The sequence below is a fragment of the Gilliamella sp. Fer4-1 genome (assembly GCF_001690515.1).
GTDB lineage: Bacteria > Pseudomonadota > Gammaproteobacteria > Enterobacterales > Orbaceae > Gilliamella > Gilliamella apicola_C.
In genome coordinates, this window is the sequence record NZ_LZGZ01000204.1 from 1 (window position 1) to 41,071 (window position 41,071).

Below are 41,071 nucleotides of genomic sequence, written 5' to 3' on the forward strand. Positions count from 1 at the left end.
TTACTCAATAATAAACAAAAAAATGAAGCTAATAAAATTTTACAAGCGCTCACAAACAAACGTGGATTTTATGGCATGATAAGTGCACAAACACTTAACCAACCTTATTTACTTAAGAACCAGTCGCCAAAAATTACACAAGCAGAAATATCAACATTAAAAGCCAAATATGACAATCAACCTTATGTAAAAAGAATTAACGAATTACGTTATTTTGGTATGGTATCAGAATTAAGTAACGAATGGCGTTATATGTTGAATCACCAAACAAATAAAAGTGAATACTTAGCATTATCTCAATATGCCTTACAAAAAGGATGGGGGGATCTTAGCATTCAAGCAACCATTGTTGGCAAGCTTTGGAATAACTGGACGGAACGTTTACCCATTATGTACAAAGATTTATATAACAAAGCATTAAAAAATAAAAGTATTCCGCTTTCTTATGCTTTAGCGATATCTCGTCAAGAAAGTGCCCTTAATAGCACCGCTAAATCGCCAGCTGGTGCTCGCGGGTTAATGCAATTAATGCCAGCGACAGCAAAAGAAACAGCTAAAAAAGTAGATACAGTGACTTATGTCTCATCGGCACAATTGTTTGATCCTAAAACCAATATAGAATTAGGCACTTCGTACCTAAATACCGTTTATCTACAAAATAGTAATAATCGTATATTATCTTCAGCAGCTTATAATGCTGGGCCTAATCGTGTAAAAAAATGGCTTAATAACAGTAATGGTAAACTTGACGCAGCCGCATTTATTGAAAGCATACCGTTTACGGAAACACGTAACTACGTAAAAAACGTATTGGTATATGATTATATTTATCAAACAATCTTAGGAAAGAAAGATGTCAATATTCTTAATCCCAATGAATTTAATCAACAATATTAATGGTGATTACAATGAAAACTAAAGAATGGAAACAAACCGTTGGAATATTACACCAAGCATTTAACGATGGTTATTCACTTGATATATTAAAGTTATTAATGACTGCTGATGAACGCGACGCTTTAATTACTCGCGTCAAAATTATACATTCATTACTTGATGGTTCAACCAATCAGCGCCAGCTCAAAGAGCAACTTAAAATTGGGATTGCAACAGTAACTAGGGGATCAAATAGCCTTAAAGAGGCAACTCCAGAATTCAAAAAATGGTTAGAAAATATTTTATTAAACTCAGATAACTAAATACATCGGTCAATATCTATCTATTGCTTTTTAGATCTCGTTATAATACATTTAGTCGCTATAAATTTGGTTGGATATTGACTTCACTTTCTGTGACAACTGGTACACAATAATCACACTCCATATGTGTAATATTCTTAATCGATTCAGTAATGTCATTATGATGATTATGATGAATTTCAATTACACAACTGGAACTGCGCAAACGTACCTTTAACGCTGGCATCGCGGCTAAATGCACTTGCGAAATAAAATCTCTAAACTCATCAGGAGAGCCAATATATTTAAAACAAAGATATAAACCACCCTCACTTACAAATTGTTCTATGTACTCAAGATTATTATTCTGATCTAAGGCAATGGTATAAAAAAGATCTCGCTCATTGTCATTATCTTTACTTTTTAAGATCTGATTAAATGCATAAATTTTATCGGGTAGATTCTGATTTTTGTGTGTACAGCGAGATAAATAATTATTAAAAAACTGCTCTCGGAGTTTAATTTCTTCATCTAGCAATCGACTTAATGTACAATTATTTTTATAGGTAATTCCCCAAAAAGTTTGTTTTGGCATATTAACAAATTTTGGCTCAGGCAATAAAAGCTGATTTTTATTTAGCTCAATAGCTGGTGTTAACCCTGTAGGATCCCAATATTCTCCTCGACGATAACTTGCTGGCGTTTCATTAAATTGTTTTTTAAAAGATCGGGTAAATGTTTGCTGAGAATCAAAACGATATTGCATTGCAATATCTAAAATAGGCTTACTTGTCATACGTAAAGCAAGCGCTGCATAAGTTAAACGGCGATGACGAATATAAGTACCAAGAACCTGACCAGTAACTTCTTTAAACATGCGTTGTAAGTGCCATTTTGAATAACCTGATTTTCGTGCAACATGATCAATAGATAATGGTTGTTCCAAATTCCTTTCAATCCAAACGATAAGATCTGAAATAATGCTAACTTGATTCATAAAACCCCATCATAATGTCAAATGGCAAACATCAACCGATTATGACTTAATCCTAGCAATAAGCAAGGTCTAAGTAAAAATTATTTTCTTTCAAATTTAGCAAAAAGAATGGGTGCCAGCTTGGTGTTCTGTAATATCTCTAACACCTGCCAGTTCAGGAAACTCTGCCATTAATTGTTTCTCAATGCCTTCTTTTAAAGTGTAATCAACCATTGAGCAACCATTACAACCACCACCAAATTGCAATATGGCATAGTTATCTTCTGTCAATTCAACTAAGCTCACATGCCCGCCATGGTTTGCCAATTGTGGGTTAACTTGAGCTTGAATCACATAATTAACGCGTTCAATTAATGGGGCATCATCAGCCACCTTTTTCATTTTCGAGTTTGGCGCTTTTAATGTCAATTGTGAACCTAACTCATCAGTCACATAATCAATGACAGTTTCTTCTAAAAATGGTGCACTAATATCATCGATAAAAACTGAAAAGTCATTAAATTTCTCTTCTATATCGCTATCTTCTACTGTATCAGCTGGACAATATGAAACCCCACATTCTGCGCTTGGTGTACCTGGGTTAATAACAAATACTCGAATTTGTGTTCCATCAGGTTGATTAGCAAGCAATTTTTTAAAGTGCTGTTGAGCTGATTCAGAAATAGTGATAATAGACATAACCCCTCACATTAATATAATTAGGTACAAATAGACCTAACATCATTTATTATAATAGTTGACTAACTTTCTTGGTTATTATAGGGATTGTTTAGGATTTTACAATACTGTACGGCACAAACAAACAACATGAACACTTGTTGCACCACATTTTTTTAATTGTTGGCTAATGGCATTAATTGTATTACCAGTTGTGACAATATCATCAATAAGCATTACCGATTTGTGCGAGAGATCTTGGCGACACATAAAAAGTGTTTCGACATTCGTAATTCTTTCGGTAAGAGATAGATTTTTTTGATCGCGTAAATTTTGCTTACGGGATAACAAATGAGGGTAAAAATCACAATTTAGCCATCTAGCAATCGGTTTTGCCAATAACTCGGCTTGATTAAAACCTCTAGACCAGTAGCGAATGTGATGTAACGGTACACAAGTCACCAAATCAGGTTTAATTAAAGCACCTGCTTCTCGTCGTTGATACCATGCCAAAAACATTAATCTTGCCAATGCAATATTTAATTCAATTTTACTGTAGAACTTAAAATGATGAACCAATTTTTTTAATGGATTAATATAATCAGACACAGCTATCAACTCATCCCAGTGCGGTTGCTTTGCACGACATCGATAACAGGTATCAGTCGATAAAGAATGCGGTAAACAGCATTGATGACAAACCTTATAAAATTTAGGTAGATTTTTAACACACTGACAACAAATGCCATGATGGGGCAAAAATAAAGGCATATCACACAAAACACATCGCATAAGATTTAATAAACTGTTTGTAAAAAAATTTTCAGGTAACATAACGTGTTAATATAAAAACGGTAGCAATCCAAAACAACAATTGGTTATAAGAGTGCCACTTTACCTACTCCAAATTATCAAGGAACATTAGTACAATAGGAATATTACTTATTTCGTTGTATACAAGAAAATACTTCTGCGAGTTACAACACAAAAAATTACCCAATTTTTCATAATAGATATTTATAATAATCAAATATCCAGTATAATCAGCCAACTTCCACAGGATAAAGGAATTAATATATGGAAAAAATCAAAATGCTATTTATTACAGCATTACTCACTTTATTTTCTACCGTTGCTTTAGCTGATACCAAGGTATTATTACAAACCAGCATGGGGGATATTGAACTTGAATTAGACAGCGAACACGCACCGAGCACTACGAAAAACTTTCTTGATTATGTTAATAGTGGTTTTTATGAAAATCTAACTTTTCATCGAGTCATTCCTAATTTTATGATTCAAGGTGGTGGCGCTGATGATCAACTAAAATTCAAAGACAATAACCCACCGATTAGAAACGAAGCGAATAATGGCTTAAAAAATGAGCGTGGCACAATTGCAATGGCAAGAACCAGTGATATAAACAGTGCAACTAGCCAATTTTTTATCAATGTTGTCAATAATGATTTTCTTAATTACCAATCACCAGAACAATATGGCTATGCCGTATTCGGTAAAGTAATTAAAGGGATGGACGTTGTCGATAAAATCGTCGCTGTTCCAACTAAACGTATGGGACCTCATCAAAACGTACCTGTTGAGCCTGTTTATATTAAAAAAGCTGTGGTTATTGAAAGCAATTAAACATTAATACTTGCTCAAGAAATAAAAAGCCACTTTTACAGTGGCTTTTTTAACTTTCTGATAAATTTAGGGATTATTTAAGGTGACTAAGCAAATTAGCAACCGTCCTAATCCCAACTCCTGTTGCCCCTGCTGCCCATAAGGCGGTGGCGCTTTTACGGAATGTTGCTGAACAATCGATATGTAGCCAATTTTTCTGATAATTTTCAATGAAATGTGATAAAAAGGCCGCAGCGGTACTGGCTCCTGCAGTATTAGGCAATCCTGAGTTTGCCATATCGGCAAACGATGATGGGAATTGAGAACGGTGAAATTCTGCTAATGGTAATCGCCAGAATGCTTCATTTTCAATATTGCTACTAGCTAACAATTGGTTAGCAAAGTTATCATCAAATGTAAGTAATGATTGATAATCATTACCCACCGCAATTTTTGCCGCACCTGTAAGGGTTGCGCAGTCAATAATATAATGTGGTTTATCATTATCGGCACGAATTAAACCATCAGCTAACACAAGGCGTCCTTCAGCATCGGTGTTATTAACTTCTACCGTTTTACCGTTACGGTAATGAATAATATCGCCTAATTTAAATGCATTACCGCTCACTAAATTATCGGCACAACACAAATAAAGCTTGATACGCTGATTTAACCCTCTTGCAATTGCCAATGCTAAAGCACCCGTTACTAGCGCAGCGCCCCCCATATCAGCGCGCATTGATTCCATAAAGCTACTTGGTTTTAAGCTATAGCCACCAGAATCAAAGGTAATGCCTTTACCCACTAAACAAGCAACAATTGGCGCTTTAGGGTTTTTAGTCGGATTATAATCAAGTTCAAGAAAAGCGGCAGGTCTATCTGATCCCTTACCTACCGTATAGATCCCCATATAATTGTGTTCTTTTAAAGCTTCGCCTGAAATAATTTTATGAGCCACATCAGACGAGTAAGTACTAATTAAATTAGCAGATCTTGCCGCTAACTCAACAGGGCTTAATGTCTCGGCTTGCTCATTAACAATATCCCGACACCAATCAATAATCGCTAAGCGATGTCCCAATTCTTGTTCGTCTTTAGTATCAAGTTTTGGTCCAATTACTTCAGCGCTTTTTTTGGCATTACGATAACCTAACCAAAAATGCCAACAAGCATCAAGATCCCAATCTTCGCCAACTAACTTAACCGAATTGATTTCTTGGCTATCTAACTTTCGCCCTGCACGTTGAATCATATCCAAACGACGTTCAGCTTTATAGTGAATAGTAATAGTTTTATCTGAGAAGCTCAGCAGTGCGTCTTTTCCCCACTGGGTTGGAGCCTCTTGATTAGAAAGCAAAATCGATAACATTGACATAGTAAGTACCTTAATCATTTATGAATCGGAAACAATGGATTAATTCTAATCAGAAACATGTTAATATAGCAAGTAAAGTTAAGTATAATTAAGGATTAGTCATGAATTGTATTGTACCAATAAAAAATGGAATTAATTTTCGCGATTTAGGCGGTATTAAAACAATCGACGGTCGCCAAATTCGCTCTGGCATGTTATACCGTTCAGGTGCCTTCTCACTTATTACACCAGAAGAGCAAAATTTTTTATGTGATGAATTAAATCTGCATTATATTTTGGACTATCGCGATAATGACGAAATTGTGCGGAATCCCGATAAATTATGGCAAAATACTCATTACATTAATGTACCCGCTAACCCTTTAAACGATACCGTCACAGCAAGTTTAACAAGTGAAATAGGAAATAATCCAATAACGCTTAAAAAAAGCTCACCATTTGATTTTATGATTAAACTTTATCAGCTACTTCCTTTTAATAATCTTGCCTATCAAAAACTTGCATCAACATTACTTAACGCACAAGGAAAACCATTAGTACAACATTGTGCCGTAGGTAAAGATCGCACGGGTGTTGGCGTTGCGCTAACGTTATTTGCTTTAGGTGTGAGTGAAGAAACTATCATGCAAGATTACTTATTGACTGAAGAGCTTTTATCAGATTATCGAGAAAATCTATTAAGTAAATACAAACATAAAGTAACGCCTGAAGAGTTTGAAAACCATAAAGTGATTTTTGCGGCTAAAAAAGAGTACTTAAACGCCGCCATTAACGCAATCAAACAACGTTATAGCACGATTGATAATTGGCTCGCACAAGAATATCAATTGGATAACAGCAATAGAAAAATCTTACAAGACATTTATTTAATCTAAAAAGATAAATAAGTTAGGGCTATTAATTATCGGATTTACTCACACGGTTTACCATATTAAGAGAAAATTCTGTAATGGATAGGTAAAAATAATGCTGAATATGCGTATTCAACAATCTTTGAAACAATTTATTTTGGCTCAATTTAGGTATTATTTGAATATCTTATTATTAAGGAGAGTAAATGGCCATTCCTGATTATCAAACATTGATGTTACCACTTTTAAAATGGTTATCTGATGGAAAACCTCACACAGCGAGAGAAACCTATAATCATCTAAGCCAATTATTTAATTTAACCGCTGATGAGATGAGTCAGGAACTACCCAATAGCAATCAACCTATTATTGAAAATCGAATTGGCTGGGCGAAAACGTACCTTAAAAAAGCGGGGTTAGTGAATAATACCCAGCGAGGTATTTGGCAAATAAGTGAGCAAGGATCAAGGTTTTTACAAACAAATCCCACTAAGTTAACCAATCAAGAGTTATTAAATATTCCTGAATTTTTATCGTTTAAACAGCTATCGCACTCATCAGAAAATCAAACAAAACAAACTGAGGTCGATACGGATGAAAATACACCAACAGAATTAATGGATTCTTCTTATCAAAAAATACGAGAAACATTAGCCGCAGAATTACTTAATTGCATTAAAGCTTGTTCACCAGCGTTCTTTGAACGTTTAGTTGTTGATGTTATGTTAGCATTGGGTTACGGTGGCTCTCGCCATGATACAGGAAAGGCAACACGTTTAACCAAAGACGGCGGGATTGATGGCATCATCCAAGAAGATAAACTAGGGTTAGATATGATCTATCTACAGGCTAAAAGGTGGGAAGCAACCGTTGGCCGACCTGATATACAAAAGTTTGCTGGTGCGCTACAAGGCGAAAGAGCCAAAAAAGGCGTATTTATCACGACTTCTGATTTTAGCTGTGAGGCAATCAATTACGTTAAACATTTAGATGTAAAAATCATTTTAATTAATGGTGCTAGATTGGCTGAATTAATGATTGATTACAATGTGGGTGTTTCAACGAGACAGGTTTATGAAATGAAACAAATTGATGGCGATTACTTTGAAGATGCAGATTAAAAACCCACTATCGTTATCTAACTTGAAATATTTTTCAAATTCTGGCGTAATATTGGAGCCTAAAATAGGTAAAAATAAAAACTTAAATAAAATCAATGTGTTTTCTGACTGATTTTTTTACCATGTCGATTTATCGTTCTTTCTGACACATCATAGCCCTATATTCCTGATATCGTGCACTAAGCTTAATGCGACTATACGTGCACCAAAATGGTTAGCGATTTTCAGTTAATGAAAGAGGGGCATGAGATAAGGCATAATCCCCCACCTATTGTTTAAGCTCTACTAAGTGTTTTGACTATAATGAGTTGTTCTATGATTGTTATTTATATCATAGAAGTGATATTTGTCCATTTTTGGGTAGCCCATCAAATAAAATTTAAGGTATAACAATGATGATATCTATTTGCCATACTAACCTCGTGGCAACATTCTAGCCTTTACGATTGCAATACCAATTGCTTAATCGGTGCATCACAATTAACAGAAAGATGAATATCACCAATTTGTTGATACTGATAATAAAAGTCCTGTCCAAATGGGGCGTTAATTAACTGGTTTTCAATATCTACTTTTACCGATCTTATTTGCCAAACGCCTTTAGCATATAATTTCAGCGCAGATTCCTTTAATGTCCAAAGTTGCCAAAAGGCGGTTAATGTATCGCTTTGTTTTAGCATCCATTGATATTCTTCATCAGCAAAAAAATTTTTGGCGACATTTACATAATTGTGACGCGGCCGAGCAACTTCGATATCAAGCCCTACCTTGCCATTTAACGATATCGCAACCGCGACCCAATCTTGGCTATGGCTGATGTTAAAATCAGGAAGATGCGGCGCTAAAAAGCAGGGACGGCGATTATCGCCAATGATCATCATCGGCAAATTAGCAATTTGACAATATTGTTTAAGTAAATTCGCTAAAATTGATCGACAAACTAAAAACTGTTTTTTCCGTGCACCATTTAATAATTGAGCATCATTAATGACTTGTGGTGACAGTAGTGAATAATTCACTTCTGCTGTATCTAAATGGGCAAGTTGGGCAATTAACATGTTGGATAAGCCAGTTTAAACAAAAATTATTTTTTACTATTTTAACAGCATGCTATGCTAACTGTTATCGAAATTTATCAGATCACTAAGGATGCGTCATGTCTTTACAAACAAAATTAGTTCATGCTGGTCGAAAAACTCGCTACACCCAAGGAGCGGTAAATTCTGTTATTCAGCGAGCTTCATCGCTGGTTTTTAACTCAATAGAAGCCAAAAAAGAAGCCACAGAAAATCGAGCAAAAGGGGCTCTATTCTATGGGCGCCGTGGCACATTAACCCATTTTGCCCTACAAGAAGCCATGACCGAAATTGAAGGCGGTGCAGGTTGCTACCTTTATCCTTGTGGGGCCGCAGCAATTGCTAATGCCATTTTAGCTTTTGTGAAAAATGGCGATCATATCCTTGTATCTGAAGCCAGTTATGAACCTACTCAAGAATTTTGTGAACATATATTAAAAGATTTTGGAGTAGAAACCGATTACTTTTCGCCACTAGTGGGGAGTGATATTAGCAAATATATCAAATCCCATACTAAAGTTGTATTTTTAGAATCACCAAGCTCAATTACGATGGAAGTCCAAGATGTGCCAGCAATCGTTAAAGCCATTCGCAGTGTGAATCCTGAAATCGTCATTATGATGGACAACACTTGGGGAGCCGGCGTGTTATTCAAAGCGTTAGCGCACGGCATTGATATCTCAATTCAAGCTGGCACTAAATATTTAATTGGTCACTCAGACGCCATGTTAGGTACCGCGGTTACCAACCAACGTTGTTGGGATAAGTTACGTGAACGATCTTATTTAATGGGACAGATGTGTGATGCCGATACAGCCTATATGGCAACGCGTGGATTACGAACCCTAGCAATTAGGCTCAAGCAACATCACGAAAGCAGCTTAAAAGTGGCAAATTGGTTAGCCAATCATCCTAAAGTGGCAACTGTCAATCATCCAGCATTAGAAAGTTGCAAAGGGCATGAATTTTTTAAACGCGATTTTAGTGGTGCCAGTGGTCTATTTTCATTTGTCCTTCAAGAACATTTAAGCGATGTCCAATTATCTGATTTTTTAGATAACATGACCCACTTTTCCATGGCTTATTCATGGGGCGGATTTGAATCATTAATTTTAGCTAATCAACCTGAAGATCTTGCCAAAATACGTCCAGTATCGGGGATTGATTTTAAAGGTACATTAATCCGATTACATATTGGTCTTGAGGATCCTGATGACTTAATTGCTGATCTTGCCGCAGGCCTAGATAGAATCGAACGACATAAAAATAAAGTGAATGCGTTACAAAGCTTGGTATAAATAAGCATAAATTAGTAGAAATGGATAGCAGATGAGCCATCAAAGCCAAACACAAATCGACAGCATGGTTGAACAAACTATTTTACCACACCTAAATGGCCGACAATCGCTACTCGTTGCCTTTAGTGGTGGCGTCGATTCGACCGTATTAATGCAAGCATTAGTCAATTTAAAGCAACAGTTACCACATCTACAACTTAGAGCAATTTATATTCATCATGGTTTAAGTGCAAACGCTGATAACTGGGCGGCACATTGTCAACAACAATGCCAAATTTGGCAAGTGCCATTAATTATTGAAAAAGTCAAACTTGATCAACAAGCAGGCAATATTGAAGAACAAGCCAGAAATGCACGCTACCAAGCCATTTATCACCATTTACATCATGATGAAACCTTGTGCACCGCACAACATCTTGATGATCAGTGCGAAACCTTTTTTTTAGCGCTAAAACGTGGCAGTGGCCCAACTGGCTTATCTGCAATGCCGATTGAAAACGGAAACCATCTTCGACCACTACTAACCATTACACGTGCACAAATTGAAGCTTATGCTAAACATCATCAGCTTAACTGGATAGAAGATGAAAGTAACCAAGATGATCACTACGACCGCAATTTTTTACGCTTAAAGGTATTACCACACCTTAACCAACGTTGGCCACATTTTTCGCAAATGGTGGCTCGCAGCGCTGAATTATGCCAGCAACAAGAAGCATTAATTAATGAATTATTATTGGCTGATTTTAAACAAGCCACAACCGAGCAAGGGCAATTGTGTTTAACACCATTATTTGGCTATTCAGAATATAAACGTAATGCCATTTTACGCATGTGGTTTCGATCGCAACAAATCAACATGCCAAGCCAACAGCAACTCGCCTTAATTTGGCAAACCGTTGCTTTAGCTAAAGAAGATGCCAATCCCCAATTTATATTACATAACAAACAAATCCGTCGTTATCAAAACCAGCTTTATCTATTGCCATTATACCAAAACATTGAATCGCAAATGCTTAATTGGGATTTAACGTTGCCGTTAACACTCCCTGATAATGTGGGGCAATTACAGGTGAATTATCAACCCCCTTTACCTTGCCGTTTACCCCATGCAGATGAGCAAGTGACCGTTCGATTTCATGCTCAAGGGCAACTACAGATTGTTAATAGAAAAGGCTCAAGAGCGATAAAAAAACTATGGCAAGAACATCATATTCCACCGTGGATGCGAACACGAATCCCAATGGTTTACTATAATGAACAGCTTATCTGTGCGGTGGGCGCTTTTGTCACAGAACAAGGAAAAGGCGCACAAATCGGTTTCAAACTCATCAATAATGGCTTATAGGTTTTATCGATAAAGTTTGATACGCAAAACAATAATATATTTAAAAGATTAGCTAAAATAATCATATTTGTTAAAGCCAATATAGCTTAGTTAAATAACAGCAATTAAGGTTAATATGATTATCAGAAAATATTAGGATTTATCATCATGATGCTTCTATCTGATTATCTAAAATCTACAGATATTGAATTAATCCATAGTAAGTTAAAAAAACTGACCATGACAAGCTTAACGCACATTCTTAATAATAACTACACCGAATTAGAGCTTAATACGAAGCAAGATATCAAAACACTAACTTTTCAAGAAAGTCTAAGTGTAATTTTAACGGGAGATTATACTGAACCTGTTTTTCAAATGTGCTTAAAAATTTATAAAGATGAAATGTATCTTGGTTATTATCACTATTTGACAACATTAGACCTTACCTTTGTTGATGAATTCTTTGTAATCAGATAGAATCAATTATTTGATTATATATCAATTAGATATTAAATTATGATGAAAAAATTACATTTATTAAGCTGCTGTCTTTGCCTGTTACTACCATTAAAAACGCAAGCTGTTGTTGTCAATGATGTGACAGGCATGACACCAGTACAAGTCGCGGCTATTGTTCAGCCTGAATCCACCCAACAAGTTGCTGAACTGGTTAAAAATACCTCTGGTCCAATCAGTATAGCTGGTGGCAAATACAGCATGGGTGGACAAACTGCAATAACAGGGGCAATCCAGATAGATACCAAAAAACTTAACCATGTGATTGATTTTAATCCTGAACAAAAACTTTTAACCATTGAATCAGGTGCCAACTGGCGCCAAGTGCAAGAATTGATTGATCCTTACAACTTATCAGTGAAAATTATGCAAAGTTATGCCAATTTTAGCATTGGTGGATCACTCAGTGTTAATGTGCATGGTCGCTATATTGGGGAAGGCCCTATAATACTATCAGTAGAAAAATTCAAAATTGTACTGGCTGACGGCTCAATAGTCATCGCCAGCCCAAAAGAAAACTCAAATATATTTTATGGCGCAATTGGTGGTTATGGCGGTTTAGGAATTATTACTGAAGTTACATTGCAACTTGTTGATAATGTTAAAGTTAAGCGCATCAGCGAAGTCATGCCAATAACAAAATATTACTCGTATTTTACTCAACATATTCGTTCTGATAAAAGTGCAATATTCCACAACTCAGTAATGTATCCACCTGATTTTGAAACAGTTCGCGCCGTTACATTTAAACAAACCCAAGAGCCATTAACTATTTTAGACAGGTTAAAACCTAATACACAATACTCACGGACTCAGGAACAAAAAATAAAAATCGTCACCTCATCAACTTTGGGCAAACAGTTGCGTAAATTATATGATGAAGTTGATTACACAAAACAACCTGTCATGTGGCGTAACTATGAAGCAAGTTACGATGTATCTAATTTAGAGCCTATTGCAAATAAAGACAAAAGTTACGCACTAGAAGAATATTTTATCCCAATAGAACGATTTGATGATTTTTATCCAGAACTCATTGCTATTTTGAAAAAACATCAAGCTAATGTCATCAATATTTCGATTCGTCATGCTAAGCCAGATAGTGGCTCGCTACTAGCATGGGCTAAAACTGAAGTGTTCGCTTTTGTTATTTATTATCAGCAAGCAACTGATGAAAACAGCAAAAAACAAGTAGGCATCTGGACTCGGGAACTAATAGACGCCGCACTAGCAAACAATGGTAGCTATTATTTACCTTATCAGTTGCATGCCACGGCTGAACAGTTTCAGCGTGCCTACCCACAAGCAGCACGTTTTTTTAAGCTCAAAGCACAGTTAGATCCAAACAATAAATTCAGCAATATGATGTTAGATAAATATCACCCTAAAAAAGCTGAGTAAGCAACTGACAAAAGCAAAATAGCCTATTGCGGTATTGATGCTTAAACATAGACATAAGCTAAAATATTTTAACAACATTTATACGAATTTATTGAATTGATTAATGATAACGAATAATAAAGGAGGCCATTAGCCTCCTTATGCTACCACCAACTTTATACGATTTATTTTCCGCTCTTGGCCTTCCAACGTTTGAGTAACAATGCATTGGTAACCACACTCACACTACTTAACGCCATCGCTGCGCCAGCAATCATTGGGTTTAAATAACCTAGCGCCGCTAATGGAATACCAATCAAATTATAGACAAACGCCCAGAATAAATTCTGCCTGATTTTATTATAAGTTCGACGCGAAATATCAATCGCATCAGCGATTAAAAATAAATTGCCTCGCATCAACGTAATACTTGCTGCATGCATTGCCACATCGGTGCCCGTTCCCATAGCAATACCGATATCGGCAGCAGCTAAAGCGGGCGCATCATTAATACCATCCCCGACCATAGCCACTTGATTATTGGCTTGTGTATAGCTTTCTTTCTGTAATTGATAGATATAATTTGCTTTGTCTTGAGGCAATACTTCAGCAATAACTCGATCAATAGCTAACTGATCACCGACATAATTTGCTGCTTTCTGATTATCACCAGTTAACATTACCGTATTAACATGTAGTTGATGAAGCGCATCAATTGCACTTTTTGCTTCATCTTTAATCATATCAGCAAAGCCTAATATCGCCAAAATCACAACATTGCCTTCTAACTGTTGTTTAGCTAAAAATGAAACGGTATAACCTTTGTTAGTTAATTCGCTAATTTTATCATCCATATTCATAACATAAGCGTTTAATGACTTCATCCAACGCAAACTTCCTAAATAATATTCGGTATTATCAAGGGTAGCCATTACACCTGAACCTGTTACTGAAGTCATATTTTGCGCATAACGAAACTGCCCTGCTTTACTTAAAATCGCCTTAGCAAGTGGATGCTCACTACCCGCTTGCAATGATGCAGCAATCGACAAAATTTGCTCGGGCGTCTCGCTACTTATAATATCCATTTCGACTAATTCAGGTTTGCCCATGGTTAAAGTACCTGTTTTATCAAATGCGACCGTATTAATACTGTGCAGTGTTTCTAATGCTTCGGCATCTTTAAATAAAATACCATGACGAGCAGCTACTCCAGTACCAACCATAATGGCTGTTGGCGTTGCCAACCCTAAAGCACATGGGCAAGCAATCACTAACACCGCAATACAATAAAGTAATGCTTGTTGCCAATCATGCGATATTATTCCCCACACCAATAACGTAACAAGTGCAATTAATAAAATCATCGGTACAAAAATCGCACTAATGCGATCAACAATGCGTTGAATCGGCGCTTTTTTTTCCTGAGCTGATTCAACCATTCCGATAATCTTCGATAGTGTTGAGTCGGCCTGAATGGCGGTCGCTTTAACAATCAATAATCCTTCACCGTTAATCGTGCCACCAGTAACCACATCGTTAACCATTTTATTGACAGGCAAACTCTCACCAGTTAACATCGACTCATCGCTACTTGATTGACCTTCTATCACAATGCCATCAACTGCAATACGATCACCAGGTTTAACAATAACAATATCACCAACTTTAACTTGGCTTATTGGTAAACTTACTTCCTGATCACCTCGCCTAACTAAGGCGATATCCGGCCTTAAAGCACAAAGTGCTTCAATCGCTTGTGTGGTCTGATGTTTAGCGCTTGACTCTAGCCATTTTCCCACCAAAATTAAGGTGATAATCACCACTGTAGACTCAAAATAAAGATGTTCAGTATTTCCCGTTATAAATTGATAAACTGAAAGCCCATACGCCGCACTCGTGCCGATAGCAACCAGTAAATCCATATTGCCTGACAACGCTTTAACCGCATTAAAAGCACTTCGATAAAATTTTGCCCCCAAACCAAATTGCACTATAGATGCAATAACCAATTGCAACCAAGCAGGCATCATCAAATTCAAACCAAACAAAGCTAATAACATAGGGAAGACAAAAGGAATGGCAAAAATAATAGCAACAATAATTGGATATATAGATGATTGCCTTTTAGATTTTCTTTGATTATCCGTTGATTCGGTAATTTCAACCGCATGATAACCAGCTTTATCCACTGCCGACATTAATGCTTCCAGCTTAACAGAAGCATTAGCATTAACCGTTGCTATTTCGGTAGCAAGGTTAACACTAACATCAATCACTCCATCTACTTTCTTGATTGCCTTCTCAACGCGCCCAACGCAAGATGCACAGCTCATTTCTTCGACAATAAAATTGTATTGGACAGTTTTCATTCAAAGCATCCCCCACTTATTATTTATGTTGTTGGCAATTAGTATATACCCAAAATAAAAAAGGGTTCACGAAAATAAGCATAAAACAGCAGGGTAAGATTAACCCTGCCTTAGGAAAAAAAGGAAGGTTAATTACGAAGATTTTCTGGCCATTCGTTTTGGGTAGAAACCAATAAATCTTTAACAACACGAGGGTTACCCGCCACAATATTACCAGAAACCATATAGTTATTACCGCCAGCAAAATCAGTAACAACCCCACCAGCTTCGCGCAAAATAAGCTCACCAGCTGCGATATCCCACGGTTTTAGGCCAATTTCAAAAAAACCATCTAAACGACCAGCAGCAACATAAGCAAGATCTAACGCAGCCGAGCCAGCACGGCGAAAATCACCGCATTTAACAAACAATTTTTGTAAAACAGTAAAATAACTATCGCTGTATTGTTTCGCTTTAAATGGGAGCGCAGTAGCAAGTACACTTCCCTCCAAACCCTTGGCATTACTAACACGAATACGATAACCATTAAGCTGAGCACCTTTACCACGAGCGGCGGTAAACAGCTCATTACTCATTGGGTTATAAACCACAGCAATTTCGGTTTTACCTTTAACTCGGGCAGCGATTGACACAGCAAAATGCGGAATATTTTTGATAAAATTAGTCGTACCATCAATTGGATCGATTATCCACTGTGTATCAGCATTATTCCCTTTCGCCAAACCACTTTCTTCAGCAATAATAGTATGATCAGGGTAAGCTTTTTTGATTGTCTCAATAATCAAAGCTTCAGCTGCACGATCAGCATTAGTAGCAAAATCATTAGTGCCTTTGGCTTCAATCTCGATTGAACTTGGGTTTTCATAAGCCTTAATGGCAACATTCCCTGCTTTACGAGCAGCACGGATAGCGATATTCAGCATCGGATGCATAATTTTCTTCCAATTGATGATGTTAAAGAACGGGTTGATTTAGCAAAGCAATTAGCCTTACTAAAAATTGGAGTATAGTATAAAGGTTTTACAACCTTATTACCAGACTATACCTGCATTGATGACAAAAATAGATTTAATTGATCTTGATAAAAAATCGTAAAAATTTTTAATAAAACAAGCTCAATTTTTATTGTAAAAATCAGCAGGTAATGTTTTCTCTCTATTTTTTATTTATTTTGTTGTTTTAAAATGGCTTTGTTTCGAGTGTTTGGTTTTCGCATAAAAAATAAGCCATTGATGATATTGCCCGATTTAGGAGATTTGTGCCCAATATTTTACAACGCCACGTATGGCGTTAGATGGCTAAAAATAAGATATTTTTTCACTTAAAAAACAGGTCAGGAAAAATACTGATTTTATTTTTCTAGATTACACCCAAATGCTGACGCCAAACCTTATTCGGCGCCAAAATATATCGCTGATAAAGGCGATAAACAAAGCCTTACCCATTTATTAAGCAGAATAACCGCTTTCTATTCGCATTACTCTCGAAATTATTGCATAATACACAGCGTATAAATTACCGAAATTAAGTTAGGAATAATTATGGAACTTCTTTGTCCAGCTGGATCGTTGCCCGCTCTTAAAGTAGCAATCGATCATGGTGCTGATGCCGTTTATATTGGTTTGAAAGATGATACCAATGCCCGCCATTTTGCTGGTTTAAATTTTAATGAAAAACGGTTGTTAGAAGCTTCAGATTATGTACATAAACGCGGTAAAAAGTTACATATTGCCATTAATACTTTTGCTCATCCTGAAAATTTCCAACGTTGGCAACATGCTGTCGATACAGCTGCAAATATTGGTGCTGATGCGTTAATTATTGCTGATCTTGCCATGCTTGATTATGCGGCTGGAAAGTACCCTGATCTTGAGCGTCATGTTTCTGTGCAAGCGTCTTCAACCAATGAAGAATCGATTAAGTTTTACTATAACAACTTTCAGGTACATCGTATTGTGTTACCGCGTGTACTTTCGATGCATCAAGTTAAACAACTATCACAAGTTTCTCCTGTTCCGCTAGAAGTATTTGCTTTCGGCAGCCTGTGCATTATGGCGGAAGGACGTTGTTATTTATCATCCTATTTAACTGGTGAATCACCCAATACAGTTGGGGCTTGTTCGCCAGCTAAATTTGTTCGCTGGGAAGAGACCGAAAAAGGGCTTGAGTCACGACTCAATAATGTGTTAATTGATTGCCATAAAAAAGGTGAAAATGCGGGTTACCCAACGCTATGCAAAGGGCGTTATTTTGTTGGCGATAAGCTTTATCATCCAATCGAGGAGCCAACCAGCTTAAATACCATTGAGCTATTACCTGAACTATTTGCTGCTAATATTGCCTCGGTTAAAATTGAGGGGCGTCAGCGTAGCCCTGCTTATGTTGAACAAGTAACCAAAGTATGGCGACAAGCCATCGATCGCTATAAAGCCAATCCGCAATCATTCCAAACAGAAAAAAGCTGGATGGATACGCTTGGATCAGTTTCAGAGGGAACACAGACAACATTAGGCGCTTATCACCGTAAATGGCAATAATTTAATTTTTTTATTAAAACAAATAATTAAAAAATATACATTTTAAATGTAATATTTCGCTTTTTATATCTTCTGTTTTTTGTAAATAAATACAGGTGATAAGGTATTATCTTTAATAATTTAATTCATTTAATATAAACAATATTGTGAGCAAAACTATGAAATACGCATTAGGACCAGTGCTTTATTATTGGCCTAAAACCACAACAGAAGCGTTCTATTACGCCGCTAGAGAGAGTCAAGCGGATATTATTTATATGGGCGAAACAGTATGTACCAAACGCCGTGAAATGAAAGTTGCCAATTGGATTGAACTGGCAAAAGAAATTGCTAAATCGGGTAAACAAGTAGTGCTTTCAACCCTAGCATTACTTGAAGCGCCATCAGAATTAAACGATTTACGACAATTAGTTAATAACGGCGATTTTTTAGTCGAAGCAAATGATTTAGCTGCCATTAATATTGCGCAAGAGCATAAATTACCATTTGTTGCAGGCCCTGCTATTAACTGTTATAACGCATTAACTTTAAAATTATTACAAAAACAAGGGATGGTGCGTTGGTGTATGCCAGTTGAGCTTTCTCGTGACTGGTTAACCAATGTACTTAATCAATTTGAAAATTTAAATATTAAGCGAAATTTTGAAGTTGAAATATTCAGTTATGGTTATTTACCTTTAGCTTATTCAGCGCGTTGTTTTACCGCTAGATCAGAAGACAAGCCTAAAGATAAATGTGAAACATGTTGCATTAATTATCCCGCTGGGCGTGAAGTGTTCTCGCAAGAACAGCAAAAAGTATTTGTGTTAAACGGTATTCAGACTCAAAGTGGTTATTGTTATAACTTAGGCAATAATCTTAAAGAGATGAAAGGATTAGTGGATATTGTTAGAATTTCACCACTTGGTCTTGAAACGCTCGATATTGTCAAACGGTTCAAAGCTAATGAAGATGGATTAAATCCGCTACAAATTGAACATAAACGAGATTGTAATGGTTACTGGAATGGTATTGCCGGACTTGAACTTACCCAATAAGCATTTTGTGCCTGAGCAATTTAGGGCGGATTTTCCTGCGCTTAATAGTGAAAGTGTCTATCTTGATTCGGCAGCAACCGCACTTAAACCACAAGTGATGGTTGATGCAACGCTTGCCTACTATTTAGAAAATACCGCAACAGCCCAGCGTAGTTTGTATAATACCGCACTGCAAGTCACCGCAACGATTGATAAAGCAAGACAAAATGTTGCTAATTTAATTCACGCTCAAAGTAGCACTGAAATTATTTGGACTCGTGGTGCGACTGAGTCATTTAATTTAATTGCGCAAAGTTACGCTCGTCCGTTACTACAATCTGGCGATGAAATTATTGTGAGCGAGTTGGAGCATCATAGCAATTTATTGCCTTGGTTGATTGTTGCGGAGCAAACAGGCGCTAAAGTCATTCAATGGTCGTCAGATGTTAATGAGCTATCTTTATTAATGTCTGCTAAAACAAGAATTGTTGCAATAACGCAAATGTCGAATGTAACGGGTTTTTGCCCTGATTTAGCTACAATTAGCCACATTGTTCATCAACATAATGCGGTTTTAGTTGTTGATGGTGCGCAAGGCATTGTTCATCATGCGCTTGATGTCCAGCAATTAAATATCGATTTTTATGCTTTTTCAGCCCATAAATTGTATGGACCAACGGGTCTTGGTGTTTTATATGGTAAAAAGTCCTTACTTGAACAAATGTCGGTTTGGCATGGTGGCGGAAAAATGCTAAAAAGCGCTTCATTTGATGATTTTATTCCTGAAGATCTTCCCTATAAATTTGAAGCAGGCACACCCAATATTGCTGGCATTCTTGGCTTTAACGCAACACTTGAATGGTTAAAAAGTTGGGATAATAAGCAGCAAGCAGAAAACTACACAAAGCGACTCGCTGACTACGCAAAATCACAACTAAACCAATTTGCGGATATTCAATTTTATAGTGTGGATAGTAGCCCGATTATTACGTTTAATATCAATGAGATTCATCATAATGATATTGCTATCTTATTAAGTGAACAAAATATTGCGATCCGCACTGGTGAGCTTTGTGCCCAGCCTTTGATGAATAAATTAGGATGCCACGGAGCGGTTCGTGTTTCATTGATGCCATATAATAATCAGCAAGATGTGGATAAATTTATTTCAGAGTTGCAAAATGCAATTGAAATATTAGTGTGATTTTATACTGAAACGTATAGTTTCCTGAAACTTTTTTACAAGCAGTTAACCGTAAATAGGTCAATATTATGCTATCACAGCAAAGCTTAACCGAATTATTTGCAAAGCAACGTACTTGGCAAGATCGTTATCGACAATTAGTAATGCTAGCAAAGCAATTACCTGATTTCCCTGAAAATGAAAAAACTGAGCAGAACCAAGTCCACGGATGCGAAAACCGTGTATGGCTAACTTATCAAAAACAACAAGATAATAAGTATATTTTTCAAGGTGATAGTGAGGGAAGGATCGTCAAAGGCTTGTTGGCCATTTTAATCATCATTGCCAATCACAAAACAGCACAAGAAATTGCAGCTATCGATTTTCAATCCCTATTAAGTCAGTTAAAAATTTCTGATGAGCTAAGCCAATCACGTTTGCAAGGGCTTGCTAAATTAATTGAGCGCATAAAATCGGTTGCATAAAAAAGGGGCTAATGCGCCCCCTGTCTTTTATATAGTTACCGTTAATTTTCGGTATAAGTGTAAAGTGTGATGACTTTTTTTACACCACTGACTTTACTTGCAATTTCAGCTGCTGCTTTACCTTCTTCTGGGGTAGCCATTCCAATTAAAAACACTTCGCTGTTTTCGGTTACCACTTTAATTTTGCGAGCTTTTGTTTTAGCATCTAAAACTAACCGAGATTTAACTTGAGTTGTTATCCAAGTATCATTAGTAATAGTTACTGCCCCAACGGGCTCCCCAATACGAATTTGGTTATAAACTTTTTTTACTCCGTCAACTTGATAAGCAAGCTTTTCTGCTTGTTCAACTTGTTGACTATTTGCTTGTCCAACCAAAAGGATATTACCACCATAAGCACTCGAAACAATACGCGAACCAATAAACAAAGGTCCATGGTCTTTAATTTTTATCCCCATACGTGAACTGAGCGTTGTATCATCAACTTGGGTACCAGTAGTGCGAGGATCAGAGGCAACTTTTGCCGTAGCCCCTGCACCAATTCCTATAACAGCAGCAACGCAGCCTTGCAATATTAATGTGCAAGAGATTAACATTGCCATTATGGCGATCTTTTTCATTATAGCTCCTTATGATTTATTGCTCTGTAATAATCAAATTCTAATAGATTGTTTGTATTATGCCTTGTAGATATTGATTTGCAAATAATTTTATGATTTATGCTAGCTTATAGCAGTATTTCTATTTTATGAAACTATATCATAAATTTCTGTTTGAATTTCAAGTGTTATTTTAGTGTGAAATCTGCTATCTTTGTATAATAAATAAAATAAATCAGATGATTGGAATAAAAATATGAATCAAGATTGTGTCGATTGGCTGTATGGTTTATCTGCACCAATGGTTGTAATAAACATAGAAAATGGAGCAAGTTATACTTCGCCATTTTTTTATCCAGATCGAGATTTTGTTGATATGAAAGAGAGTTGGGGGATTGATTCCCGTGAAACTTTACTTAACTGTGTGTTCGACATGGTTGATGATGGGCACGCTTCAGCATTGTCTAAATATTATTTGATGTATTCTCGACTTTTCGAAGTTGATTGGTATGATCATTATCAAGAACAAGATGACTATCAAAAAGTTTTGCTTGATTTTGTCAAACAAACCTTTCCTGTGTGTGGTACTGCAGGTATCCGTAGTTGGGATTATGCTCGAATGGGATATATCTTACGAAATGGTACTACTAATAAATATATCACCGAACAAGAGGCCTTATGGATTCTTTCTCGAATAGGGCTCCGTTGTCAATATTATTATAGAAACTGGCACCATTACTTTACAGGCTGGTTTGTTGGTTATCAATATTGGATATCACTCAATAGCAAAGAAGACTTAGAAACATTACGCTGTGAATTGACTCGAGCATCACGCGCTCATACCATGGCAAATTTACATGAAGATAAAGATGCCCCACATAATCATTTACCTTGGTATATTAATATTGAAGAACTAGAAAAACCAGAGTCACTAATGGAGTATGATTGGTCATGAATGAAAATATTTGGCAACTGTTAGGCATTGAAAAAACAACCGATCAAGCGGCTATTCGTCAAGCATATCGAGCACAATTACCTTCATATCACCCTGAAACTGATTCCGATGGTTTTAAAGCATTACGCGAAGCCTATGAGTCAGCAATAAAATATGCACAATCGCCCGAAATAATGGTCGATGAACCTAAGTCTGAATCAGAACAACAAGAAGTATCAGTATCCTTAACAGAAGAACAGCTTAAAGCCAATGAAATTTGTGAGGCTTATCAAACATTGTTAGATGATCCTCAACGTTGTTTTAATGTTAACGAGTGGCAAAAATTTATTGGTTCATTTTATGACTACTCAATGGCAGTTATTGATTCTGTAAAATGGCGATTGTTAGAAATAAGTTATGAATCAAAAAATATATCAGAGTCATGTGTCAAACTATTAGCCGATAGTTTACGTTGGCGGCAACAGCTAATGATCCAATTTGCCGATGATTTTGAAAAGTATGATAGTTATTTAAATCATATTGATCGTGGTGATTTGTTCAATTACACCTATTTACCGACAACAAGTAAAACACTGCAAAATGTAACTATCGATTATATGTACTATACTAGGTGGTTATTTTGGGAGCGTAGATCTGGGGATATTTATGCATTCTTATCACAAGATACGGTAATTTATCTTCCTGATGATAAAAATTTTATGCTTAAATTTTCCTATTGGCATTGTATAGCTAATATAAAAAATCAAGCTATTTTGGATTATGCTTTAAAATGTATTGCCCAAAATGATCAAGATGAAAATATCATTATCGAATGGAAATATATTGCCGCCATTCAATATACGCTACTTGATAATAAACAAGAGTCCTTACAATCTTGGCTAGATCTTTATAGTTCAGGTCATTATCAAGATAAAGCAGCCAGCTGGATAGCTGGTTGGTGCGAATATTATAATAAAGATTATTTCCCATTATTAATCATGGCTCTTAATAATTCTTACTGTATTGCTATAGATAACACTGAAAATTATTTAAATGCAATACCTCAGCTAACAGCAACAACTGTTTCACGATTAGCGGAACTAGATGCTAGCGATTATTCCCCTGAAATAGCCAATTTTATTGACTGGGCTTTAAATGTAAATTGGAATTATAGACAAGTTTTATCCATGCTGTTACTTGATGACGGTACCAATCGATTGTATCGCTTATATCGCCATGCCATCATGCTTCGCCACGGTAATGAAAGATTATTGCAAGAAATCCTTGATGAACGCAGCGATGATCCATTTGAACAATTTATTTTGCAAAATTTACAACGGCAAGCACGACAAAACCTAACATGGTTATCAGAACTACCGCCCGTACAAGAGTTTAAAGCTTGGCTATATGATAGTGATGAAAATACGCCTATCCCAGCTAAATTTGATCCTAACTCTGAAGATAATCATTGTTTTTATTGTCGTTTATGGCTAGATAGGCTTGATTATTTGCCGTTTGTTGCCATATTTCATCTTTATAATAATTTAGAGTATTCATATATGGAAATGTATGATTGGGTAGCTTTTCTTACAATACGAATACCTTACAAACTACCTGCTCCACCAGATGCTTCTATCTGTTCAAGTAATAAAAATGCCTATTGGCAATGGTATCGTAATTGTTTATTAGTTATATCAATTGCCAGCCAGCCTTTTGCAACGGCCAAATATCTTCAAACTGAGAATAATACATTCCAACTACCGAATGACAATTTGCTATCTCCTCTTATTAATATTTTTAAACAAGGAAACTGGCAAAATGAAACAGAGTTATATAATCTGATTAACAATGACAGTAAGTTAATTAATTGCATCTTAATAAATTATCCAAATTCAATTGAATCGTATATTGATGATACACCTGATAGCATTGATTTTAAGGAAATTGAGCAAAAACTTGAACAAGTATGGCAACCTAAATTAGCAAAACAAAACCCTCTCTACTTGATTATTTTATACAACATAGTATTTTATAAACCCGATCAAAAAACAAAATTAGATCAGATGTTGAAAAGTGTTACTGGTGATAATAAAGAGTTAATAGAAACAGCAAAAAATCTAAAAAAGAGTTGGATTGCACCATTTTTTGATCGCAGTATGAAATACAATTATACCAAACAAACTGATGAAATAATGATACTTACTAAACGTTTGTCTAGCTATTACGGTATATACGATGAAGATGAACTTGAAGTGTTATACAATTTTAAAAACAACAGTGACAATGATTTAGTCTTACGGCTTTGTGCAGCATTACTTATAGCAAAAAATCATGAAAATCAACAAAAACTGGAATCACAGCCATTACCTAAAAATAAATGGTGGCAGTTTTGGCGTTGGAAAGGACGAACTAATATAAAAGGTTTTATTATACAATTATGTTGTAGCTTCATTGTGTTAGGATTGATGATCGTACTTAACAGTAATTCTGAATTGAATAGTCCTACTTTTTCTATGATTTGTTATTCTATTGCTGTAACCAACATGATTTTTGCTTTAAAACGACGTTTTAATGATATTGATAGAGGAGAACCTGTGACCCAAATGTTGGCTTCTCTCTTATTTTTTATGCCATTTTTGGGTTCCGGCATCAAACACACTAACCGTTTTGGACCACCAGTGGAAAAAACACCCAAAGAAAAGGAAAAGTAAACAAAATAAAGTCCTCTTTTTTATCTCTAAAAAAGAGGACTTTTTATATTTTTAAAATTTTATTGGCTATCGATTCAGATCTTTTAGATTAGATTCAATTTCACAACGAATTTTGTTAATTTCTTCAGAATTTTGTCTATTTAATACCTCCATAAAAACTTCGATATATGATCCAATTAATAGACGTTCATCACCCAATGATTGTGCCCATGCACGTTCCAGCCTTGCTAATAAAGTACGATTCGGCATTTCGTCGCGAGGGTGAATTTTAAGTGCTTTTAAGCGATCATGACTGTCTTGTTTTTGTTTGTCTGTTAATCCAATTGGACTATGATCAATCACTTTGCCATGTTGTTTGCCTGTCTCAAGTAAAACCACATCAACTTCTAATAAGCCATTTAGATCATAACTAAAGCGAACATCAATCCCTTGTGTTTTTTCCATTGGCGTTAGAGGCACTTCAAACTCATCAATTAAAACATTGTTTTCAACGCGTGGATTTTCACCTTGATAAACCGAAATACATATCACTTTTTGCTGAGGGTGAGTTGTGTAAAATGTTTTTACTTTCGAAGTTGGTACAATAGTATTACGTTCAAGAATGGGTGAAAATAACCCACTGACATTATTTGAACAACTTTCAATCCCAAGAGTATAAGGACACACGTCGGTGAGAATGACTTCTTCTACATCTTTATTACGCAATCGGCAAGCAGCTTGAACAGCGGCACCTTGAGCGACAATTGTAGTTGGGTTTATATGACGATATGGTAATTTTCCAAATAATTTAGTAACCAATTCGCGCACCACTCCAAGTTGTGATGAACCGCCAACTAATACAATATGCTCTAGCTGATTAGGCTTTAAACGTGCATCATTTAACGCTTGTTCGACCGGTGCTCGTAAACGATTAAGTAACGGTAACCAGATCATTTTAGCTCGGCTTTCATTGAGTGCAAATTGCCACTGCTTATCTTGCCAAAACCACGTCAAATTATGCATCTGTTCACCATTTAATTTGCATTTTAATTGCTCTGCCAAATCTAACAATCGAGCATAATCATCTGCTGGAATATCTTGTTGTTTAAGATTCCACTCACTTAAGCAAGCTTTAACAAGCTCTTGGGTAAAATCTTCACCACCTAAATAGTTATCACCTGCCGAAGCATGCACTTCAATAATTGGCATCGAATATTCAAGCACAGTCACATCAAACGTGCCACCACCTAAGTCAAATACTAAAGTATTACCTGATTGTTCTTCGTGTAATCCGTATGCCATAGCAGCTGCTGTTGGTTCATTGATTAAACGCACAGCATTTAATCCCGCTAACTCAGCAGCAAAGCGAGTCTGCTTGCGCTGCTCATCATTAAAATAAGCAGGCACCGAAATGACAACATCACGAATTTCTTGCTTTAAAAATACTTCTGCATCCGCTTTAAGTGATTTTAAAACCATCGCTGAAATTTCGGTTGGCGTAAACTTTTTGTCGCCTAATTCAAAAACTTTGTTTGAACCTAAAAAGCGTTTAAAAGCGGCTGCACTACGATTGGGATGCGTGGTTAAACGAGACAATGCCGCATGTCCGACTAGAATAGAATCGTCTTCGTCAACACTAACTGCAGATGGTGTAACAACTTCACCAATTGAATTAGGAATAAGGAATGGTTTTCCATCTTGCCAAACACAAATTAAACTATTTGTCGTACCTAAATCAATACCTATCGGGTAACTCATAACCCCTCTGAATAATATAATAATTTCCTATTGTTTAGATTATATACTAGTGATCACTTGAATTGCAAAAATGATGTTAAAAACCGGTAAAAACAGTCTATGAATGTTCTTTAAAGATAACGAGTTTATTCGTTAATTTCGATAATTTGACTAACCAGTTTTCCTTTCTTTAATCTTGTGACGATAAATTCCCCAACAGTCACCTGCTCACAGCAACGAACCACTGTGTTATTTTGGTTTATGGTGACAGAATAACCTCGCTCAAGTGTAGCAAGTGGGCTAACATTATTGAGTTGCGAAGTTTGTAACACAAATTGATGCTGTGACTTTGTTAATTTCTGATCAATTAAATTAATGAGTTGCTGCTGTTTTTGTCGAACCAATTGCCCTAAATAGGTGATGTTATTTTGTGGCGATACTCGTAATAATCGTCTATCTAAAAAATTATAGCGATTTGACTGCTTGAAAAAATATTGCTGAATATTTTCATATAATGAATGACGATAGGTTAAAAGTTGATTCAATTGTTTTTCTAATTTTGTTTGTGGATGTTGAGTCTGCAATAGATGATGCCATTTATTGAGTTTTTCTCGACACTGCATTAAATAATAATCCATTGCCATGGATAGATGCTGTTCTTTTGCTTGAATGCGTTTTATCTGATCTAAATTATCATGACTTACTAACTCGGCAGCAGCAGATGGTGTAGCCGCTCTGACATCAGCCACAAAATCTGCAATGGTAAAATCAATTTCATGTCCAACCGCACTAACCGTCGGTATTTTGCTTGAAAAAATGGCTCTTGCTACTATTTCTTCATTAAATGACCATAAGTCTTCAAGCGAACCTCCGCCTCGCCCAATAATTAACACATCACATTCTTGCCGAATATTGGCAATTTGAATCATCTTAGCAATTTGTCCCGCGGCCTCATTGCCTTGTACTTGAGTTGGGTAGATGATTAAATGTAAGCTAGGATCACGGCGCTTTAATATCTGGCAAATATCATGTAGCGCAGCACCCGTTGATGAAGTGATAATGCCAATGGTACGAATATTTTCAGGCAGTGGCTGTTTATACATGGGATCAAATAAACCTTCGTCTGACAGTTTTTGTTTTAACTGCTCAAACTTTTGCTGTAGTAATCCTGCTCCTGCGGGTTGAATTTTATCAATAACTAATTGATACTCACCACGAGCTTCATACAGTGTAACTGTTGCTCGAACTAAAACTTGCTGTCCATTTTGTGGTGTAAAGCCAGCACGGAAATTACTATTGCGAAACATTGCACAGCGCACCTGTGCACTGTCGTCTTTTAATGAGAAATACCAATGGCCCGACGATGGACGAGAAAAGTTTGAGATTTCGCCTATCAACCAAACTTGGCCAATAGCATCACAAAGCAACTCTTTCACCATTTGATTGAGATCTTTAATCGATAAAATTGAACTACCTTGCATGCTATTATCCTTATGGTAACTATATTTATGGTTATGCTAAATCAAATTGAGCCCAAATTGGTGCATGATCAGATGGTTTTTCCATCGCTCTAATATCATAATCAATACCTGTTTGCAGGTAGTAATTCATCATTTTTTTGCTAGCTAAAATCAAATCGATACGTAGCCCAATATGGGTATCAAAACCTTTAGAACGATAATCAAACCAAGAATATGTTTTTTCTTTTGGATAAGCATTACGGTAAGTATCAGTAAAACCAAGTGACATTAAATTTTTTATCCATTCACGCTCTTCTGGCAAAAATGAACATTTACCTGTACGTAACCAACGTTTTCGGTTTTCTTCGGTAAGACCTATATCTAAATCGGTTGGGCAAATATTCATATCCCCCATTATTAATGATAATTGGCTATTTAATTGTTGCTGTTCGATATAAGTTATTAGATCTTGATAGAATTTACGCTTAGCAGGATATTTTATTTCATGATGTAAACTTTCACCTTGCGGAAAATAACCATTAATTACCATCAAATTGCCTTGGCTAGTTGGTAACTCAGCAATAATCAAACGGCATTGTGCGTCTTCGTTATCGGTTGGAAAACCACACTGTACTGAAATGGGTTTTTGTTTAGTTAACAATGCCACACCATAGTGACTTTTTTGCCCGTGATAATGTAAGTGATAACCAAACTGAGCAAGCTCTTCAACGGGAAATTGGTCATTATGTACTTTGGTTTCTTGAAGACCAATAATATCTGGTTGGTGGATATCAATAATTGCCGCTAGCTGATGAATTCGGGCTCGAAGGCTGTTAATATTAAAAGAGATGACTTTCATGATTATTTTATTGTGTTACATTTAATGTTGTAGTTGCCCCATCCTACCAAAAATACGTTATACTGTTAAGCTATTACATAAAGAGTTGTCATTTGTGATAAAAGGAATAGCCGAATATGTCTACGGAATTAACTGCCTTGCGCGATAAAATTGATGAAGTTGATAAATCAATTTTATCATTAATTACCAAACGATTAGCATTAGTTACCGAAGTTGGTGAAGTAAAAAGTAAACATGGTATTCCTATTTATGATCCTAAACGTGAAGCAGAGATGCTAAATAAAAGGAGACAAGAAGCTGAAAATGCGGGTATACCTCCCGCATTAATTGAAGATATTTTACGTCGTTTGATGCGTGAATCGTATATTAGCGAAAATGACAAAGGTTTCAAAAAAGTTTATACAGGCCAAGGTTCTATAGTCATTGTTGGTGGTAATGGACAAATGGGGCGGTTGTTTGCTCGGTTATTTACATTATCAGGCTACCAAGTTAAACCGTTAGGCTCTAAAACTATGCATCAAGCTACTGAAATAGTTGCTGATGCTGCTGCGGTTATTGTCACAGTGCCAATAAATAAAACTTGTGAAATCATAAAGCAATTACCGCAATTGCCAACAGATTGTATCTTAACGGATTTTACTTCTATCAAAGCTAAACCACTTGAAACAATGCTAGAAAAGCATCAAGGACCTGTTGTCGGATTGCATCCTATGTTTGGCCCTGATGTGCCTAATTTAGCCAAACAAATCATCGTTTATTGTGAAGGTCGCGAACCTACTAAGTATCAATGGTTAATTGAGCAAATGCGTATATGGGGTGCTAATTTATGCGCTATTGATGCCAAAGAGCATGATAAATGCATGTCGTTCATTCAAGCATTACGCCATTTTACCTCTTTTTCATACGGCGTAAATTTACAACGTGAACAGGCTGATTTAGAGCAACTAATTGCACTATCATCTCCTATCTATCGGCTTGAGCTGATGATGGTTGGACGGTTGTTTGCTCAAGATCCGGCTCTTTATGCCGATATCATTATGGCATCAGATGATAATATCGAATTAATCAAGCGCTATTACGAGCGCTTTGGGCAAATGGTGAGATTAATTGAACAACGTAATAAAACTAAATTTATTGATAATTTTAATGAAGTCACCGCCTGGTTTGGCAATTATGCAGAACGCTTTATCAAAGAGAGCCAAGTATTATTAAAATTTGCCAATGATAGTCGAGAATAGCTTTATACTGAAACGTATATTTTATTGAGTTTTTTTACAACTTGGGATATGCGTTTTATCAAAAAATAATCGCATACAACTTTAAAGTAAAGTATAGTTAATTAAATGTTGTCCAAAATAACAAATATTAGTGTAAGGGAACAAAATGTCTAATCGGAAATATTTTGGTACAGATGGGATCCGCGGTAAAGTTGGAATGTATCCTATCACACCAGATTTTGCGCTCAAATTAGGCTGGGCAGCGGGTCGTGTGCTTGCCAAAGATGGGGTGAAAAAAGTATTAATCGGTAAAGATACTCGCATTTCAGGCTATATGCTTGAGTCAGCACTGGAAGCAGGTTTTGCCTCCGCTGGCGTTGCCGCTGCTTTTACAGGCCCTATGCCAACCCCCGCCATAGCCTATTTAACTCGTACTTTTCGGGCTGATGCTGGGGTGGTCATTTCTGCTTCACATAACCCTTTTTATGATAATGGTATTAAGTTCTTTTCAGCCGAAGGGAAAAAGCTTGATGATGCTATTGAATTAGAAATTGAGGCTGAGCTTGAAAAAGAGATCGATTGTGTAGAATCAAAACAACTTGGTCGAGCAAGCCGTATCACCGATGCAGCGGGACGCTATATCGAATTTTGTAAAAGCACATTCGATCATGATTTAAGTCTAGCTACATTAAAAATTGTTGTCGATTGCGCTAATGGTGCGACTTACCACATCGCTCCTAAAGTATTACGAGAGCTTGGCGCGCAAGTGATCAAAATTGGTTGTGAACCTGATGGTGTTAATATCAATGAAAACTGTGGTGCAACTGACGTTAAGGCACTCGCTAAATGTGTTATTGATGAAAAAGCAGATTTAGGCTTTGCATTAGATGGTGATGGCGATCGTATCATCATGGTTGATCATAAAGGACGCAAAATTGATGGTGATCAAATTATTTACATCATTGCTCGCGAGGCACTGAGACAAGGTCAACTCAAAGGTGGAGTTGTTGGCACATTAATGAGCAATATGGGGCTTGAAATTGCACTTAGAAATCTTGGAATTCCTTTTGTCCGAGCCAAAGTGGGTGATCGTTATGTGCTTGAAAAATTAGTAGAAAAAAACTGGCGCTTAGGTGCTGAAAATTCAGGTCATGTGTTATTATTAGATAAAACCACTACCGGTGATGGTATCGTTGCGGGCTTACAAGTACTAGCGGCAATGGTGCGTAATGATATGTCATTAGCTGATTTATGCAGTGGCATGACAATGCTACCGCAAGTCTTAATTAATATCCATTTTTCAGGCAAAGAAGATCCACTAAATAGCAATGTAGTAAAATCAGCTATTGAACAAGCAGAAAAACAGCTTGGCAATCATGGGCGAGTTTTGCTCCGTAAATCGGGTACAGAACCACTTATTCGCGTCATGGTTGAGGGAAACAATGAAATGGAAGCACAAAAATTAGCAGAAACTATTGCCATAGCGGTTAAAAATTAAAAATAGCCTCATTTATGCCCATTAATTAAGCCATTGATTGAACAATATTTGGTTTAAAATAATGGGTAAAGTTGCGCATATTTACACAAAATTAGTAAAAAGTGTCTAAATTTTTAATTTCGTTAATCAAAGGTTGACTTAATATAGGTAATTGGGTTTAAAATAGTGGCTTCAATTATTACAACGATTGCTTATACCTTTTCTTGGTAAATAAGCAGTATTCTTTGTTTTTAGAAATAAGTAAGAGGGTTATATGTCTGTTTCCTCTCCAGCTTCACCACAAGCTTACATCAAGCATCATCTTGAGAACTTGCAAGTAGGTTCGGGTTTTTGGACCTTAAACCTTGACTCACTGTTCTTTTCAATTCTACTTGGTGTAATCTTTTTATGGATTTTTCACCGCGTTGCTAAAAAAGCAACTAGTGGAGTGCCAAGTAAATTACAATGTGCTGTTGAGATGATTTTTGAATTTGTAAACAATACCGTTAAAGATATGTTCACAGGTCAAAATAAACTCATTGCACCGTTAGCTTTAACAGTGTTTATTTGGGTTTTTTTAATGAATTTTATGGATCTTATCCCGGTTGACTTTCTACCTTATGCAGGCCAATACCTAGGTCTATCACATTTAAGGGTTGTTCCAACAGCTGATGTTAGCATCACTATGTCAATGTCTTTAGGCGTGTTTGCCCTTATTATTATTTATTCTATTAAATATAAAGGGATTAGTGGTTTCATTAAAGAATATACACTTCACCCTTTCAATCACTGGGCATTTGCGCCTATTAATTTAGTGCTTGAATTAGTTAGCCTTTTAGCTAAACCTGTTTCTTTAGGACTTCGACTTTTCGGAAATATGTATGCTGGTGAACTTATCTTCATCTTAATTGCTGCATTATTACCTTGGTGGTCACAGTGGGTATTGTCATTACCTTGGGCCATCTTCCATATTTTAATTATTACATTACAAGCATTTATTTTTATGGTGTTGACGATCGTTTATTTAGCTATGGCGTCGGCAACGGAAGATCATTAATTTTAATATTTTTTTGATAATAAACTGGAGTATATAATGGATATTAGTATGTTATTTGTAGCCGCAGGTATAATGATGGGATTAGCTGCAATTGGTGGTGCAGTTGGTATTGGTTTATTAGGTGGTAAATTTTTAGAAGGTGCTGCTCGCCAACCAGAATTAATGCCTATGTTACGTACTCAATTCTTTATCGTTATGGGCTTAGTTGATGCGATCCCAATGATTTGTGTGGGTATTGCGCTTTATGTTATTTTTGCTGTCGCTGGCTAATAAAAATTTAAGAGGAATCGTGTCATGAATATGAACGCAACGCTCCTCGGCCAAGCAATTACATTTGTATTGTTTGTTTGGTTCTGTATGAAGTTTGTTTGGCCTCCAGTTATTGGCGCAATTGAAAAGCGTCAAAAAGAGATAGCCGAAGGACTTGCTTCAGCAGAAACAGCAAAAAAAGATTTGGAATTAGCCAAAGCAAATACAACTGACATAATGCAACAGGCTAAGGTTGAGGCCAATGCAATTATTGAGCAAGCAAACAAACGCAAAGCAGCCATTCTTGAAGAAGCAAAGCAAGAAGCTTCTCGTGAAAAAGAACGAATTGTTGCTCAAGGGCTTGCCGAAGTAGAGGCCGAACGCAAACGAGCTAAAGAAGAGCTCAAACAACAAGTCGCTACACTCGCTATTGCTGGTGCAGAAAAAATTATTCAACGTTCTGTTAATGAAGCCGCAAATAGCGACATCATTGATAAACTCGTAGCTGAACTATAAGGAGATATGAGCAATGGCTGACTTAATTACGATTGCTCGCCCTTATGCTAAAGCCGCTTTCGAGTTTGCGGTAGAAAAAAACAGCATCGAATCATGGCATAAAATGCTAGTGTTGACATCAGAAGTAAGCAAAGATGCTCAAATAAAGAGTGTTTTAACATCTGACATGAAAGCCGATTCGGTGGCTAATTTACTCATCAATATCTGCAAAGATGTGTTAGATGAGTTTAGCACTAACTTTATTAAGATTATGGCTGAAAACAAACGGTTATCACTTCTTCCCGAAGTACTAACTTTGTTTGAGCAATATTGTTTAGAGAAAGATGCCCAAGCAGATGTAGATGTGATTTCTGCTAGTGAGCTAACCAATGAACAACTTAATAAGATTTCTGTCGCTGTCGAAAAACGTTTATCACGAAAAGTAAAACTAAAATGTCACATAGATAAATCGCTCATTTCTGGTTTTATTATTCGTACGGGCGATATGGTTATTGATAGTAGTATCAGAGGGCGTTTAAATCGTTTAAATGACGCTCTACAGTCTTAAGGGGACTGATAATGCAGCTAAATTCAACTGAAATAAGTGAACTAATTAAAGAGCGGATAGCTCAGTTCAATATTGTGAGTGATGCTCACAATGAAGGAACTATCATATCTGTAAGTGATGGTATCCTTCGAATCCATGGACTAACTGATGTAATGCAAGGTGAAATGATTGCATTACCAGGAGGTCGCTATGCAATGGCTCTCAACCTTGAAAGAGACTCTGTCGGTGCAGTGGTCATGGGACCATACGAAGATTTGTCTGAAGGAATGAAAGTCCAATGTACTGGTCGTATATTACAAGTACCGGTCGGTGAAGGTTTATTAGGTCGCGTTATTAACACATTAGGTGAGCCAATTGATGGTAAAGGTTCACTTCAACATGATGGATTTTCACCAGTTGAAGTTGTTGCCCCTGGTGTTATCGATCGTAAATCCGTTGATCAAGCATTACAAACTGGCTATAAAGCCGTTGACTCAATGATTCCAATTGGCCGAGGTCAGCGTGAACTTATCATCGGTGACCGTCAAACCGGTAAAACAGCACTTGCTGTTGATGCGATCATCAACCAACGTGACTCTGGCGTAAAATGTATCTATGTCGCTATTGGACAAAAACAATCAACTATTGCCAATGTTGTGCGTAAACTTGAAGAACATGGTGCATTAAAAAATACGATTGTTGTTGTTGCCTCTGCATCTGAATCAGCAGCATTACAATATTTAGCACCATATGCAGGTTGTGCAATGGGCGAATACTTTCGCGATCGTGGTCAAGATGCATTAATTGTTTATGATGATTTATCTAAACAAGCGGTTGCTTACCGTCAAATTTCGTTATTACTTCGTCGCCCACCTGGACGTGAAGCTTACCCTGGTGATGTATTTTATCTTCACTCGCGTTTACTTGAACGTGCTGCGCGTGTCAACGAAGCCTATGTTGAAGAGTACACTAAAGGCGAAGTTAAAGGTAAAACAGGTTCTTTAACTGCATTACCAATTATTGAAACTCAAGCTGGTGACGTTTCAGCATTCGTACCAACTAACGTAATTTCGATTACTGATGGTCAGATATTCCTTGAAACTAGCCTATTTAACTCAGGAATTCGCCCAGCGGTTAACCCAGGAATTTCAGTTTCACGTGTAGGTGGTGCAGCGCAAACTAAGATAATGAAAAAATTATCAGGTGGTATCCGTACTGCGCTTGCACAATATCGTGAATTAGCTGCGTTCTCACAGTTTGCATCTGACTTAGATGAAGCAACAAGAAATCAATTAAGCCACGGTGAAAAAGTAACCGAATTGTTAAAACAAAAGCAATACTCGCCAATGACTGTTGCTGAACAATCAATTGTACTTTATGCCGCTGAGCGTGGTTATTTAGAAGATGTTGAACTTGCTAAAGTGTTACCATTTGAAACCGCACTACTTGCTTATGCTCATAGTCAATATGGCGATTTTGTTAAACAAATTGATGAGACCGGTAATTACAATGATGAGATTGAAAGTAAGCTAAAAGCATTACTTGAAAGCTTTAAATCAACTCAAACTTGGTAAGGGTGGGGTAAAAAATGGCTAATGCAAAAGAAATTAGAACCAAAATTGCCAGTATCCAAAGTACGCAAAAGATCACTAAAGCGATGGAAATGGTTGCTAACTCTAAAATGCGTAAAACGCAAGATAGAATGGCCGCTAGCCGACCATATGCAGAGATGATCCGTGAAGTAATTGGACATTTAGCGTTAGCTCAGATAGGCGCCAAACATCCTTATTTAGAACAAAGAGATGTAAAGCGAATTGGCTACCTTATCATTTCAACCGATCGTGGTTTATGTGGTGGTTTAAATATCAACCTTTTTAAAAGTGTTATTGCCGATATGTCAGCATGGCAAGAAAAAGGGGTGGAAACTGATGTTGCTTTAATTGGCTCTCGAGGTGTTTCATTTTTTTCATCATTGAAAACAAACATCTTAACCCAAGTCACTAACTTGGGAGACGAGCCAACTTTATCCAATTTAATTGGTCCGGTAAAAACAATGCTTGAGGCATATGACAGCGGTAAAATTGATAAATTATATATTGTTACCAATAAATTTATTAATACGATGTCGCAAAAGCCAACAATACAGCAATTATTACCATTACCACCATCAGAAGATAAAGAGCTCAAAGCTTCATCATGGGATTATATTTATGAGCCTGACGCTAAATCACTATTAGATGTGATTTTACGTCGCTATATTGAATCACAAGTCTACCAAGCAGTGGTTGATAATTTAGCGAGTGAACAAGCAGCAAGAATGGTAGCCATGAAAGCGGCAACAGATAACGGTGCAAACCTAATTAATGAATTGCAAATTGTGTATAACAAAGCGCGCCAAGGTGCGATTACTAATGAATTGATTGATATTGTATCCGGTGCAGCCGCGGTTTCAGGTTAGTGCTAAATATTGGCTTATAGTTAAGAAAAAGACGTAGAGGATTAAAAATGGCTACTGGAAAGATTGTCCAGATCATCGGTGCGGTGGTTGATGTCGAATTCCCCGAAGATGCAGTACCAAAGGTATATGACGCATTAGAAGTGGAAACAGGCACTGAAAAATTAGTTCTGGAAGTTCAACAACAATTAGGTGGTGGCGTTGTTTGTTGTATTGCGATGGGATCATCTGATGGTTTAAGACGTGGACTTAAAGTGGTAAACACTGGTCACGGCATTGAAGTACCAGTGGGGACTAAAACACTGGGGCGTATCATGAACGTACTTGGTGATCCGGTTGATAAAGCAGGTCCAATTGGGGAAGAAGAGCGTTGGGCTATCCACCGCGCAGCACCGACTTATGAAGAACTTGCGAACTCAACTGAATTACTTGAAACAGGTATTAAAGTTATTGATTTAATTTGCCCATTTGCTAAAGGGGGTAAAGTGGGTCTATTCGGTGGTGCTGGTGTGGGTAAAACCGTTAATATGATGGAGTTAATCCGTAACATCGCTATCGAACACTCTGGTTACTCAGTATTTACAGGTGTAGGTGAACGTACTCGTGAAGGTAATGACTTTTATCACGAAATGAAAGAATCAAACGTGCTTGATAAAGTATCGTTAGTTTATGGTCAGATGAATGAGCCACCAGGAAACCGTTTGCGCGTTGCGTTAACTGGTTTAACCATGGCAGAAAAATTCCGCGATGAAGGTAAAGATGTATTATTATTCATTGATAATATTTATCGTTATACCTTAGCTGGTACCGAAGTATCTGCATTATTAGGTCGTATGCCATCGGCTGTAGGTTATCAACCGACATTAGCCGAAGAAATGGGCTTACTACAAGAGCGTATCACTTCAACTAAAACTGGTTCAATTACTTCAATCCAAGCTGTATATGTACCAGCAGATGACTTGACTGACCCATCACCAGCAACAACATTTGCTCACTTAGATGCAACAATCGTATTGAGCCGACAAATCGCCTCATTAGGTATCTATCCAGCGGTGGATCCATTGGATTCAACCAGCCGTCAATTAGATCCTTTAGTGGTTGGTCAAGAGCACTATGATTGTGCCCGTGGTGTTCAATCGATTTTACAACGTTATCAAGAATTAAAAGATATTATTGCGATTCTTGGCATGGACGAGTTATCAGAAGAAGATAAATTAATTGTTGCTCGTGCGCGTAAGATTCAACGCTTCTTATCTCAACCATTCTTTGTTGCAGAAGTATTTACTGGTTCACCAGGTAAATATGTACCATTGAAAGATACGATAAGTGCATTTACGGGTATCATGAAAGGCGATTATGACCATATACCAGAACAAGCGTTCTATATGGTTGGTTCAATTGATGAAGCGATTGAGAAAGCAAAATCTCTCTAGGAGATTCATTGAGCAGATCGTATTAACGGAGATAGTAATATGGCACTAACTTCCTATCAATTAGAAGTTGTTAGTGCTGAATCTCACCTATTTTCAGGTGATGTTCAGCGAATCAGAGTAACTGGTCAAGAAGGCGAGCTCGGGATTTATCCTGGTCATACACCTTTACTCACAACAATAAAACCGGGTATGGTTGGTATTGTGAAAACGAATGGCGAAGAAGAGTTTATCTATCTGTCTGGTGGTATTTTAGAAGTTCAACCTAACATCGTAACCATCTTAGCAGATACTGCTATTCGCGGTGAAGACTTAGATGAAGCAAGAGCACAAGAAGCGGTAAGGCAAGCGCAGGAACATATTAATCACCTAAGTGATGATGTGTCATTTGCTCAAGCATCTGCCGAACTATCTAAGGCATTAGCAAAAATTCGTGTTATTGAATTAACTCGCCGTGTCGGCCAATAATTTGCTTTTTATGTTGTAGTGCACGAAAAAGGTTACTGGATAGAATTGCTGAGTAACCTTTTTAATTTTAGCGTTCCAAATGTTAAGCGTTAGTTTTCTTTCAATACTCTTCAGTATTATTTTCTTATTAAATTGATACTGAAACCTACATTTTTCTAAAACTTTTTAATAGAAAACTCGCAATAACTTAAAATTTCTTTTTTATTTAAATATAGGAAAATTAGGGTTATACCTACTACTTAGCTGTTTTCGTAAAGTAACAAGGGTAGTTATTCAATAGTTTTTGAAACAAAGTAAACTACACCCAATCCAGCAGAGCAAGAATCATAAATATCATTTTCATTAGCCTCTACAGCGTCATTTTTCATTATGGCTTGATAACTGTTACCATCATCATCATAGAAAACAAAATGATAAACTTGTGTATATATATACTGTTTTTTTATTGTAGTACTTGTATTTTTCTTCTTTTCTGAAGCCAATAAGGTGACTTTGGTTTTGGACGGATCTAAATTTCCCATATCAACGATACCAGCATATTGCATCTGCCTTAGTGCATCGTTCATAAACTGATTTGAACAATTAGGTACTTTAGCAAAAGAGATAGCTGGTAATATTAGCCCAATAATTAAAATAATTTTTTTCATGTTATAACCTTAATTTTGTTTTCCTTATTCTGTATAGCTAACTTGTAAAGCTACAGTATCAATTCATTAAATAAATTTTGAAATCTTTGGCAATCTGATCCATTAATCAAAATAATCAATTTGGCGTTTTGATACTAAATAACTATCAACTTCACCTATTGAGCAGTCTTTATTAGAAGCTTCACTTTTGGTGATAACTTCATAAGCTTTATTTTTATTATCATAAAAAACAAAATGGTAAATTTGCGTATATAAATCCTTACTTTTCTGTTCAGATGCTAAAAGGGTTATTCTCAATTTTGATTGATTCAAGTTTTCAATCTCCACTATATTACTATTTTTCAACCACTCCTTAGCCTTATCCAAAGCGCGAGTATGGCAATCTGGCCCTTTAGCAAAAGATAGCATTGGGCATAATATTAACAATATTACTAAAGAAAGCTTTTTCATATAATTACCTTAAGTTATTCTTTTTTTAACTTATATTATTTTTATCATTGACTAAAAACACGCTAAAATGCCAAATTTACTTGCCTATTATTAGATAAGCTACTAATGAACTTGGCTTTTGGATATTAGATATTTATTCACATCACTGATTGAACATTCTTCATATGATGCTTGGCTTTTGGTAATAACTTGGTAGCTATTACCATGTGTATCATAAAAAACAAAGTTATATATTTGCGTATACACCCCTTTTTTTATTTCTTCTGATACCAACTGTGTTATTTTGGTTTTAGATTCATCTAACTTTCGAATATCTACTATGTTCTCGTTCTTCATCCAAGCCAAAGTCATATTCATCGGCCAAGAATAACAATTAGGTCCTTTAGCAAAAGAGGCTAATGGGCACAACATTAACAATATTAGTATAGAAAACTTTTTCATCTTATTACCTCAATTCATTCATTTCTTATCTTTGGCAGAATATAACCACCTAATAATTTAACAATCGTTCGATTGATAACTGGCTAATAAGTTTTTGCCCATGCCCAACTTACCTCTTCAATTAAACTTATTGTTTTCATATAATTATTCAATTTAATTATTTTATAGTGAGTTAGCTTATCATAAACGTGTATTGTTAATACACTATTTGTTATATTAATCCTCGCCCTAAAACGGATAAATACCACCGCTATGATATCAATAAAAAAGGGGGACAAGAGCTTCATATTTGGCCTTCTGGTTTAGATAAACAAGTCAAAGAAATTGATGATAAAAAAGGCTAAGCCAATGAAAATTATTAAGCTAGTTGTTATATTGTTGGTTAATTTTATAGGGGGATTACTAAGTTATCGATAGTGTTATCACTTTATCAGGAAACACGGTACACCTGAGTCTTATTATTTACTATTTTATGGTTTGTGTTATTGCTGTTTTATTATTATTTCAATCGTTATATTAAATAAAACGACCATCAGGTTTAGTTTTTTGTGGGATGATTGTTGGTATTTTAATAAGTTTTATCTTATGAATTACCTGTCCATTCATTGTGGAAAATTATCATAGATCATCAGCCCTGAATGTAGATATTATTATAATCTATCTATTTATACCATCAGCTATTACCCTTAATTTCGCCATATTTCCAGTAAACTTATTGTGTTGTCATTACTCAATTGTTTGGATTGAAAAAATATATAATAAAATTATTCATATGATTAGGTCATCTTAAACCGTATAGAGACAACCAATACGGTATGTCCATTCAAATCAAGTTCTGGTACAATAAAAATAAGTCAGAAAACC

39 protein-coding genes are annotated in these 41,071 nt (G+C 36.3%); 25 read left to right on the top strand and 14 right to left on the bottom strand.

Translation table 11 applies throughout. The features are described from left to right. On the top strand, positions 1-897 hold an 897-nt coding region (locus A9G30_RS07200), incomplete at its 5' end, for a transglycosylase SLT domain-containing protein (protein WP_176700871.1). Between the two features lie 11 nt (positions 898-908). Next, positions 909-1,199, top strand: coding sequence for a trp operon repressor (trpR, locus tag A9G30_RS07205; RefSeq protein ID WP_218057753.1), 291 nt, complete (start codon positions 909-911; stop codon positions 1,197-1,199). A 58-nt stretch (positions 1,200-1,257) separates the two neighbouring features. Here the strand turns inward: trpR and robA are convergent, their stop codons facing one another. The 3 genes from robA to A9G30_RS07220 form a co-directional block, all read right to left on the bottom strand. Further along, positions 1,258-2,175 (bottom strand): MDR efflux pump AcrAB transcriptional activator RobA, encoded by a 918-nt coding sequence (gene robA / locus A9G30_RS07210; RefSeq protein ID WP_065588519.1) that lies wholly within the window; start codon positions 2,173-2,175, stop codon positions 1,258-1,260. A 96-nt stretch (positions 2,176-2,271) separates the two neighbouring features. Then, entirely contained in the window at positions 2,272-2,847 is a 576-nt protein-coding gene (gene nfuA / locus A9G30_RS07215; protein ID WP_065588540.1) for a Fe-S biogenesis protein NfuA, read from the bottom strand. Between the two features lie 105 nt (positions 2,848-2,952). Beyond that, positions 2,953-3,603: a phosphoribosyltransferase family protein gene (locus A9G30_RS07220; protein WP_176700872.1), complete on the bottom strand. Its 651-nt coding sequence runs from the start codon at positions 3,601-3,603 to the stop codon at positions 2,953-2,955. 306 nt (positions 3,604-3,909) lie between these two features. Here A9G30_RS07220 and A9G30_RS07225 point away from each other — a divergent pair, with 306 nt between their 5' ends. Continuing rightward, the gene (locus A9G30_RS07225; RefSeq protein ID WP_065588520.1) at positions 3,910-4,476 is read left to right on the top strand and encodes a peptidylprolyl isomerase; all 567 of its coding nucleotides are present in this window, start codon (positions 3,910-3,912) and stop codon (positions 4,474-4,476) included. Between the two features lie 73 nt (positions 4,477-4,549). Here the strand turns inward: A9G30_RS07225 and pepB are convergent, their stop codons facing one another. After that, positions 4,550-5,830 carry an aminopeptidase PepB gene (gene pepB / locus A9G30_RS07230; protein WP_218057755.1) on the bottom strand — a complete coding sequence of 427 codons (1,281 nt, stop codon included), beginning with the start codon at positions 5,828-5,830 and terminating at the stop codon, positions 4,550-4,552. Between the two features lie 101 nt (positions 5,831-5,931). On the opposite strand from pepB, the gene A9G30_RS07235 reads away from it, so the two are divergent. Next, positions 5,932-6,705, top strand: a complete 774-nt coding sequence (locus A9G30_RS07235; protein ID WP_065588522.1) for a tyrosine-protein phosphatase — start codon at positions 5,932-5,934, stop codon at positions 6,703-6,705. 182 nt (positions 6,706-6,887) lie between these two features. Continuing rightward, positions 6,888-7,802: a restriction endonuclease gene (locus A9G30_RS07240; protein ID WP_065588523.1), complete on the top strand. Its 915-nt coding sequence runs from the start codon at positions 6,888-6,890 to the stop codon at positions 7,800-7,802. A gap of 440 nt (positions 7,803-8,242) precedes the next feature. Here A9G30_RS07240 and A9G30_RS07245 read toward each other — a convergent pair whose 3' ends face one another. Continuing rightward, complete coding sequence (locus tag A9G30_RS07245) at positions 8,243-8,860, bottom strand: 4'-phosphopantetheinyl transferase family protein (RefSeq protein ID WP_065588524.1); 618 nt, start codon at positions 8,858-8,860, stop codon at positions 8,243-8,245. Between the two features lie 98 nt (positions 8,861-8,958). Between A9G30_RS07245 and metC the strand changes: the two genes are divergently transcribed. The 4 genes from metC (at position 8,959) to A9G30_RS07265 (ending at position 13,423) form a co-directional block, all read left to right on the top strand. Next, positions 8,959-10,176: a cystathionine beta-lyase gene (gene metC / locus A9G30_RS07250; protein WP_065588525.1), complete on the top strand. Its 1,218-nt coding sequence runs from the start codon at positions 8,959-8,961 to the stop codon at positions 10,174-10,176. Positions 10,177-10,207: 31 nt separating this feature from the next. Further along, positions 10,208-11,524 carry a tRNA lysidine(34) synthetase TilS gene (tilS, locus tag A9G30_RS07255; RefSeq protein ID WP_176700495.1) on the top strand — a complete coding sequence of 439 codons (1,317 nt, stop codon included), beginning with the start codon at positions 10,208-10,210 and terminating at the stop codon, positions 11,522-11,524. Positions 11,525-11,671: 147 nt separating this feature from the next. Beyond that, positions 11,672-11,983 (top strand): hypothetical protein, encoded by a 312-nt coding sequence (locus A9G30_RS07260; protein ID WP_065588526.1) that lies wholly within the window; start codon positions 11,672-11,674, stop codon positions 11,981-11,983. 39 nt (positions 11,984-12,022) lie between these two features. Beyond that, the gene (locus A9G30_RS07265; protein ID WP_141672033.1) at positions 12,023-13,423 is read left to right on the top strand and encodes an FAD-binding oxidoreductase; all 1,401 of its coding nucleotides are present in this window, start codon (positions 12,023-12,025) and stop codon (positions 13,421-13,423) included. Positions 13,424-13,587: 164 nt separating this feature from the next. Here the strand turns inward: A9G30_RS07265 and A9G30_RS07270 are convergent, their stop codons facing one another. Together A9G30_RS07270 and suhB are read right to left on the bottom strand one after the other, a co-directional pair. Beyond that, positions 13,588-15,774, bottom strand: a complete 2,187-nt coding sequence (locus A9G30_RS07270) for a heavy metal translocating P-type ATPase (RefSeq protein ID WP_065588527.1) — start codon at positions 15,772-15,774, stop codon at positions 13,588-13,590. Between the two features lie 128 nt (positions 15,775-15,902). Next, on the bottom strand, positions 15,903-16,706 hold the full coding sequence (suhB, locus tag A9G30_RS07275) for an inositol-1-monophosphatase (protein ID WP_065588528.1): 804 nt from the start codon (positions 16,704-16,706) through the stop codon (positions 15,903-15,905). A 609-nt stretch (positions 16,707-17,315) separates the two neighbouring features. Here suhB and ubiU point away from each other — a divergent pair. The 4 genes from ubiU (at position 17,316) to csdE (ending at position 20,995) form a co-directional block, all read left to right on the top strand. Then, complete coding sequence (ubiU, locus tag A9G30_RS07280) at positions 17,316-18,311, top strand: ubiquinone anaerobic biosynthesis protein UbiU (protein WP_065583255.1); 996 nt, start codon at positions 17,316-17,318, stop codon at positions 18,309-18,311. Between the two features lie 158 nt (positions 18,312-18,469). Then, positions 18,470-19,348, top strand: a complete 879-nt coding sequence (locus A9G30_RS07285) for a U32 family peptidase (protein ID WP_065583254.1) — start codon at positions 18,470-18,472, stop codon at positions 19,346-19,348. Next, positions 19,305-20,531 carry a cysteine desulfurase CsdA gene (csdA, locus tag A9G30_RS07290; RefSeq protein ID WP_255305750.1) on the top strand — a complete coding sequence of 409 codons (1,227 nt, stop codon included), beginning with the start codon at positions 19,305-19,307 and terminating at the stop codon, positions 20,529-20,531. The genes A9G30_RS07285 and csdA overlap by 44 nt, the downstream gene beginning before the upstream one ends. Positions 20,532-20,599: 68 nt before the next feature. After that, on the top strand, positions 20,600-20,995 hold the full coding sequence (gene csdE / locus A9G30_RS07295) for a cysteine desulfurase sulfur acceptor subunit CsdE (RefSeq protein WP_065583252.1): 396 nt from the start codon (positions 20,600-20,602) through the stop codon (positions 20,993-20,995). A gap of 41 nt (positions 20,996-21,036) precedes the next feature. On the opposite strand, the gene dolP is transcribed toward csdE, so the two are convergent. Beyond that, complete coding sequence (gene dolP / locus A9G30_RS07300; RefSeq protein WP_065588529.1) at positions 21,037-21,615, bottom strand: division/outer membrane stress-associated lipid-binding lipoprotein; 579 nt, start codon at positions 21,613-21,615, stop codon at positions 21,037-21,039. A 235-nt stretch (positions 21,616-21,850) separates the two neighbouring features. Between dolP and A9G30_RS07305 the strand changes: the two genes are divergently transcribed. Together A9G30_RS07305 and A9G30_RS07310 are read left to right on the top strand one after the other, a co-directional pair. Continuing rightward, the gene (locus A9G30_RS07305) at positions 21,851-22,549 is read left to right on the top strand and encodes a DUF1266 domain-containing protein (protein ID WP_065588530.1); all 699 of its coding nucleotides are present in this window, start codon (positions 21,851-21,853) and stop codon (positions 22,547-22,549) included. Continuing rightward, entirely contained in the window at positions 22,546-25,239 is a 2,694-nt protein-coding gene (locus A9G30_RS07310; protein WP_065588531.1) for a hypothetical protein, read from the top strand. The genes A9G30_RS07305 and A9G30_RS07310 overlap by 4 nt, the downstream gene beginning before the upstream one ends. A gap of 66 nt (positions 25,240-25,305) precedes the next feature. Here A9G30_RS07310 and A9G30_RS07315 read toward each other — a convergent pair whose 3' ends face one another. From A9G30_RS07315 to xthA, 3 genes are all read right to left on the bottom strand, one after another. Beyond that, positions 25,306-26,976 (bottom strand): molecular chaperone HscC, encoded by a 1,671-nt coding sequence (locus A9G30_RS07315; protein ID WP_065588532.1) that lies wholly within the window; start codon positions 26,974-26,976, stop codon positions 25,306-25,308. Positions 26,977-27,101: 125 nt separating this feature from the next. After that, on the bottom strand, positions 27,102-28,436 hold the full coding sequence (gene xseA / locus A9G30_RS07320) for an exodeoxyribonuclease VII large subunit (RefSeq protein WP_065588533.1): 1,335 nt from the start codon (positions 28,434-28,436) through the stop codon (positions 27,102-27,104). A 31-nt stretch (positions 28,437-28,467) separates the two neighbouring features. Next, entirely contained in the window at positions 28,468-29,274 is an 807-nt protein-coding gene (gene xthA, locus A9G30_RS07325) for an exodeoxyribonuclease III (protein WP_065588534.1), read from the bottom strand. Between the two features lie 116 nt (positions 29,275-29,390). Between xthA and tyrA the strand changes: the two genes are divergently transcribed. The 10 genes from tyrA (at position 29,391) to A9G30_RS07375 (ending at position 38,669) form a co-directional block, all read left to right on the top strand. Further along, positions 29,391-30,512, top strand: a complete 1,122-nt coding sequence (gene tyrA, locus A9G30_RS07330; RefSeq protein WP_065588535.1) for a bifunctional chorismate mutase/prephenate dehydrogenase — start codon at positions 29,391-29,393, stop codon at positions 30,510-30,512. 145 nt (positions 30,513-30,657) lie between these two features. Then, positions 30,658-31,989: a phosphoglucosamine mutase gene (gene glmM / locus A9G30_RS07335; protein WP_065583244.1), complete on the top strand. Its 1,332-nt coding sequence runs from the start codon at positions 30,658-30,660 to the stop codon at positions 31,987-31,989. Positions 31,990-32,242: 253 nt separating this feature from the next. Continuing rightward, a complete protein-coding gene (gene atpB / locus A9G30_RS07340) occupies positions 32,243-33,025 on the top strand; it encodes a F0F1 ATP synthase subunit A (protein ID WP_065583243.1) in 783 nt (260 codons plus the stop codon). A gap of 36 nt (positions 33,026-33,061) precedes the next feature. Next, positions 33,062-33,295, top strand: coding sequence for a F0F1 ATP synthase subunit C (gene atpE, locus A9G30_RS07345; protein ID WP_442902731.1), 234 nt, complete (start codon positions 33,062-33,064; stop codon positions 33,293-33,295). 24 nt (positions 33,296-33,319) lie between these two features. Continuing rightward, positions 33,320-33,790, top strand: a complete 471-nt coding sequence (atpF, locus tag A9G30_RS07350) for a F0F1 ATP synthase subunit B (RefSeq protein WP_065588536.1) — start codon at positions 33,320-33,322, stop codon at positions 33,788-33,790. Between the two features lie 13 nt (positions 33,791-33,803). Next, complete coding sequence (atpH, locus tag A9G30_RS07355) at positions 33,804-34,337, top strand: F0F1 ATP synthase subunit delta (RefSeq protein WP_065583242.1); 534 nt, start codon at positions 33,804-33,806, stop codon at positions 34,335-34,337. An 11-nt stretch (positions 34,338-34,348) separates the two neighbouring features. Continuing rightward, positions 34,349-35,890 carry a F0F1 ATP synthase subunit alpha gene (gene atpA, locus A9G30_RS07360; protein WP_065588537.1) on the top strand — a complete coding sequence of 514 codons (1,542 nt, stop codon included), beginning with the start codon at positions 34,349-34,351 and terminating at the stop codon, positions 35,888-35,890. Between the two features lie 14 nt (positions 35,891-35,904). Continuing rightward, entirely contained in the window at positions 35,905-36,774 is an 870-nt protein-coding gene (gene atpG, locus A9G30_RS07365; protein ID WP_065583240.1) for a F0F1 ATP synthase subunit gamma, read from the top strand. Between the two features lie 47 nt (positions 36,775-36,821). Then, positions 36,822-38,204, top strand: a complete 1,383-nt coding sequence (gene atpD, locus A9G30_RS07370) for a F0F1 ATP synthase subunit beta (RefSeq protein WP_065583239.1) — start codon at positions 36,822-36,824, stop codon at positions 38,202-38,204. A 39-nt stretch (positions 38,205-38,243) separates the two neighbouring features. Continuing rightward, the gene (locus A9G30_RS07375) at positions 38,244-38,669 is read left to right on the top strand and encodes a F0F1 ATP synthase subunit epsilon (protein ID WP_065568359.1); all 426 of its coding nucleotides are present in this window, start codon (positions 38,244-38,246) and stop codon (positions 38,667-38,669) included. 269 nt (positions 38,670-38,938) lie between these two features. Here the strand turns inward: A9G30_RS07375 and A9G30_RS07380 are convergent, their stop codons facing one another. The 3 genes from A9G30_RS07380 to A9G30_RS07390 form a co-directional block, all read right to left on the bottom strand. After that, a complete protein-coding gene (locus tag A9G30_RS07380; RefSeq protein WP_065588538.1) occupies positions 38,939-39,316 on the bottom strand; it encodes a hypothetical protein in 378 nt (125 codons plus the stop codon). A gap of 102 nt (positions 39,317-39,418) precedes the next feature. Then, positions 39,419-39,766, bottom strand: a complete 348-nt coding sequence (locus A9G30_RS07385; protein WP_065579508.1) for a hypothetical protein — start codon at positions 39,764-39,766, stop codon at positions 39,419-39,421. Positions 39,767-39,868: 102 nt separating this feature from the next. Beyond that, complete coding sequence (locus A9G30_RS07390; protein WP_065568362.1) at positions 39,869-40,207, bottom strand: hypothetical protein; 339 nt, start codon at positions 40,205-40,207, stop codon at positions 39,869-39,871. Between the last annotated feature and the right edge of the window lie 864 nt (positions 40,208-41,071).

What these genes read in the sequence shown, in the direction of transcription:
- trpR (WP_218057753.1), top strand. Translation starts at nt 909, where the DNA reads ATGAAAACTAAAGAATGGAAACAAACCGTTGGAATATTACACCAAGCA.
- robA (WP_065588519.1), bottom strand. Translation starts at nt 2,175, where the DNA reads ATGAATCAAGTTAGCATTATTTCAGATCTTATCGTTTGGATTGAAAGG.
- A9G30_RS07220 (WP_176700872.1), bottom strand. Translation starts at nt 3,603, where the DNA reads ATGCCTTTATTTTTGCCCCATCATGGCATTTGTTGTCAGTGTGTTAAA.
- A9G30_RS07225 (WP_065588520.1), top strand. Translation starts at nt 3,910, where the DNA reads ATGGAAAAAATCAAAATGCTATTTATTACAGCATTACTCACTTTATTT.
- pepB (WP_218057755.1), bottom strand. Translation starts at nt 5,830, where the DNA reads ATGTCAATGTTATCGATTTTGCTTTCTAATCAAGAGGCTCCAACCCAG.
- A9G30_RS07235 (WP_065588522.1), top strand. Translation starts at nt 5,932, where the DNA reads ATGAATTGTATTGTACCAATAAAAAATGGAATTAATTTTCGCGATTTA.
- A9G30_RS07240 (WP_065588523.1), top strand. Translation starts at nt 6,888, where the DNA reads ATGGCCATTCCTGATTATCAAACATTGATGTTACCACTTTTAAAATGG.
- A9G30_RS07245 (WP_065588524.1), bottom strand. Translation starts at nt 8,860, where the DNA reads ATGTTAATTGCCCAACTTGCCCATTTAGATACAGCAGAAGTGAATTAT.
- metC (WP_065588525.1), top strand. Translation starts at nt 8,959, where the DNA reads ATGTCTTTACAAACAAAATTAGTTCATGCTGGTCGAAAAACTCGCTAC.
- tilS (WP_176700495.1), top strand. Translation starts at nt 10,208, where the DNA reads ATGAGCCATCAAAGCCAAACACAAATCGACAGCATGGTTGAACAAACT.
- A9G30_RS07260 (WP_065588526.1), top strand. Translation starts at nt 11,672, where the DNA reads ATGATGCTTCTATCTGATTATCTAAAATCTACAGATATTGAATTAATC.
- A9G30_RS07265 (WP_141672033.1), top strand. Translation starts at nt 12,023, where the DNA reads ATGATGAAAAAATTACATTTATTAAGCTGCTGTCTTTGCCTGTTACTA.
- A9G30_RS07270 (WP_065588527.1), bottom strand. Translation starts at nt 15,774, where the DNA reads ATGAAAACTGTCCAATACAATTTTATTGTCGAAGAAATGAGCTGTGCA.
- suhB (WP_065588528.1), bottom strand. Translation starts at nt 16,706, where the DNA reads ATGCATCCGATGCTGAATATCGCTATCCGTGCTGCTCGTAAAGCAGGG.
- ubiU (WP_065583255.1), top strand. Translation starts at nt 17,316, where the DNA reads ATGGAACTTCTTTGTCCAGCTGGATCGTTGCCCGCTCTTAAAGTAGCA.
- A9G30_RS07285 (WP_065583254.1), top strand. Translation starts at nt 18,470, where the DNA reads ATGAAATACGCATTAGGACCAGTGCTTTATTATTGGCCTAAAACCACA.
- csdA (WP_255305750.1), top strand. Translation starts at nt 19,305, where the DNA reads ATGGTTACTGGAATGGTATTGCCGGACTTGAACTTACCCAATAAGCAT.
- csdE (WP_065583252.1), top strand. Translation starts at nt 20,600, where the DNA reads ATGCTATCACAGCAAAGCTTAACCGAATTATTTGCAAAGCAACGTACT.
- dolP (WP_065588529.1), bottom strand. Translation starts at nt 21,615, where the DNA reads ATGAAAAAGATCGCCATAATGGCAATGTTAATCTCTTGCACATTAATA.
- A9G30_RS07305 (WP_065588530.1), top strand. Translation starts at nt 21,851, where the DNA reads ATGAATCAAGATTGTGTCGATTGGCTGTATGGTTTATCTGCACCAATG.
- A9G30_RS07310 (WP_065588531.1), top strand. Translation starts at nt 22,546, where the DNA reads ATGAATGAAAATATTTGGCAACTGTTAGGCATTGAAAAAACAACCGAT.
- A9G30_RS07315 (WP_065588532.1), bottom strand. Translation starts at nt 26,976, where the DNA reads ATGAGTTACCCGATAGGTATTGATTTAGGTACGACAAATAGTTTAATT.
- xseA (WP_065588533.1), bottom strand. Translation starts at nt 28,436, where the DNA reads ATGCAAGGTAGTTCAATTTTATCGATTAAAGATCTCAATCAAATGGTG.
- xthA (WP_065588534.1), bottom strand. Translation starts at nt 29,274, where the DNA reads ATGAAAGTCATCTCTTTTAATATTAACAGCCTTCGAGCCCGAATTCAT.
- tyrA (WP_065588535.1), top strand. Translation starts at nt 29,391, where the DNA reads ATGTCTACGGAATTAACTGCCTTGCGCGATAAAATTGATGAAGTTGAT.
- glmM (WP_065583244.1), top strand. Translation starts at nt 30,658, where the DNA reads ATGTCTAATCGGAAATATTTTGGTACAGATGGGATCCGCGGTAAAGTT.
- atpB (WP_065583243.1), top strand. Translation starts at nt 32,243, where the DNA reads ATGTCTGTTTCCTCTCCAGCTTCACCACAAGCTTACATCAAGCATCAT.
- atpE (WP_442902731.1), top strand. Translation starts at nt 33,062, where the DNA reads ATGGATATTAGTATGTTATTTGTAGCCGCAGGTATAATGATGGGATTA.
- atpF (WP_065588536.1), top strand. Translation starts at nt 33,320, where the DNA reads ATGAATATGAACGCAACGCTCCTCGGCCAAGCAATTACATTTGTATTG.
- atpH (WP_065583242.1), top strand. Translation starts at nt 33,804, where the DNA reads ATGGCTGACTTAATTACGATTGCTCGCCCTTATGCTAAAGCCGCTTTC.
- atpA (WP_065588537.1), top strand. Translation starts at nt 34,349, where the DNA reads ATGCAGCTAAATTCAACTGAAATAAGTGAACTAATTAAAGAGCGGATA.
- atpG (WP_065583240.1), top strand. Translation starts at nt 35,905, where the DNA reads ATGGCTAATGCAAAAGAAATTAGAACCAAAATTGCCAGTATCCAAAGT.
- atpD (WP_065583239.1), top strand. Translation starts at nt 36,822, where the DNA reads ATGGCTACTGGAAAGATTGTCCAGATCATCGGTGCGGTGGTTGATGTC.
- A9G30_RS07375 (WP_065568359.1), top strand. Translation starts at nt 38,244, where the DNA reads ATGGCACTAACTTCCTATCAATTAGAAGTTGTTAGTGCTGAATCTCAC.
- A9G30_RS07380 (WP_065588538.1), bottom strand. Translation starts at nt 39,316, where the DNA reads ATGAAAAAAATTATTTTAATTATTGGGCTAATATTACCAGCTATCTCT.
- A9G30_RS07385 (WP_065579508.1), bottom strand. Translation starts at nt 39,766, where the DNA reads ATGAAAAAGCTTTCTTTAGTAATATTGTTAATATTATGCCCAATGCTA.
- A9G30_RS07390 (WP_065568362.1), bottom strand. Translation starts at nt 40,207, where the DNA reads ATGAAAAAGTTTTCTATACTAATATTGTTAATGTTGTGCCCATTAGCC.